The sequence below is a fragment of the Paractinoplanes aksuensis genome (assembly GCF_024137025.1).
GTDB lineage: Bacteria > Actinomycetota > Actinomycetes > Mycobacteriales > Micromonosporaceae > Actinoplanes > Actinoplanes aksuensis.
The window spans coordinates 1-57,671 of sequence record NZ_JAMYJR010000055.1; the positions used below are offsets into that span (position 1 = coordinate 1).

At 71.3% G+C, this 57,671-nt stretch carries 48 protein-coding genes and 1 pseudogene (1 of these 49 running past the window's edge); 34 read left to right on the plus strand and 15 right to left on the minus strand.

Annotated features, from left to right (window positions below; genetic code table 11):
- Positions 1 to 464: 464 nt before the first annotated feature.
- A complete protein-coding gene (locus M1L60_RS42060; RefSeq protein WP_253243200.1) occupies positions 465 to 1,133 on the minus strand; it encodes a hypothetical protein in 669 nt (222 codons plus the stop codon).
- Between the two features lie 68 nt (positions 1,134 to 1,201).
- Between M1L60_RS42060 and M1L60_RS42065 the strand changes: the two genes are divergently transcribed.
- The 3 genes from M1L60_RS42065 to M1L60_RS42075 are packed head-to-tail and all read left to right on the plus strand — an operon-like array spanning position 1,202 to position 5,519.
- A complete protein-coding gene (locus M1L60_RS42065; RefSeq protein WP_253243201.1) occupies positions 1,202 to 3,829 on the plus strand; it encodes a valine--tRNA ligase in 2,628 nt (875 codons plus the stop codon).
- The gene (locus M1L60_RS42070) at positions 3,826 to 5,151 is read left to right on the plus strand and encodes a bifunctional folylpolyglutamate synthase/dihydrofolate synthase (RefSeq protein WP_253243202.1); all 1,326 of its coding nucleotides are present in this window, start codon (positions 3,826 to 3,828) and stop codon (positions 5,149 to 5,151) included. The genes M1L60_RS42065 and M1L60_RS42070 overlap by 4 nt, the downstream gene beginning before the upstream one ends.
- Positions 5,148 to 5,519, plus strand: coding sequence for a DUF4233 domain-containing protein (locus M1L60_RS42075; RefSeq protein ID WP_253243203.1), 372 nt, complete (start codon positions 5,148 to 5,150; stop codon positions 5,517 to 5,519). Before M1L60_RS42070 ends, M1L60_RS42075 begins: the two co-directional genes overlap by 4 nt.
- 89 nt (positions 5,520 to 5,608) lie before the next feature.
- Here M1L60_RS42075 and M1L60_RS42080 read toward each other — a convergent pair whose 3' ends face one another.
- On the minus strand, positions 5,609 to 8,215 hold the full coding sequence (locus tag M1L60_RS42080; protein ID WP_253243204.1) for a VOC family protein: 2,607 nt from the start codon (positions 8,213 to 8,215) through the stop codon (positions 5,609 to 5,611).
- 141 nt (positions 8,216 to 8,356) lie between these two features.
- On the opposite strand from M1L60_RS42080, the gene ndk reads away from it, so the two are divergent.
- A complete protein-coding gene (gene ndk / locus M1L60_RS42085) occupies positions 8,357 to 8,773 on the plus strand; it encodes a nucleoside-diphosphate kinase (protein ID WP_253243205.1) in 417 nt (138 codons plus the stop codon).
- Position 8,774: 1 nt separating this feature from the next.
- Here the strand turns inward: ndk and M1L60_RS42090 are convergent, their stop codons facing one another.
- The 4 genes from M1L60_RS42090 to M1L60_RS48125 form a co-directional block, all read right to left on the minus strand.
- Positions 8,775 to 9,560: an ABC transporter permease gene (locus M1L60_RS42090; RefSeq protein WP_253243206.1), complete on the minus strand. Its 786-nt coding sequence runs from the start codon at positions 9,558 to 9,560 to the stop codon at positions 8,775 to 8,777.
- Positions 9,561 to 9,652: 92 nt separating this feature from the next.
- Positions 9,653 to 10,423, minus strand: a complete 771-nt coding sequence (locus M1L60_RS42095) for an ABC transporter permease (RefSeq protein ID WP_253243207.1) — start codon at positions 10,421 to 10,423, stop codon at positions 9,653 to 9,655.
- On the minus strand, positions 10,420 to 11,400 hold the full coding sequence (locus tag M1L60_RS42100) for an ABC transporter ATP-binding protein (protein WP_253243208.1): 981 nt from the start codon (positions 11,398 to 11,400) through the stop codon (positions 10,420 to 10,422). Before M1L60_RS42100 ends, M1L60_RS42095 begins: the two co-directional genes overlap by 4 nt.
- A 29-nt stretch (positions 11,401 to 11,429) precedes the next feature.
- Entirely contained in the window at positions 11,430 to 12,443 is a 1,014-nt protein-coding gene (locus tag M1L60_RS48125; protein WP_253243209.1) for an ArsR/SmtB family transcription factor, read from the minus strand.
- A 93-nt stretch (positions 12,444 to 12,536) separates the two neighbouring features.
- On the opposite strand from M1L60_RS48125, the gene M1L60_RS42110 reads away from it, so the two are divergent.
- The 3 genes from M1L60_RS42110 (at position 12,537) to M1L60_RS42120 (ending at position 18,039) form a co-directional block, all read left to right on the plus strand.
- Positions 12,537 to 14,021 (plus strand): alkaline phosphatase D family protein, encoded by a 1,485-nt coding sequence (locus tag M1L60_RS42110; RefSeq protein ID WP_253243210.1) that lies wholly within the window; start codon positions 12,537 to 12,539, stop codon positions 14,019 to 14,021.
- A gap of 72 nt (positions 14,022 to 14,093) precedes the next feature.
- Positions 14,094 to 17,213, plus strand: a complete 3,120-nt coding sequence (gene ileS, locus M1L60_RS42115) for an isoleucine--tRNA ligase (protein ID WP_253243211.1) — start codon at positions 14,094 to 14,096, stop codon at positions 17,211 to 17,213.
- A 151-nt stretch (positions 17,214 to 17,364) separates the two neighbouring features.
- Positions 17,365 to 18,039 (plus strand): lysophospholipid acyltransferase family protein, encoded by a 675-nt coding sequence (locus M1L60_RS42120; RefSeq protein WP_253243212.1) that lies wholly within the window; start codon positions 17,365 to 17,367, stop codon positions 18,037 to 18,039.
- On the opposite strand, the gene M1L60_RS42125 is transcribed toward M1L60_RS42120, so the two are convergent.
- Complete coding sequence (locus tag M1L60_RS42125) at positions 18,040 to 19,500, minus strand: cryptochrome/photolyase family protein (RefSeq protein WP_253243213.1); 1,461 nt, start codon at positions 19,498 to 19,500, stop codon at positions 18,040 to 18,042.
- Between the two features lie 28 nt (positions 19,501 to 19,528).
- The gene (locus M1L60_RS47630) at positions 19,529 to 20,650 is read right to left on the minus strand and encodes a hypothetical protein (protein WP_274622931.1); all 1,122 of its coding nucleotides are present in this window, start codon (positions 20,648 to 20,650) and stop codon (positions 19,529 to 19,531) included.
- Positions 20,651 to 20,817: 167 nt separating this feature from the next.
- Here M1L60_RS47630 and M1L60_RS42140 point away from each other — a divergent pair, with 167 nt between their 5' ends.
- The 11 genes from M1L60_RS42140 (at position 20,818) to M1L60_RS42190 (ending at position 34,096) form a co-directional block, all read left to right on the plus strand.
- The gene (locus M1L60_RS42140; protein WP_253243216.1) at positions 20,818 to 21,615 is read left to right on the plus strand and encodes an alpha/beta fold hydrolase; all 798 of its coding nucleotides are present in this window, start codon (positions 20,818 to 20,820) and stop codon (positions 21,613 to 21,615) included.
- Between the two features lie 12 nt (positions 21,616 to 21,627).
- Positions 21,628 to 24,129 (plus strand): SpoIIE family protein phosphatase, encoded by a 2,502-nt coding sequence (locus tag M1L60_RS42145; protein ID WP_253243217.1) that lies wholly within the window; start codon positions 21,628 to 21,630, stop codon positions 24,127 to 24,129.
- Complete coding sequence (locus M1L60_RS42150; RefSeq protein ID WP_253243218.1) at positions 24,129 to 24,512, plus strand: STAS domain-containing protein; 384 nt, start codon at positions 24,129 to 24,131, stop codon at positions 24,510 to 24,512. The genes M1L60_RS42145 and M1L60_RS42150 overlap by 1 nt, the downstream gene beginning before the upstream one ends.
- 20 nt (positions 24,513 to 24,532) lie before the next feature.
- Positions 24,533 to 26,476, plus strand: coding sequence for a TIGR03960 family B12-binding radical SAM protein (locus M1L60_RS42155; protein WP_253243219.1), 1,944 nt, complete (start codon positions 24,533 to 24,535; stop codon positions 26,474 to 26,476).
- Between the two features lies 1 nt (position 26,477).
- A complete protein-coding gene (locus M1L60_RS42160; protein ID WP_256518425.1) occupies positions 26,478 to 27,251 on the plus strand; it encodes a TIGR03936 family radical SAM-associated protein in 774 nt (257 codons plus the stop codon).
- 152 nt (positions 27,252 to 27,403) lie between these two features.
- Positions 27,404 to 30,595, plus strand: a complete 3,192-nt coding sequence (locus tag M1L60_RS42165; protein WP_253243220.1) for an Rne/Rng family ribonuclease — start codon at positions 27,404 to 27,406, stop codon at positions 30,593 to 30,595.
- Positions 30,596 to 30,731: 136 nt separating this feature from the next.
- The gene (locus tag M1L60_RS42170) at positions 30,732 to 31,250 is read left to right on the plus strand and encodes a hypothetical protein (protein WP_253243221.1); all 519 of its coding nucleotides are present in this window, start codon (positions 30,732 to 30,734) and stop codon (positions 31,248 to 31,250) included.
- A gap of 170 nt (positions 31,251 to 31,420) precedes the next feature.
- A complete protein-coding gene (gene rplU, locus M1L60_RS42175) occupies positions 31,421 to 31,735 on the plus strand; it encodes a 50S ribosomal protein L21 (RefSeq protein WP_253243222.1) in 315 nt (104 codons plus the stop codon).
- 8 nt (positions 31,736 to 31,743) lie between these two features.
- Positions 31,744 to 32,001, plus strand: a complete 258-nt coding sequence (gene rpmA, locus M1L60_RS42180) for a 50S ribosomal protein L27 (protein WP_253243223.1) — start codon at positions 31,744 to 31,746, stop codon at positions 31,999 to 32,001.
- 125 nt (positions 32,002 to 32,126) lie between these two features.
- The gene (gene obgE, locus M1L60_RS42185) at positions 32,127 to 33,623 is read left to right on the plus strand and encodes a GTPase ObgE (RefSeq protein WP_253243224.1); all 1,497 of its coding nucleotides are present in this window, start codon (positions 32,127 to 32,129) and stop codon (positions 33,621 to 33,623) included.
- A gap of 56 nt (positions 33,624 to 33,679) precedes the next feature.
- A complete protein-coding gene (locus M1L60_RS42190) occupies positions 33,680 to 34,096 on the plus strand; it encodes a GNAT family N-acetyltransferase (protein WP_253243225.1) in 417 nt (138 codons plus the stop codon).
- On the opposite strand, the gene trpS is transcribed toward M1L60_RS42190, so the two are convergent.
- The gene (gene trpS, locus M1L60_RS42195) at positions 34,085 to 35,047 is read right to left on the minus strand and encodes a tryptophan--tRNA ligase (RefSeq protein WP_253243226.1); all 963 of its coding nucleotides are present in this window, start codon (positions 35,045 to 35,047) and stop codon (positions 34,085 to 34,087) included. The two genes, M1L60_RS42190 and trpS, sit on opposite strands and share 12 nt — an antisense overlap.
- Before the next feature lie 179 nt (positions 35,048 to 35,226).
- Here trpS and pepN point away from each other — a divergent pair, with 179 nt between their 5' ends.
- From pepN to M1L60_RS42225, 6 genes are read left to right on the plus strand one after another with little or no spacing between them, the layout of a single operon-like run.
- Positions 35,227 to 37,716, plus strand: coding sequence for an aminopeptidase N (gene pepN, locus M1L60_RS42200; RefSeq protein WP_253243227.1), 2,490 nt, complete (start codon positions 35,227 to 35,229; stop codon positions 37,714 to 37,716).
- 57 nt (positions 37,717 to 37,773) lie between these two features.
- Positions 37,774 to 38,379 (plus strand): nicotinate-nucleotide adenylyltransferase, encoded by a 606-nt coding sequence (nadD, locus tag M1L60_RS42205; RefSeq protein WP_253243228.1) that lies wholly within the window; start codon positions 37,774 to 37,776, stop codon positions 38,377 to 38,379.
- Positions 38,380 to 38,419: 40 nt separating this feature from the next.
- Positions 38,420 to 38,809: a ribosome silencing factor gene (rsfS, locus tag M1L60_RS42210; RefSeq protein ID WP_253243229.1), complete on the plus strand. Its 390-nt coding sequence runs from the start codon at positions 38,420 to 38,422 to the stop codon at positions 38,807 to 38,809.
- Positions 38,806 to 39,435 (plus strand): histidine phosphatase family protein, encoded by a 630-nt coding sequence (locus M1L60_RS42215; RefSeq protein ID WP_253243230.1) that lies wholly within the window; start codon positions 38,806 to 38,808, stop codon positions 39,433 to 39,435. The genes rsfS and M1L60_RS42215 overlap by 4 nt, the downstream gene beginning before the upstream one ends.
- Positions 39,436 to 39,477: 42 nt before the next feature.
- Complete coding sequence (locus M1L60_RS42220) at positions 39,478 to 39,900, plus strand: hypothetical protein (protein WP_253243231.1); 423 nt, start codon at positions 39,478 to 39,480, stop codon at positions 39,898 to 39,900.
- 37 nt (positions 39,901 to 39,937) lie between these two features.
- A complete protein-coding gene (locus M1L60_RS42225) occupies positions 39,938 to 40,783 on the plus strand; it encodes a DegV family protein (RefSeq protein WP_253243232.1) in 846 nt (281 codons plus the stop codon).
- Here the strand turns inward: M1L60_RS42225 and M1L60_RS42230 are convergent.
- Together M1L60_RS42230 and M1L60_RS42235 are read right to left on the minus strand one after the other, a co-directional pair.
- On the minus strand, positions 40,780 to 41,790 hold the full coding sequence (locus M1L60_RS42230) for a DUF1444 domain-containing protein (protein ID WP_253243233.1): 1,011 nt from the start codon (positions 41,788 to 41,790) through the stop codon (positions 40,780 to 40,782). The two genes, M1L60_RS42225 and M1L60_RS42230, sit on opposite strands and share 4 nt — an antisense overlap.
- 5 nt (positions 41,791 to 41,795) lie before the next feature.
- Positions 41,796 to 42,563 carry a putative protein N(5)-glutamine methyltransferase gene (locus M1L60_RS42235; RefSeq protein ID WP_253243234.1) on the minus strand — a complete coding sequence of 256 codons (768 nt, stop codon included), beginning with the start codon at positions 42,561 to 42,563 and terminating at the stop codon, positions 41,796 to 41,798.
- Between the two features lie 1,086 nt (positions 42,564 to 43,649).
- Here M1L60_RS42235 and M1L60_RS42240 point away from each other — a divergent pair.
- The 5 genes and pseudogenes from M1L60_RS42240 to M1L60_RS42260 all read left to right on the plus strand — a co-directional run.
- A complete protein-coding gene (locus M1L60_RS42240; RefSeq protein WP_438862215.1) occupies positions 43,650 to 44,408 on the plus strand; it encodes a ComEA family DNA-binding protein in 759 nt (252 codons plus the stop codon).
- 191 nt (positions 44,409 to 44,599) lie between these two features.
- The gene (locus M1L60_RS42245) at positions 44,600 to 46,951 is read left to right on the plus strand and encodes a ComEC/Rec2 family competence protein (RefSeq protein WP_253243276.1); all 2,352 of its coding nucleotides are present in this window, start codon (positions 44,600 to 44,602) and stop codon (positions 46,949 to 46,951) included.
- 21 nt (positions 46,952 to 46,972) lie between these two features.
- The gene (locus tag M1L60_RS42250; protein WP_253243235.1) at positions 46,973 to 47,521 is read left to right on the plus strand and encodes a GNAT family N-acetyltransferase; all 549 of its coding nucleotides are present in this window, start codon (positions 46,973 to 46,975) and stop codon (positions 47,519 to 47,521) included.
- Positions 47,522 to 47,926: 405 nt separating this feature from the next.
- Positions 47,927 to 48,907 carry a DNA polymerase III subunit delta gene (gene holA / locus M1L60_RS42255; RefSeq protein WP_253243236.1) on the plus strand — a complete coding sequence of 327 codons (981 nt, stop codon included), beginning with the start codon at positions 47,927 to 47,929 and terminating at the stop codon, positions 48,905 to 48,907.
- A pseudogene (locus tag M1L60_RS42260) lies at positions 48,904 to 49,149 on the plus strand (hypothetical protein); the annotation flags it as partial. The gene holA and the pseudogene M1L60_RS42260, both read left to right, overlap by 4 nt.
- Before the next feature lie 874 nt (positions 49,150 to 50,023).
- On the opposite strand, the gene M1L60_RS42265 reads toward M1L60_RS42260, so the two are convergent.
- The 3 genes from M1L60_RS42265 to M1L60_RS42275 form a co-directional block, all read right to left on the minus strand.
- Positions 50,024 to 50,269, minus strand: coding sequence for a hypothetical protein (locus tag M1L60_RS42265; protein ID WP_221376558.1), 246 nt, complete (start codon positions 50,267 to 50,269; stop codon positions 50,024 to 50,026).
- 87 nt (positions 50,270 to 50,356) lie between these two features.
- Positions 50,357 to 50,623: a 30S ribosomal protein S20 gene (gene rpsT / locus M1L60_RS42270; RefSeq protein ID WP_253243237.1), complete on the minus strand. Its 267-nt coding sequence runs from the start codon at positions 50,621 to 50,623 to the stop codon at positions 50,357 to 50,359.
- A 143-nt stretch (positions 50,624 to 50,766) separates the two neighbouring features.
- Entirely contained in the window at positions 50,767 to 51,744 is a 978-nt protein-coding gene (locus tag M1L60_RS42275; RefSeq protein ID WP_256518429.1) for a phosphotransferase, read from the minus strand.
- A 45-nt stretch (positions 51,745 to 51,789) separates the two neighbouring features.
- Here M1L60_RS42275 and M1L60_RS42280 point away from each other — a divergent pair, with 45 nt between their 5' ends.
- From M1L60_RS42280 to M1L60_RS42300, 5 genes are all read left to right on the plus strand, one after another.
- Positions 51,790 to 52,323 carry a DUF4240 domain-containing protein gene (locus tag M1L60_RS42280; protein ID WP_253243239.1) on the plus strand — a complete coding sequence of 178 codons (534 nt, stop codon included), beginning with the start codon at positions 51,790 to 51,792 and terminating at the stop codon, positions 52,321 to 52,323.
- A gap of 62 nt (positions 52,324 to 52,385) precedes the next feature.
- Complete coding sequence (locus tag M1L60_RS42285) at positions 52,386 to 53,111, plus strand: MOSC domain-containing protein (RefSeq protein ID WP_253243240.1); 726 nt, start codon at positions 52,386 to 52,388, stop codon at positions 53,109 to 53,111.
- Between the two features lie 205 nt (positions 53,112 to 53,316).
- Complete coding sequence (gene lepA / locus M1L60_RS42290; protein WP_253243241.1) at positions 53,317 to 55,197, plus strand: translation elongation factor 4; 1,881 nt, start codon at positions 53,317 to 53,319, stop codon at positions 55,195 to 55,197.
- Between the two features lie 81 nt (positions 55,198 to 55,278).
- Positions 55,279 to 55,554, plus strand: a complete 276-nt coding sequence (locus M1L60_RS42295) for a GlsB/YeaQ/YmgE family stress response membrane protein (protein ID WP_253243242.1) — start codon at positions 55,279 to 55,281, stop codon at positions 55,552 to 55,554.
- A 263-nt stretch (positions 55,555 to 55,817) separates the two neighbouring features.
- Positions 55,818 to 56,357 (plus strand): hypothetical protein, encoded by a 540-nt coding sequence (locus M1L60_RS42300; RefSeq protein WP_253243243.1) that lies wholly within the window; start codon positions 55,818 to 55,820, stop codon positions 56,355 to 56,357.
- Here M1L60_RS42300 and M1L60_RS42305 read toward each other — a convergent pair.
- Positions 56,351 to 57,671, minus strand: the 3' portion of a protein-coding gene (locus M1L60_RS42305) for a PAS domain-containing protein (protein ID WP_253243244.1). It continues 752 nt past the right edge of the window; 1,321 of the gene's 2,073 nt are visible here — the last part of the coding sequence; the start codon falls outside the window, past its right edge — the gene reads right to left on this strand; its stop codon occupies positions 56,351 to 56,353. The two genes, M1L60_RS42300 and M1L60_RS42305, sit on opposite strands and share 7 nt — an antisense overlap.

Sequence of the window (57,671 nt, forward strand, 5' to 3'; positions counted from 1 at the left end):
GACGCCGCCGGACTCAACGTGAACAGTAGGCCCACCCCATGCGGGGTGGGCCTACTGCCGTTTACGCGGCATTTTCAAGGCGGAAAGTCGAAGAGGCGGGGCGCTCGGCCCGCGAATGCGGCGGACCGGCTGACTGCCCTGGAAGTGCCTGCGGAGCCCCACAGCGGGATTCGTAGGGAATGGCTAGGCCGCGAGGTGTGGTGTCGCGGCGGAGCGCACATGTTTCAGCTGGTCGACGAAGTGACCGATCAGATGGTCGGCCAGGACGTCAGCCGGGTAGGCGACGACCAGGGGGTCGGCGCCACTCAGGGAGAGCCGGGCCGGCGTGCGCGTGGTTTCGGAAGAGCGTGGTAGGTCGGCGGTTGAAGGCCCGATGCCGGCCTGTTCGAGCCTTGCGTGGAACAGTAGATACGAGAATGGGCGCCCTTTGGAGGGCGCCCATTTGCGTTCGGGAAATGCGGTGATCAGCGGGATTCGGTGGCGTTGCGGAGGGCCAGCATCAACGGGGCCGCTTCGGCGGGGGTTCGGTTGTTGAACATGGCCAGGGCCAGGCTGCCGTGGTCGGCCCAGCCGCACACGGTGAGGTCGCCGTCGCTCGACTTGGTTATGCCGCACTTCATCGTGCCGTCCAAGGGGCCGGGGTCGACCGTTTTGAGCTCGGTCACCGCGCCTTCGCCGTCGGAGATGAGGTTCATGGCGGCGTCCAGGTCTTTGCCCGGGGTCCATAGCAGGCCGGTGCCGGCCAGGAACAGGACGTTCTTGTCAGGGGCCTCTTGGTACACGGCGCCGTAGGTGCGGTCGAGTTCCACCTCGGCGGCCAGGGCCGTGCGCAGGTAGTCGGCCGTGGAGGCGCCCTCTCGCGAGTAGTCGAGGCTCAGGGGACCCACGCTCGGCTGGATCTCGAGCTCCGCGTGCCGCTGGGCGATTATGCGCCAACTGGTGAACCCCAGCATCGCCACCGCCGCCGTCGCGACCGCCAGCAGAATCGCGATCAACACCCGCCGTACGGGACGCTTGGATTTGGTCTTGGAATCAGCGTCGGTGTCCGGGTCCTCGTCGGAGGAGGCGGGGGGCGGTGTGCCGATGTCAATCGGTTCCCCGAGGTCGATCGGGTTGGGGCCGGGTTCGGGCATTGCAGGAGCGTAGCAACGCGAGGCGATGCGAATTCGGGGTTCCGGCGTGGCATCCGTAGACTTGTCGGGTGACCGAGACGACCCAGCCCCGCACCCCCGACAGCCGGCCCACCGGTGGCCTCTCCGCCCAGTACCAGCCGGGCGAGGTAGAGCAGCGGCGGTACGAGAACTGGGTATCGCAGGGCTACTTCACGGCCGACCCGGCCAGCGACAAGCCCGCGTTCTCGATCGTGATCCCGCCGCCCAACGTGACCGGCTCGCTGCACGTCGGCCACGCGCTCGACCACACCATCCAGGATGCTCTGTCCCGTCTCAAGCGGATGCAGGGTTTCGAGGTGCTGTGGCTGCCGGGCATGGACCACGCGGGCATCGCCACCCAGAACGTCGTCGAGCGCCAGCTCGCCGCCGAGCAGCTGTCCCGCCACGACCTCGGCCGCGAGAAGTTCGTCGAGAAGGTGTGGGAGTGGAAGGCGCAGTCCGGCGGGGCCATCCTCGGGCAGATGCGCCGGCTGGGCGACTCCGTGGACTGGTCGCGCGAGCGGTTCACGATGGACGAGGGCCTGTCCCGGGCCGTCCAGACGATCTTCAAGCGGCTGTACGAGGACGAGCTGATCTACCGGGCCAACCGGATCATCAACTGGTGCCCGCGCTGCCTGACCGCGCTCAGCGACATCGAGGTAGAGCACACCGACGACGAGGGTGAGCTGGTCTCGATCCGCTACGGCGAGGGCGAGAACTCGATCGTCGTCGCCACCACCCGGGCCGAGACGATGCTGGGCGACACCGCCGTGGCCGTCCACCCCGACGACGAGCGCTACCAGCACCTGATCGGCACCGAGATCGAGCTGCCGCTGACCGGGCGGCGCATCCCGATCGTGGCCGACGAGCACGTCGACCCGGCGTTCGGCACCGGCGCGGTCAAGGTGACCCCGGCCCACGACCCCAACGACTTCGAGATCGGCCAGCGGCACGACCTGCCCAGCATCACCATGATGAACGAGCGGGCCGTGGTCACCACGCACGGTCCGTTCGAGGGGCTCGACCGGTACGAGGCCCGGCCGGCCATCGTCGCCGCGCTGCGCGAGCAGGGCCGGATCGTCGCCGAGAAGCGGCCGTACCTGCACTCGGTCGGCCACTGCTCGCGCTGCAAGACGACAGTCGAGCCGCGGCTCTCACTGCAGTGGTTCGTGAAGACCGGCCCCCTGGCCAAGGCGGCCGGTGACGCCGTACGCGATGGTCGTGTCGCCATCGAGCCGGTCGAGCTGTCCAAGCGCTACTTCGCCTGGGTCGACAACATGCATGACTGGTGCATCTCGCGTCAGCTGTGGTGGGGTCACCGCATCCCGGTCTGGTACGGGCCGGACGGCGAGGTCGTCTGCGTCGGTCCCGACGAGGAGCCGCCCGCCGGCTTCACCCAGGACGAGGACGTGCTGGACACCTGGTTCTCGTCGGGGCTGTGGCCCTTCTCGACCATGGGCTGGCCCGACCGTACGCCGGAACTCGAGAAGTTCTATCCGACCAGCGTGCTCGTCACCGGCTACGACATCCTGTTCTTCTGGGTCGCCCGGATGATGATGTTCGGCCTGTACGCGATGGACGGCGTGCAGCCGTTCAACGTGGTCAACCTGCACGGCATGGTCCGCGACGGGCTCGGCAAGAAGATGTCGAAGTCGTTCGGCAACGTCGTCGACCCGCTCGACTGGATCGACCGCTACGGCGCCGACGCCACCCGCTTCACGCTGACCCGCGGGGCCAACCCGGGTTCGGACGTGCCGATCAGCGAGGAGTGGTGCCAGGGCTCCCGCAACTTCTGCAACAAGCTCTGGAACGCCACCCGCTTCGCGCTGATGAACGGCGCGACCGTCGAGGGCGACCTGCCGCCGGTCGAGGATCTGTCGGCGATCGACAAGTGGATCCTCTCCCGCCTGCAGCACGTGATCGGCGAGGTCGACGAGCAGTTCAAGGCCTATGAGTACGCCAAGGTCTGCGACACGCTCTACCACTTCGCCTGGGACGACGTCTGCGACTGGTACCTGGAGCTGTCGAAGCCGGTCCTGGCCGGCGACAACAGCGGCCCCTCGAAGAGGGTGCTCGGCCACGTGCTCGACCAGCTGCTGCGCCTGCTGCACCCGGTGATCCCGTTCGTCACCGAAGAGCTGTGGGTCGCGCTGACCGGCGGCGAGACGCTGGTCCGGGCGGCCTGGCCGGCGGCCGACAAGGGGCTGATCGACGACGCCGCCGAGGAAGAGCTGGCCGCCCTGCAAAAGGTGGTCACCGAGGTGCGGCGGTTCCGGTCCGACCAGGGCCTCAAGCCGAGCCAGCGGGTGTCGGCGGCGCTCACCGGCCTGGGCAACGTCGGCATCGACACGCACGAGCCGCTGATCCGCTCGCTGGCCCGGCTCGACGCGCCCGGCGCCGACTTCACGGCCACGGCGACGCTGGCCGTGTCCGGGGCGATCACGGTCGACCTCGACACCCGCGGCACGATCGACGTCGCGGCCGAGCGGGCCCGGCTCGAGAAGGACCGCGCGGCGGCCGAGAAAGAGGCGGCGCAGTGCCGGGCCAAGCTCGGCAACGAGTCGTTCATCGGCAAGGCGCCCGAACAGGTCGTCACCAAGATCAAAGACCGGCTCGCGACCGCCGAGGCGGATCTCACGCGAATTGCCACGGCCCTGGAAGCGTTGCCATCAGCATGAGCACTTATGAAGAGGTTGTCACCGCGCTCGACGGGCGCGGTTTCACCCGCATGGCGTTCGACATGCAGAAGATCCGCGACCTCATGGACGTGCTCGGCAGCCCGCAGCGTGCCTACCCGGCGATCCACCTGACCGGCACCAACGGCAAGACCAGCACGGCTCGGATGATCGACTCGCTGCTGCGGGCGCACGGCCTGCACACCGGCCGGTACACCAGCCCGCACCTCGAGACGGTCCGCGAGCGGATCAGCCTCGACGGCCAGCCGGTCTCCGAGGAGCAGCTGGCGGCCACCTACGACGAGGTCGCGCCGCTGGCCGAGCTGATCGACGCCCGCAATTCGGAGCCGCTCACCTACTTCGACATGACGACCGCCATGGCGTACGCGGCCTTCGCCGACGCCCCGGTCGACATCGCCGTCGTCGAGGTGGGTCTGGGCGGCGAGGAGGACGCGACCAACGTCATCGACGCCGGCATCGCGGTGATGACCCCGATCGGGCTCGACCACACCGAGTGGCTGGGCGACACGATCGAGGACATCGCCTGGGCCAAGGCCGGCATCATCCACAAGGGCGCCACGGTGATCTCGGCACTGCAGACCGAGGAGGCCATGCGGCCGATCCTCGAGCGCTGCGCCGAGATGGGCGCGACCCTGGCCCGGGAGGGCAGCGAGTTCGGGGTGGTCGAGCGGACCCAGGCCGTCGGCGGCCAGGTGCTGCGGCTGCAGGGGCTCGGCGGGGTGTACGACGAGGTGTTCCTGCCGCTCTTCGGGGCGCACCAGGCCCAGAACGCGGCGCTCGCGCTCGCGGCCGTCGAAGCGTTCCTCGGCGCGGGCACGGACCGAATGCTCGAGATCGACCTCGTACGTGAAGGGTTTGCGCAGGTCGATTCGCCGGGCCGGCTGGAAAGGGTGCGCAGCGCCCCGGCCATTCTGCTCGACGGCGCCCACAATCCGCACGGCATGGCGGCCACGGTGGCCGCGCTCGAGGAAGAGTTCGCGTTCCGGCACCTGGTCGCGGTGGTGGCCGTGCTCGGCGACAAGGACGTGTCCGGGCTGCTCGACCTGCTCGAGCCGGTGGCGGCCCGGATCGTGGTCACGCAGAACAGCTCGCCGCGCTCGATGCCGGTGGAAGAGCTGGCCCAGCTGGCGACGGACATCTTCGGCGAGGACAGGGTGACGGTCACCCACAACATGCCGGACGCGATCGAGGAGGCCGTGGTGATCGCCGAGGAGGACGCGTCCGGCGAGCTCAGCGGCGTCGGCGTGATCATCACGGGGTCGGTCGTCACGGTGGCCGACGCGCGGAAGCTGCTGAAGCGATGACCGAGCCCGAACCGGGCGAACCGGCACCCCCACGGTCCGGGCTCCGCAATCCGCAGGCGGCCGTGCGCGGGCTGGGGGCGGGTGCGCTGGTTCTCGAGGCCATCGTTCTGCTGCTCGCCATCCAGCCCATTCGGATCATGGGCGGCGACCTCAGCGGGTGGGGCGTCGCGTCGGTGATCGCGCTGGCGGTCGTGGCGATCGCGCTGTCCGGGATGATGCGCCGCGCCTGGGCCTGGAACGCGGGCACCGCTGTGCAGGTGCTGCTGCTGGCCAGCGGCCTGTTCCACTGGTCGCTGGCCGCCCTCGGCCTGATCTTCGGCGGGGCCTGGGTCTACGCCCTCTACGTGCGGCGCACGATCCTCGGCTAGTCGCCGGCCGACGTCCTCTCCGTGCGGCGCACGATCCTCGGCCAGCCGTCGGCCGACGTCTTTGAAAGGCGCCGGCCGGCGTCATGTGGTCAGCGGATGGCGCGCCACTGGGTGATGGCGATGTTGTGGTCGTCGGGGTCGCGGAACGTGGCCGACCAGAGTTCGAGGCGGTCGCCGCGGTTGACCGGGCGCGGAGGGTGGACGAACTCCACGCCCTTGGTCTGGAGTTCCTGGTAGACGGCTTCGACGTCGCCGACCTCGAGGTTGAGGTAGATCAGGCGGCCGGCTTCGCTGGAGAGGTCGTTGACCGTCCGCAGCACCAGGCGGGTGTCGCCGGAGGCCAGCACGGCGCTCCCTTCGCCACTGTCGATCTCGAAGAAGCCCAGCGTGTCGCGATAGAACGCGGCTGACCGGGCCAGATCGGTGACCAGCACGGTGATGCCGACGCCGTGGATCGCCCCGGCCGGTCCGGGCCGCGCGCTGGGGTACGCGGTGATCACGTCGGCGGTGCCCTCGTCCGGGTCGGACGGGCCCGCGAGGTCGCCCCACGGTCCGCGGTCCTGGGCGGCAGCGGCCGCAGCCGCCTCCGCGAGCGCGGCCGCAGCGGGCGACGGCTTGGCCTGGCCCGGACCGGGCGGGGCCGAAACGCTCGGCCCGGGGGCCGAACTGCCGGCAGGCGGGGCCGCCTGGCTTGAGGCGCTGGTGGGCGCGGCGGGCGGTGGAGTCGCTGGGCTTGAAGCAGCAGCGGCTGGCGGTTCCGGGTGGCGTGCCGCGCTGACTGTTGTCGCGGGCGGCGGGGCCTCGTAGGAAGTGCTCGAGGATGGGTCCGCCGGAGGGTTGGGGGCGTCGGCCGTCGGCGGTGCTGCTTGGGCCGCCGCGGTGGTGGGGCGGGGTGCGGGGGTGGAGGTTTCCTCGTCGATGGGGGCCTGCCGGCGGGGCGGGGGGTCGTTGCGGCCGACCTTCTTGACGGCAGCCGCGGCTGCTGCGACGACGCCGATTGCTCCGGCCAGCAGACCGCCGCTGCCCCCCTTGTCGGAGGGGGCGGCGGCCGCGGCAGTGGCGTCGTGGGCTGCGTTGGACATGAAGCGGGTCGACGGGCGTGCCGGGGGCTCGTCGACCGGCGGTGGAGCGATCAAGTCTTCCCGCCGGGCCTCGGCGGCCATGGGGGCGTCCTCCGGGGCCCGGTCGGGGTCGCCCTCGAGCGGAAGGTCGATCTCGTCGTCCGGGACAGGGCGAGGTGCGGGCGGTGCCTCGGACCGGGCGGCCGCAGGTGGTGGCGAATCGGGTTCGGGCGCGGTCGGCGGTGGGGTCGACGGCGGCGGCGCCGTGGGGAACGAGCCGACCGGTGACGGCGTGGCCGGGGTCGACGTCGCCGTGGGCTCGGGACGCCGGTGCGGCGTCGGCGGCTCGTCGAGCGGGATGTCGGTGTCGAGCGTGTCGTCCGGGTGTGGCTCACGCTGCGAGGGGGCCGGTGGCTCAGCAGTGGCGGTCGCCGCGCCACCCCCAGGGCGGGGCCGGGGTCGAGGGCTGGGTCGCCGACCAACCGCAGCGGCGCCGGCGGCAGCTCCGGCAGCTGCTCCGACCGTCGCGGCCGCGGCCGCTCCGAGCCCGCCGCTTTCAGCGGCCCGCCGCGACTCCTCATCACGCCGCGAGTCGGAGTCGAACGGCGAGTCCGAATCCGCGGAATCACCGGTCCGTGGCGAGCCGGCGGCGTAGGCAGAACCACCGGCGGGCGGCGAGCCTGCCCCATGCGGCGAATCGTCGGCGTAAGGCGAGTCTTCACCGCGGGGCGGGCCGGAGGCGTACGGCGAGTCTTCACCGCGACCTGAGTCGGAGGCGTGCGGCGGGTCCGAGTCGTAGGGGGAGCCGGGGCGGGGTGGGTCGGTGGCGTAGGGCGAGCTCGCCGCCCGCCGGGGCAGTGGTGACGGGCTCTCGTCGTGGTCGACGAACTCGCCCTCGACCACCTTGCCGGCCGGGGTGTCGCGGACGACCACCGGGTTCTCCGAGTACTCCTCGGAGTCGAGGTTGGACGGCCCGGGCGCGCCCCCACCCGCCGGCCCCGGCGGCGGGGCGGGTGGCGGCGGCGAGCTGCCCGGCGGCGGCGGGGGCGGCGGCTCGTCCGGCCCGCGGCCCCACGTGCGGTCGCGGCCCGCCCACGGCGGTGGTTCGACGTCGCCCAGCAGGTCGGCGTCGAGGTCGGCGTCCGGCTCGTCGTCGAAGTCGGTGACGGTCGGGGGCGGCAGGTCGGCGCTCCGGTCGCGCGGGGCCGCCTCGTCCCAGTTGATTTTGACTCGGCGCAGGTCGTCGACGTCGACCGTGATGGGCAGGGTGTCGCCGGGCTCGGGCCACTTGACCAGGGGGATGCGGGACTCGTTGATCTCGATCTCGCGGGTCGGCAGGCCGGGGGCGACGATCACCGCCTGGATGCGGGCCCGGGCGTAGACCGCGGTGGTCATCGGGCGTGGCGTGATCGCCGAGACCTCGGCCGTGCCGGCCACCCAGGCCCGGGCCCCACGGCGTACGACGTTGACGAGGCCGAGGGCAACCGCCAGGCCGAGCAGGGCCACCCCGAAGATGACCACCCCCAGGTTGGACATGCCGAATCCCAGCGCGACCACGAAGACCGCGATCGTGCCCGCGACCGCCGCGACCAGCTTCCGTGCCGGCGCGATCGGACGTCCGGTCTGGTTTGCCAATGTGGACCTCCCGCTCGTACCCGTCAGGTTATTGCCCGGCACATTGTGAGCGAAAGTGCGGTAGTCCCGGCGTTGGCGCTCGGCGCATTCCCGGTACCGATAGGCTGAAACCGAATCCCTCACCTGTCCTGGAGGAACGTCGTGCCCAGCCCCACCGAGCGCTCGCTCGTGCTCGTCAAGCCCGATGCGGTCCGTCGCGGACTTCTCGGCGAGATCCTCTCCCGCTTCGAGCGCAAGGGTCTGGTGATCGAGGCGCTCGAGCTGCGCACGATGGATGCCGCGCTGGCCGACCAGCATTACGCCGACCACGTCGAGAAGGCGTTCTACCCGCCGCTCAAAGAGTTCATGACCTCCGGCCCGCTGGCCGCCCTGGTGCTCTCGGGCGACGAGGTGATCGAGGTGGTCCGCGCGATGATCGGCGCGACCGACGGGCGCAAGGCCGCCGCGGGGACGATTCGCGGCGACCTGTCGCTTTCCAACCGGGAGAACCTGGTGCACGCGTCCGACTCGCCCGAGAGCGCGCAGCGGGAACTCGCCCTCTGGTTCCCCAAGCTCTGATCTAGAGCGCGTCGAGCGAAGCGCGGCGGCGTGACTCGACCTCGAAGATCTTCAGCAGGACCACGGCCGCGGCCGCGTACCCCGCTCCGACCAGCAGTTCCTGGCCGAGGGGGGACGCGGCCGCGGCCAGTCCGTCGCCGGCCGCGATCCGCCGGGCCGCTTCGGCCGCGTGCGTGATGGGCAGCCACTCGCCGACGGCCCGCATCCAGCCGGGCAGGCCGGAGGCCGGCACGTTGACCCCCGTGAGCAGCAGCAACAGGGCGACCGAGACGTTCGAGACCACCCACACGTCGCGGAAGCGCAGCCCCAGCGCGCCCAGCGTCAGCCCGAAGAAGCCGCAGGTGAGCGACCCTGCGGCCATCGCCAGCAGCAGCCCCGGCACAGCGCGGACCGGAACGCGCAGGCCCAGCAGCAGCGCGCCCACGGTGAGGGTGACAACGGCGATCAGAAGACCGTTTCCCGCGTACGGAAGAACTCGCCCCCAAAAGATGGCCGTCCGGCTCCGCGCAGACAGCAACACGTGTCCGAGCGTCCCGAAGCGGCGCTCGTTGGCGACGGCCATCGTGCCGCCGAACACGCAGGCCAGCGAGGCGGTGAGCACGGCGTTGCCGACGATGTAGAACCGGTCGTCGGCCACCTGCAACTGCCGTCCGAGGTAGGCGAAGAACAGCAGTTGGAACAGCGGCCCGACGAGCAGCGTCCCGATGAACATGCCCGGCGTCGTCCAGTTGAACAGGGCACGGTAGGCGATCACGCCCCCGACGGTCATCAGGCGGAGGGTCTTCATGAAGTGGCGCCCTTTCGGCCTGCGAGGCGGTGCGCAGGGAGTGGCCGGCGGCCGGGAGAGCGCCGGCCCGAGGGGGTGGAAGCCGGGCCGGCTCATGCCAGGGCCAGGGTGGCGGCGGCGCGGGCGCGGCGTTCGACGTGGGTCAGGGCCAGCGCGCCGACGGTCAGGCAGAGCAGGCTGATGGCCAGGCAGACGGCGACCGAGGGCCAGACCGGCCCGCCGCTGGTGGCCTCGCGCAGCGCCCGGGCACCCCACGTGGTGGGCAGCACGGCCGCGATCGGGCTGGTCCACGACGGCAGCACGGTGATCGGCACGAGCATGCCCGAGACCAGCCAGACCGGGTACTCGAGGGTGTTGGCCAGCGCGTTGGCGTTGCGCATGAGCACGAACGTCGCCGCCAGCAGCAGGCCGAACAGGCCGAGGGCGACCACACAGACCGCCGCGGCCACGACGAAGGCCACCGGGTGGGCGAAGTCCAACCTGATCCCGTACAGAAAATGGCCCCAGACCAGGGTCGCCAGCAACGCGTAGATGCCGGTGAGCCCGGTGGCGACGGTGATGGGCAGGATCACGAGCACCGGGCGCCGGGGCGCCAGCATGATCATTTCGAGGGTGCCCTGCCAGCGCTGGTTCTGGATGGCGCCGCCCGAGCCGAAGAGCACGGACGACCAGACGCCCATCACCCCGGCGCCGACCGCGGCCTCGAGCAGGCGGTGCTGCTCGCCGCCGGAACGGAACAGGTAGACCGCGAGGGTGGCCTGCACGACCGGCACGACCAGCGCCAGCACGACCTCGAAGGGCGACCGGCTCATCTGCTTGGCGTGCAGCAGGGTGCCGACGGCCAGCATCCGCAGGGTGTTCACGCGGCGGCGCTCACGATCGCCACGTACGCGTCCTCGAGTGTCGGCTCCCGGCTGTCGACCCGGCCCAGGCGGATGCCCGCGAGCTCCCGCAGCACGTCACCCTGCACATCCACGTGGGCGTCGGAGTGGACGGTCAGCAGTTGCAGCGCGCCGCGGGCCTCGACTGCGGTTTCCCGTACGCCCGGAAGGTCGCGCAAGGCCGAGACCGCGCTCTCCGGCACCCCGTACGCCTCGACCTCGACCACCCGCCGGCCGTCGGCCCGCCGCCGCAGCTCGGACGGCGTGCCCAGGGCCTGGATGGTCCCGTCGGCGATCACCGCGATCCGGTCGCACAACTCGTCGGCCTCGGCCATGTAGTGGGTCGTGAGCAGCACCGTCGTGCCCGCCGCGGCCAGGTCGGCGACCGTGCGGCGCAGCTCGCGGGCGGCCACCGGGTCGACCCCGATCGACGGCTCGTCGAGGAACAGCACGTCCGGCGCGTGCAGCAGCCCGCGGGCGATGTGCAGGCGCTGCCGCATGCCGCGCGAGTAGCCCTCGACCCGTTCGCGCTCGCGCCCGGCCAGGCCGACCAGGTCGAGCAGCTCGGCGATGCGCCGCTTCTGCTCGCGCGGCGGCACCCCGTACAGCTCGGCGAAGTACCGCAGGTTGTCCAGGCCGGACAGCCGGTCGTAGAGCCCGCGGTCGCCGCCGAAGACGTAGCCGATCCGCCGGCGTACGGCCCGGGTCTCGCGCTCGACGTCGTGGCCGCACACGCGGGCCGTGCCGGAGGTGGGGATCAGCAGCGTGTTCAGCAGTTTGATGGTGGTGGTCTTGCCGGCGCCGTTCGGTCCGAGCAGGCCGAACAGCTCGCCGCGGCCGACCGTGAAGCTGACCCCGCGGACCGCCTCGACCTCGGTGCGCTTCGGCTTGAGCCAGCCCGTGCGGGCCCGGTAGGTGCGGCGCAGATCGTTCGCCTCGATGGCGTAGGTGCTCCCCATGGCCGCCAACGGTAGGGAGCGGCGCCCGGCTACGAAACGAATTCGGTGCGGGCCGAATCCTCACCGATGAGCGTGACCAGAGCCGTGCCCGCGGGCTCCAGGCCGTAGAGAACGCGGCGTCCGGCCCGTCGCCGGTGGACGACCCCGGCCGCGAGCAGGCCGGCCAGATGTTCCGAGACGGTGCTGGGGGCGAGGCCCAGGGCCGTGGACAGTCCGGTCGTGGTGGCCGGCACGGTCAGCGCGCGCAGCACGGCGGCCCGGCCCCGGCCGACCAGGATGGCCAGGCGGTCGTCGGCGGCGGGCGGCGCCGGGGTGTCGGCCAGCACGGCCGAGCCCCGCGCCTGGTAGGTGACCATGACCAGGTCGGGCTGGTCGCCCGAGCACAGCAGCGCGCCCCGCGAGAAGATCAGCGGGACGAGCAGCAGCCGCTGATTGACCGCGACGAACGACTGCTCGAGCGGCTTGACCAGGGTGAGCACGGGTCGTTCCCAGCGGATCCGGTCGTGCAGCCGGGCCAGCAGCGCGTCCGGCCCGTCGGCGGCCAGGGCCCGGGCCCGCAGCAGCACCTCTTCGTCGAGCGCGGCCCGCATGGCCGGCCAGAAGGGCGCGATGGCCGCGTCCCAGTACGCCTGCACCCCCTCGGCGAGCCGGTCGAGGGCGCCCTGGCGGTCGTCGCGGAAGGGCCGCATCGACTCGGGCAGCGAGCCGTCCGGGTAGTGCTTGGCGAACTCGGCCGCGATGACCTCGGGCGGCGTCGCCCGCAGCTGGTCGAGCTGCTCGGCCAGCGTGGGCACGGAACTCTCGGGGGGCGGACCGAGGAAGTCGGGCGAGACCGACGGCAGGTTCAGATAGAGCGAGACCGGGCCGGTGGCGGGGTCGGTGCGCAGGATCTCGCGGGTGCGGCGGGCCCACCCGTCATAGGGCCACGGCACCTCACCCAGGTTGCGCTGCAGCAGGAAACAACTGCACATGACCTCGGCCAACGGGCTGATCGCGATCCGCGTCCGCGACAGCGTCGGTTCATCGATCTCGATCCGGATCACACCCGAATTCTAGGGGCCGGCGGAAACGACTTTCGGGGCCGGAGTTCGCCGGTGCGTCTGTCGCCGGGCCGCGGGTCTAGGATTCGGGCGCGTATGGAGATTTCGCGGCGGGGGCTGTTCGGCCTCGGTGTTGTGGGCGGTGTGGGAATGCTGGCGGGCAGCGCGCCCGCGCTGTCCCGGGCTCGTGACCGGCCCGAGCTGACGCACGGGGTGCAGAGCGGCGACCCGACCGGCGACACGGCCGTGATCTGGAGCCGGGCCGACCGACCGGCCCGGCTCTGGGTGCGGATCGGCGCCCGGGACGTCCGCGGTCCCGTCGTGACCCCGGAGACCGGCTTCACCGGCAAGCTGAGGCTGGGCGGGCTGCCCGCGGGGGAGCGGCTCCACTACCAGGTGCGGGCCGAGAGCCTGGACCGGCCGGGTCTGTTCGGCGCGCCGGTCGACGGGTCGGTGCGGCTGGCCCACGGCGGGGACGTCCGGTTCGTCTGGACGGGTGATGTGGTCGGCCAGGGGTGGGGCATCGATCCGGCGTACGGCGGGCTGAAGCTCTTCGAGTCGATGCGGCGCCGCCGTCCCGACTTCCTGCTGCACAGCGGGGACACGGTCTATGCCGACGAGCCGCTGGCGCCGGTGGTGACGCTGCCCGGCGGCCGGGTGTGGCGGAACCTGGTCACCGACGCGAAGGCCAAGGTCGCCGAGACGCTGCGGGAACACCGGGGGCAGTACGCCTACAACCTGCTCGACGACGTGTACCGGCGGTTCGTGGCCGAGGTGCCGCAGATCAATCAGTGGGACGACCACGAGGTCGCCGACAACTGGTACCCGGGCGAGATCCTCGACGACGACCGGTACGCCGAGAAGCGGGTGGACGTGCTGGCCGCGCGGGCCCGGCAGGCGTACCACGAGTGGGTGCCGACGTCGTCGACAAAGGTCTACCGCAAGCTCTCGTACGGGCCGCTCCTCGATCTTTTCGTTCTCGACATGCGGACGTTCAAGGACGCGAACAGCAGCAACCGGTACGCCGACCTGCGCCGCGGGCTGCTCGGCGCGGCGCAACGGGCCTGGCTGATCGACGGGCTGACCCGCTCCCGGGCGACCTGGAAGGTGATCGCCAACGACACGCCGCTCGGGCTCGTGGTGCCGGACGAGCCGGGGGCGTACGAGGGCGTGGCCCAGCGCGACCACGGCCGGCCCAAGGGCCGCGAGCTCGAGTTCGCCGACGTGTTGCAGAGGGCGCACCGGCACGGGGTGACCGGGATCGTCTTCCTGACCGCGGACGTGCACTACGCCGCGGCCCACCACTACGACCCGGCCCGGGCGGCGATCCAGGACTTCACGCCGTTCTGGGAGTTCGTCGCCGGCCCGGCCCACGCGGGCGCGTTCGGCCCGTTCCCGCTGGACCGCACGTTCGGGCCGCGCGCGGTCTTCGTGCACGCCCCGCCGGTGCCCTTCACCTCGCCCGCCGACGGCTTCCAGCACTTCGGCGAGGTCGAGATCGACGCCGAGACCAAGGCGTTCACCGTGCACCTGCGCGACCGCGACGGCGTGAGCCTGTGGTCGACGACATTGCGGCCATGACGGGCCGGTATCCTCGGCAGTAGGCTTCGGGCTCGTCCTCGCAGTCCGACACGACTGCGAGGAGCACCACCGATGGCCTATCCGCAGCACACCGACGCCACGGGCGTGCCGGCCAGCCCCGACCTGCCCGCCGTCGAGCGCGCGGTGCTCGAGCACTGGACGGCCGACAAGACCTTCGAGGCGTCCGTCGAGCAGCGCCCGGCCGGGGCCGACGGCAGCAACGAGTACGTGTTCTACGACGGCCCGCCGTTCGCCAACGGGCTGCCGCACTACGGCCACCTGTTCACCGGCTATGTGAAAGACCTGGTGCCGCGCTACCAGAGCATGCGCGGCAAGCGGGTCGAGCGCCGGTTCGGCTGGGACACCCACGGGCTGCCGGCCGAGGTCGAGGCCGAGAAGCAGCTGGGGATCACGACCAAGGCGCAGATCGTCGAGCTCGGCATCGACAAGTTCAACGAGGCCTGCCGGACGTCGGTGCTCGCCTACACCAAGGACTGGGAGCGCTACGTCACCCGGCAGGCCCGCTGGGTCGACTTCGCCGACGACTACAAGACCCTCGACCCCAGTTACATGGAGTCGGTCATGTGGGCGTTCAAGACGCTGCATGAGAAGGGGCTGGTCTACGAGGGCTTCCGGGTTCTGGCCTACTGCTTCCGGTGCGAGACGCCGTTGTCGAACACCGAGACCCGGATGGACGACGTCTATCGGGACCGCACCGATCCGGCCCTGACGGTCACGTTCCGGCTGAAGACGGGCGAGGACATCGCGGTGTGGACGACCACGCCGTGGACGCTGCCGTCCAACCTGGCGCTGGCGGTCGGCCCGGAGATCGAATACGCGGTGCTCGAGAAGGATGGCCGCAAGATCATCCTCGGGGCGGGGCGCGTTGCCGCGTACGGGAAAGAGCTTGAAGGTTTTGTGCACGTCGGCACGGTGCGAGGTAGCGAGCTGGCCGGCCGCCGGTACACGCCGATGTTCGACTTCCTGGTCGAGCAGGGCGGCCCGAACGCGTTCCAGGTGCTCGCGGCCGACTACGTCAGCGACGAGGACGGCACCGGCGTCGTCCACCAGGCCCCGGCCTTCGGCGAGGACGACCAGAACGTCTGCAAAGCGGCCGGCATCCCGACCGTGGTCACCGTCGACGAGCACACCCGCTTCACCGCGCTCGTGCCGGACTGGCAGGGCACCCAGGTCTTCGAGGCCAACAAGCCGATCATCGCCCGCCTCAAGGAGGAGCGGAAGGTGCTGCGGCACGAGGGCTACACGCACTCGTACCCGCACTGCTGGCGCTGCGACACCCCGCTGGTCTACAAGGCGGTGTCGTCGTGGTTCGTGGCCGTGACCAGGTTCCGTGACCGCATGGTCGAGCTCAACCAGCAGATCTCGTGGACCCCGGCCCACATCAAGGACGGCTCGTTCGGCAAGTGGCTGGCCAACGCCCGCGACTGGTCGATCTCGCGCAACCGGTTCTGGGGCTCGCCGATCCCGGTCTGGAAGTCGGACGACCCGAACTACCCGCGGGTCGACGTCTACGGCTCCTTCGAGGATCTCGAACGCGACTTCGGGGTCAAGATCGAAGACCTTCATCGGCCGTACGTCGATGAGCTCACCCGGCCGAACCCGGACGACCCGACCGGCCGGTCGACCATGCGGCGCGTGCCCGAGGTGCTCGACTGCTGGTTCGAGTCGGGGTCGATGCCGTTCGCCCAGGTCCACTACCCGTTCGAGAACAAGGACTGGTTCGAGCACCACTACCCGGGCGACTTCATCGTCGAGTACATCGGCCAGACCCGCGGCTGGTTCTACACCATGCACGTGCTGGCCACGGCGCTGTTCGACCGGCCCGCGTTCCGCAACTGCCTGAGCCACGGCATCCTGCTCGGCGAGGACGGGCGCAAGATGTCCAAGTCGCTGCGCAACTACCCGGACGTCTACCAGGTCTTCGACACGCACGGCTCGGACGCGATGCGCTGGATGCTGATGTCGTCGCCGGTGCTGCGGGGCGGGGACATGCCGGTGACCGAGGTCGCGATCCGCGACTCGGTGCGCCAGGTGCTGCTGCCGCTGTGGAACGTCTGGTACTTCTTCAGCCTGTACGCGAACGCGTCCGGTCACGAGGCGCGGCTGCGCACCGACTCCGGGCACCTGCTCGACCGCTACCTCCTGGCCAAGACCGGCGAGCTGGTCACCGACGTCCAGAACCAGATGGACGAGTACGATATCTCGGGCGCGGCGGCCTCGGTCCGGTCCTACCTCGACGCGTTGACCAACTGGTACGTACGCCGTTCGCGCGACCGCTTCTGGCAGGGCGACGCCGACGCGTTCGACACCCTGGCCACGGTGCTCGAGACGCTGTGCCGGGTGGTGGCGCCGCTCGCGCCGCTGACCACCGAGGAGATCTGGCGCGGCCTGACCGGCGGCCGCTCGGTGCACCTGACCGACTGGCCCGAGGCGGCCTCGTTCCCGGCCGACCACGAGCTGGTCGCCTCGATGGACGCGATCCGGGACGTGGCCTCGGCCGCGCTCTCGCTGCGCAAGGCGCGGGCCCTGCGGGTGCGGCTGCCGCTGGCCAAGCTCACCGTGGCCACCACCGACGCGGTGAAGTTGCGGAGCCTGAGCGACCTGGTGGCCGACGAGGTCAACGTCAAGGAGGTCGTCTTCACCGACGACGTCGCCGCCTCGTCCCAGCAGGTGCTCACCGTCGTGCCGCGGGCGCTCGGCCCGCGCGTCGGCAAGCAGGTGCAGCAGGTCATCAAGGCGGTCAAGGCCGGCGAGTGGCAGCTGGTCGACGGCGCCCCGGTGGCCGCGGGCGTCACCCTGCAGGACGGCGAGTACGAGCTCAAGCTGGTCGCGGCCGACGTCGAGAACTCGGCCCCGCTGCCCGGCGGCGCGGGCGTCGTCGTGCTCGACACGGCGGTCACCCCCGAGCTCGCGGCCGAGGGCCTGGCCCGCGACGTGATCCGGGTCGTGCAGCAGGCCCGGCGCGAGGCCGGCCTCGACGTCTCGGACCGGATCACGCTCGTCGTGTCGGCCGCCGGCGCGGTGCGGGACGCGGTCGAGGCGCACCGCGAGTTCGTCGGCGGCGAGACGCTGGCGACCTCGGTGACGCTGGCCGAGGCGGGCGCCGAGGGCTTCGCGGGCGAGGCCGGCGACGGAGATCAGGTAACAGTTCAGGTCGCGAAGACGGTCTGAAAACGGCGGCCGGTCCGGATAATCCACGCATCTGTGATGAATGTCCGGGCCGGTCGGCCGGATCGGCAGGGACTTCCGAGATGGCGTCCGATAACCTGACCGACGCTCCCCACATTTTCCGTGCGCACGCCTGTCCCCGGAGGAACCTCAGTTGCCGCTGCTCTACACGATCGGCAAGTTCACGGTCGGCAACGCGATGATGCTCGGCTGGCGTCCCCACGTCGAGGGCCTCGAGCACATCCCCCGCTCGGGCGGCGTGATCTTCGCCGGCAACCACCTCTCGGTCGCCGACGAGCTCTTCCTCGGCTCGGTGGTGCCCCGGCACCTCGCGTTCTGGGCCAAGGAGGAGTACTTCGACGGCACCGGTGTCAAGGGCTGGTTCAACCGCCGGCTGATGCACGGGCTGGGCGCCATCCGGGTCGCCCGCGGCGGCGGCCGGGACGCGCTGACCGCGTTCGACGGCGCCATCCCGGTGCTCAAGGCCGGTGACGCCATCGCGCTCTACCCCGAGGGCACGCGCTCGCCCGACGGCCGGCTCTACCGGGGGCGTACGGGGGTGGCCCGGCTCTCGGTCGCGGCCGGGGTCCCCGTCGTGCCGGTCGGCATGCTCGGCACCGACAAGGTGCAGCCCATCGGCCAGCTCATCCCCAAGCCGGCCCGCGGCGTCGTCACCGTGAAGTTCGGCGCGCCGATCCCGACCGTGGGCCGGGCCGACGACCGCACCTCGCTGCGCCAGCTCACCGACGAGGTCATGGCCGAGATCCAGAAGCTGACCGGTCAGGAGTACGTCGGGCGCTACGCCCCGGCCAAGCCACCCAAGGAATAGCTATGGCGCGCGCGAGCCGCGCGCTTTCTCCTGCTCGACCAGGGCGTCGAGGTCGCTGAGCCGGCCCAGGCCGTTCAGGGGCTGCCGCATGCGGTAGTTGCCGTTCAGCTGCGGTTCGTTGCGGGCCAGGAAGGCCCAGTAACCGGCGGTGAACGGGCACGCGTGGTCGCCGACCCGCACCTTGGGGTCGTAGCGGCAGCCGCCGCAGTAGTCGCTCATCCGGTTGATGTAGGCGCCGCCCGAGGCGTACGGCTTGGTGCTCATCCGGCCGGCGTCGGCGTACTGGCTCATCCCGATCACGTTGGCCGTCATCACCCACTCGTAGCCGTCGACGAACGAGCGGTGGAACCAGTCGGCCACCGCGCCGGGCCGCCAGCCGCGCTGCATGGCGTAGTTGCCCAGCACCATCAGCCGCGGGATGTGATGCACCCACCCGCGGTCGCGCACCCCGGCCAGCACGTCGGACAGGCACCGGGCCTCGACGGCGTCGGCGTCCAGCTCGGCGAACCAGCGCGGCAGCTGCTTGCGGGCGCCGAGCTCGTTCGAGGCGCGGTAACCGGGCTCGAAATACCAGTACAAGTGCCAGATGAAATCCCGCCAGCCGATGATCTGCCGCACGAAACCCTCCACGCTCGCCAGCGGGGCTTCGCCTTTCCGGTACGCCTGTTCGGCCCGCTCGACGACCTCGAGCGGATCGAGCAGGCCGAGGTTGATCGCGGCGCTGAGCAGGCTGTGGCTCATCACCGGGTCGCCGGTGAGCATGGCGTCCTCGTACGGGCCGAAGGTGGGCAGCCGGTGGGTCACAAAATGCCGGAGGCGAGCCAGAGCTTCCGTACGGGTGGCGGGGAACATCCGCGGGCCGTCGCGGCCGACGAACTCGATGCCGTCCTCGCGCTCCCACCGATCGAGGTCGGCCCGCACCCGCTCGTCGATCTCGTCCTCGACGATCGCCGGGGGAGCGGGCACGTCGAGCCGCTCGGCGCCGCGCGGCGGAGGTTCCCGGTTGTCGGCGTCGAGGTTCCACCGGCCGCCGGCCGGCTCGTCGTCCTCCATGAGGATGCCGTGGCGCTGCCGGGCGTCGCGGTAGAAGTCCTCCATCCGCAGGTGTTCACGCCCGTGCGCCCACGCCGTGAAGTCGCCCGGCGCGGTCACGAAGCCCCGCGGCGGCAACACCTCGGTGACCTGCTTCAGCCGCTGGACCAGGGCGCGCGCGGCCCGCGAAGTGGGGTGGCAGACGGTGACGTCCTCGGTCAGAGCTTCGGCGTACGTGTCGGCCCGGATCAGCCGTACGCCGTCGTCCTGGGCCCGATGGCGCAGCGCGGACAGGATCAGATGCGCCTTCTGGCGGTGGAACACCCGCCGCCGGAACACCGCCTTGGACTCCACGAGCAGCACCGGCTGGTCCGGGGTGTCGACGAAGTGCGGGCCGAGTTGATCGGCGAACAGCCAGCGGCGGGTCATCCCGCCATCGTGCCCGGGCCGGGGCCGGTCAACCGGGACTCAGCACTTCTTCCCGCAGCCGGGCGACCAGGTCGGCGCTGTCGGTGACCGAGCGGCGGGTGAGCAGCACGGTGGCCAGGCTGCCGTGGTCGGCCCAGGCACAGACCACGACCGACGTGCCGTTGTCGCGGCCCACCCCGCAGCTCTGGTGGGCGCCGGTCTCGCCGAGGTCGAAGGTCTGCACGTTCTTGAGGCTGTACTCGGAGGTGGCCTGGTCGAGGCGGCCGCGGACGTCGGAGCCCGGGGTGAGCCGGAAGCCGGTCTCGCCGATGACCGTGACCCGCTTGCCGCGGGCGTCGCGGTAGACGCCGGCGAAGCCGTTCGGGCCGGCCTGCTCGGTGTCGCGCAGCTTCAGGTCGGCGAACGACTCGGGGAGGGCGGCGCTGACCGGGTACTGCCGGGCGCTCGGCCACTGGAACCAGGCGAAGGGCAGGCCGCAGCAGCAGACCACGCCGAGCAGGCTGAGCAGGGCCAGGCGGCGGCCCCAGCGCCGCCTGCGGCGGGGCGGGGGGAGCGGGCGCTTCGGCTGGGGCTGGGCCCAGGGCGGCGGGGCCGGGAGCCGGCGGCCGTGGACGATCGGGCCGGGCGGGGGTGCGGGCGGCGCCGGCGGGCGGGCCTGTACCGGCAGGCGGTTGGCCGTCGCTGCCTTCTCGAGGCGCTTGCGCTCCTTCTTCGAGAGCTTGGGCGCGGGTTCGGGCTTCGGCGCGGGCGGGGGCTCGATGCGGGTCGGGGGCGGCGGGGGCGCGGCCGGTTGTTCGACGCGGGTCGAGGGCGGCGGGGGCGCGGCCGGTTGTTCGACGCGGGTCGGCGGCGGTGGGGGCGCCTCGGCCGGAAGTGGGGTCGCGGTCTCGAAGGTGAGCGGGTCCCACGGCGTGTCCTGGTCGGCCCACGGGTCGACGGCCGGCGTGGTCGCCCAGTGCTCCTCCTCGACCGGCGGCGGTTCGGTGTCGCGGCGCCACCACGACTTCTTGGGCGACGGGTCGGGCACGACCGCGGAGCCGCTCCAGCGAGCCGGCGCGTCCACGGTGGAGGGTTCGGAACCGTTGTCGAGCCGGGTCGGGTCGGGCACCCCGGCCGCCGGCTGAGTTTCCTCCGGCTGCTCCTCGGCCATCCGTCGATCTCCTTCACTGCCGGCAAGATTCCCGGCGAGGCGGTCAACTCCCAGGTTAGAGGCGGTGTGCCACCTCCAGCCTCTGTCTTGAGGCCGGTTTCGGCGTACAAATGCCGGACAACCAGGGCGATGTGCAAGACGCTCTGGAGCCGTATGGTTACCGGGACATGAGAACGACACAGAGAAACGCCGTCACTCTGACCGGAAACCCCACCGGTCAGCCGATGGTCTTCGCCCACGGTTACGGCTGCGACCAGAACATGTGGCGCCTGGTCGCCCCGGCCTTCGTGGACTCTCATCGGCTCGTCCTTTTCGACCACGTCGGTAACGGCAAGTCCGATCTGTCGGCCTACGACGACGCCCGCCATTCAACGCTGGGCGGCTACGCCGACGACATCCTCGAGATCCTGCACGAGCACGACCTGTGGGACGTCGTCTTCGTCGGCCACTCGGTCAGCGCCATGATCGGTGTGCTGGCCGCGATCAAGGAGCCCGAGCGGTTCGCCCGCCTGGTGCTCGTCGGCCCGTCCCCGCGCTACATCAACGAGCCCGGCGAGGGTTACGTGGGTGGCTTCAACAAGGGCGACATCGATTCGCTGCTGGTCTCGCTCGACAGCAACTATCTCGGCTGGTCGAGCACGATGGCGCCGGTGATCATGGGCAACCCCGAGCGGCCCGAGCTCGGTGACGAGCTGACCAACAGCTTCTGCCGCACCGATCCCGAGATCGCCAAGAAGTTCGCGCGGGTCACGTTCCTGTCCGACAACCGCGACGACCTTCTCAAGTTGCGGACGCCCGCGTTGATCCTCCAGTGTTCCGATGATGTGATCGCTCCGACCGCGGTCGGCGACTACGTTCACAAGCACACCGCCGGGAGCACTCTGGTGCACCTCAACGCGACGGGGCACTGCCCCAACCTGAGCGCCCCGGAGGAAACCATCGACGCCATGAAGGCCTGGCTTTAGAAGCGGCGGACCGTGAGTGACTCTGGTGGGCCGGACGTGACGCAGGACCTGCGGCCGCCCTGGGACGAAGACCCCGACGACCTGTACGAGCACGCGCCGTGCGGGTACCTGACCACGCTTCCCGACGGCACGATCGTCCGGGTCAACCAGACGTTCCTGAGCTGGACCGGGTACGCCCGGGGCGAGCTGGTCGGGCACCGCCGGTTCCGTGACCTGCTCACCTCCGGTGGGCAGATCTATCACGAGACCCACTACGCCCCGCTGCTGCGCATGCAGGACGAGGTGCACGAGCTGGCCTTCGACCTGGTCTGCGCGGACGGGCGCCAGCTGCCCCTGCTGGTCAACTCGGTGCTGGCCCGCGGTGACACCGGTCAGCCCCGGGCCATCCGCACCACCGTCTTCAACGCCACCGAGCGCCGGCAGTACGAGAAAGAGCTGCTGCTGGCCCGGCAGATCGCCGAGGCGTCCGAGCGCCGGGTCCGGGTGCTGCAGCAGATCGTGGCCGACCTGGCCGCCGCGCCGACCGAGGCCGAGGTGGCCGAGGCGGTCGTGCGGGCTCCCGAGTCGGCGTTCGGCGCGGCCAGCAGCAGCATCTATCTGGTCGACGACGAGCGTGACGTCATCTACGCGGTGGCCTCGACCGACCCCACCACCGGCAACTGGGACGACATGCCCCGCACGTCCGAGCGGGCCGTGGCCCGGGTCGCCGAGCGCGGCGACCTGCACGTGGTCGGCTCGGTCGCCGAGGCCCGCAAACACTTCCCCGACCTGGTCGAGAACATGCGCCGCTCGGGCCGCAACACCGTGGTGCTGCTGCCGCTGACCACCGGCCCGACCGACGAGCACTCCACCCTCGAGACGCTCGGCGTGCTGGCCTTCAGCTTCAAGGGCGAGCGCAAGCTGACCGACGGTGAGCTGCGGGTCGTCCGGCTGCTGGGCCAGCAGTCGGGCCAGGCGCTCGACCGGGCCCGGCTCTACGACGAGCTGCGCCGCCGGGAGGACCGGGCCAGATTCCTGGCCGAGACCACCCGGTCGCTCGACGAGCTGCACCGGCTGCTGCCGCGCACCCGCCGGCTGATCGACCGGGTCGTGCCCGAGATCGCCGACTGGGCCGAGATCCGCCTCCAGGTGGGCACGCCACCGCTGGTCGAGCAGGGCGGCGGTCCCCGCCCCGACGAAGAGCTGCTGACCCAGCGGCTGGGCAAGGTCGCGGCCAGCGGCGAGCCCGTGTTCGCGGCCGAGGGCGACCAGCTCGACTGCTCGGTGCTGCCGCTGACCGCTCGCGGGCTGGTGCTCGGCACGCTGGCCCTGCGGATGACCACCAACCGGCGCGGCATCGCGGCCGAGCAGGCCTTCCTGGTCGAGCTGGCCGACCGGGCCGGGCTCGCGCTCGAGAACGCCCGGCTCTACGAGCAGGAAAGGCAGATCGCCCGCACCCTCCAGCGCAGCCTGCTGGCCGGCGACCTGCCCGGTGGCGACAGCCGGTTCGCGGTCGAGACCCATTACCAGGCGGCCGCGCACGACCTCGAGGTCGGCGGCGACTGGTTCGACGCTTTCATGATCACCAAGGACAAGCTGGCCGTCGTGGTCGGTGACGTGGTCGGCCGGGGCATAGAGGCCGCGACCACGATGGGTCAGCTGCGCAGCGCGGTCCGCGCCCTCGCCTCCAACGCGACCGGCCCGGCCGAGCTCATCGGGGGGCTCGACCGGTTCGTCGAGCGGGTCGAGTCGGCCCGCATGGCCACCGTGGCCTACGTCGAGGTCGACCTGGCCGACGGTGAAATCGTCTATTCGTGCGCGGGGCACCTGCCACCGCTGCTGCAAGAGCCGGCCGGCTCGCCGGAATACCTGCTGCAGGGCCGCTCGGCGCCGCTGGGCTCCAAGGCCGGCGACAAGGTACGCACCGAGCACCGCCGCCGCCTGCCCGCGGGCAGCCGCATGCTGCTCTACACCGACGGGCTGATCGAGCGCCGTACCCGCCCGATCGACAAGGGCTTCGAGCTGCTGGCCCGCGAGTACGCGCGCCGGCGGGACGCGCCGCTGCAGGGGCTGGCGGCCACCCTGGCCGACACCCTGGTCGGCCGCGACCACAGCGACGACGTGTGCATGCTCTGCCTGACGCTCGGCACCGAGGAGCGCATCGAGCGCACGATCGGCGCCGACCGCATGCAGATCGCCCTGCTCCGGGCCGATCTGCGGGCCTGGCTGGTGGCCCACGAGATCGAGCCCGAGTGCCGCGACGCGGTGCTGCTGGCCTGCTCCGAGGCGGTTGCCAACGCGATCGAGCACGGCTACCGTGACGACCCGTTCGGCATGATCGACGTGGTCGCCACCGCGACCGCCGACGCCGTGGAGGTGCGGGTGACCGACCGGGGCACGTGGCGGGGCGCGGTCAGCGACGTGGCCCGCGGCCGTGGTCTGCAGCTGATCCGCGAGTCGATGGACCAGGTGCTGTTCGACCGCAGCGACGGCACCACGGTCACCATGCGGCGCAGCCGGCGGGAGGCCGGCTGATGGAATACACCCGGGGCGGCCGGCCCGTGCCGCGCGGCGACCTGGAGCGCTGGGTCACCTTCTCGAAGTTCGGCGACGCCGAGCTGGTCTCGCTGACCGGCGAGATCGACCTGGCCAACGCGCCCGAGATAGGCAAGGCGATCGTCCAGCGGATCGAGAAGGCGGGCAAGGTGCTGATCGACCTGACCACCGTCTCGTTCCTCGACAGCGCCGGGGTCCGCCTGCTCGACGCCCTGATCGGTGATCTCAACGACCACGGGACGCCGACCCGGCTGGTGGTCGGGGCGACCGGCGCGGCCCGCATGACGCTCCAGCTGTGCGCCTTCCGTGAGGACGTGCTGGCCACCGACCTCGACCGGGCCGCGGCCGAGATAAGTAGTTGAGCCGCGTACCCTAGAGGCCCATGAGCGTTGCTTCCGTCTTTCCTCAGCTCGAGCAGCTGCTGCCCCGGGTCAGCAAGCCGATCCAGTACGTGGGGGGCGAGCTCGGCGCCGTCGTCAAGGACTGGGACGCGACGACGGTCCGCTGGGCGCTGATGTATCCCGACGCCTACGAGGTCGGCCTGCCCAACCAGGGCGTCCAGATCCTCTACGAGGTGCTCAACGAGCAAGAGGACGTGCTGGCCGAGCGCACCTACGCGGTCTGGCCCGACCTCGAGGCGCTGATGAAAGAGAACGGCGTCCCGCAGTTCACGGTCGACGCCCACCGCCCGGTCAAGGCCTTCGACGTCCTCGGTCTGTCGTTCGCGACCGAGCTCGGCTACACCAACATGCTCTCCGCGCTCGACCTCGCGCAGATCCCGCTGACCAGCGCCGACCGCGACGAGACGCACCCGATCGTGCTGGCCGGCGGTCACGCCAGCTTCAACCCCGAGCCGATCGCCGACTTCATCGACGCCGCCGTGCTCGGCGACGGCGAAGAGGCCGTCCTCGAGATCACCGGCATCATCCGGGAGTGGAAGGCCGAGGGCTGTCCCGGCGGCCGCGACGAGCTGCTGCTGCGCCTGGCCCGCACCGAGAGCATCTACGTCCCCCGCTTCTACGACGTCGACTACCTGGCCGACGGCCGCATCCAGCGCGTCGTGCCCAACCGCCCCGACGTGCCGTTCCGGGTGGCCAAGCGCACGACGATGGACCTCGACGCCTGGCCCTACCCCAAGAAGCCCCTGGTCCCGCTGGCCGAGACGGTCCACGAGCGGTACGCGGTCGAGATCTTCCGCGGCTGCACCCGGGGCTGCCGGTTCTGCCAGGCCGGCATGATCACGCGCCCGGTGCGCGAGCGCTCGATCACCACGGTCGGCCAGATGATCAAGGAAGGCCTCGAGTACTCCGGCTTCAGCGAGGTCGGCCTGCTCTCGCTGTCGAGCGCCGACCACTCCGAGATCGGTGACATGTGCTCCGGCCTGGCCGAGCAGTACGAGGGCACCAACGTCTCGCTCTCGCTGCCCTCGACCCGGGTCGACGCCTTCAACATCGACCTGGCCCAGGAGCTGTCCAAGAACGGCCGCCGCACCGGCCTGACCTTCGCCCCCGAGGGCGGCTCGGAGCGCATCCGCAAGGTCATCAACAAGATGGTGACCGAGGACGACCTGCTCCGCACCGTCGTCACCGCGTATTCGAACGGCTGGCGCCAGGTCAAGCTCTACTTCATGTGCGGCCTGCCGACCGAGACCGACGAGGACGTGCTGCAGATCGGCCGCATGGCCCACGAGGTGATCAAGGCGGGTCGCATCGCCGCCGGCACCAAGGACATCCGCTGCACGGTGTCGATCGGCGGGTTCGTGCCCAAGCCGCACACCCCGTTCCAGTGGGCCGCGATGGAGCGCCCCGAGGTCATCGACGCCCGGCTCCAGCTGCTCAAGCAAGAGATCAACAGCGACCGGTCGCTGGGCCGGGCCATCGGCTACCGCTACCACGACGGCGAGCCCTCGCTGATCGAGGGCCTGCTCTCGCGGGGCGACCGCCGGGTCGGCGCGGTCATCCGCCGCGTCTGGGAGAAGGGCGGCCGCTTCGACGGCTGGAGCGAGCACTTCTCGTACGCCCGCTGGGTCGAGGCCTGCGCCGAGACGCTCCCGCAGTTCGGGGTCGACCTCGACTGGTTCACCACCCGCGAGCGCGAGCAGGCCGAGGTGCTGCCCTGGGACCACCTCGACTCGGGCCTCGACAAGGACTGGCTGTGGCAGGACTGGCAGGACTCGCTGACCGAGTACGAGCAGCCCGACTGCCGCTGGACCCCGTGCTTCGACTGCGGCGTCTGCCCGTCGATGGACACCGAGATCCAGATCGGCCCCACCGGCAAGAAGCTGCTGCCCCTGACGCCCGTGAACTCGCTGCGGGTGCCGGTCTGACATGGCGCCCCCCAAGAATCAGCCCGTCGGCGGTCAGGCGCCGATCGTCCAGCGCATCCGCGTCCGCTACGCCAAGCGGGGGCCGCTGCGCTTCACCTCCCACCGCGACTTCGCCCGCGCGTTCGAGCGGGCGTTGCGCCGGGCTGCCGTCCCCATCGCCTTTTCCCAGGGCTTCAGCCCGCACCCCAAGATCTCGTACGCGAGCGCGGCGCCGACCGGCGTGGGCAGCGAGGCCGAGTACCTCGAGATCGGGCTGCAGGCCGAGATCGACCCCGCGCAGCTGGTGATCGCGTTGGACGCCGCGCTCTCCCCGGGACTCGACATCCTGGACGCGGTGATCGCCGGGCCGGGCAGCCTGGCCGACCGGATCGACGCCTCGCAGTGGCTGATCGAGCTGCCCGGCATCGACCCGGCCGACGCCGCGGCGGCCGTCACAGCGTTCCTCGCGCTCGACGAAGTGCTGGTCGAGCGCATGACGAAGCAGGGACGGCGGTCGTTCGACGCCCGTCAGGCGGTGACCCACATCGCTGTGACGGACCAGTCCGCCGTACCTTCCGAGGCGGACGGCGCACCGTGTGCGATAATCGACCTTGTCGTACGACAGGTGACACCCGCCGTGCGACCCGATGACGTCCTTTCCGGCCTGCGCGTGGCGGCTGGTCTGGAGCCGCCGGTGCCCCCGAGGGTTACCCGGCTGGCCCAGGGCACGCTCACCGCACAGGGGGATATCGTCGATCCGTTGGACGCGGATCGCGAGCCCGCCCTTCCGGGGTGAGGATCGCTCCATCGGAGGCGCTGGCTGCAACCGGCGCCTGTTGACAGACTTCGGCAGCCTGTCCGCTCACCCGGCGGGACCGAAATACTTGCGGCGACCCTGCGTGGCAGCGCTCAAACGCGCCCGGGGCCGCCAGAACTGGAGAGCGCCCCATGCTCGATAACGAGCCCCAGGACAACTTGGGAGACCAGGGCGGTGACGGGGCCGGAGCAGCTGCTTCGCCCGAGACCGCCGCACCTGCTACCCCCGCGCGCAAGCGTGCGCCCCGCAAGAAGGCGGCGGCGCCCGCCGCGAGCCCGGCCGACCCCGTGGCCGAGGATCCGACGCCGGCCGACGTGCCGGCCGGTGAGCCTCCGGCCGACGAGGCCCCGGTCAAGCCGGTCAAGGCCACCCGCAGCCGCCGCAAGGCCGCCGCGCCGGCCGCAACCGCCGAGCCCGAGGCTGAGGGCAGCGCCGAGGTCGCGCCCCCGGTCAAGGCCACCCGTTCCCGGGCCCGCAAGAAGGCCGCCCCGCCCGCCCCGGTGGAGGAGCCCGTCGCCGTCGAGGCGCCGCCGGCCGAGACGCCGGTCGAACCGGTGCGGATCGAACCCCTGATCGAGGGGGAGGAGCCGGTCGTCGAGGACGAGGCCGCGGTGACCGCCGAGGGCACACCGATCATCGGCGTGATCCCGCTCGACGCCGACTTCGTCGAGGCCGAGGAGCCGAAGCCGCGCCGTGGCCGCCGGGCCGCCGCCCTGCCGCCGGCCGTGCTGTTCATGCCGCCCGAGGCGACCGAGACCACCCCCGCGCCGGCCCGGCGCACCCGCCGCGGCGCGGCCGTTCCGCCCGTGGTGGCCGAGACGCCCGAGGCGCCCGCGACTACTGAGGTCCCCGAGGCCGAGGCGGCCGTGGCCGAGGTGCCGCCGGTCGTCGCCGAGGAGCCGGCCGAGGGCGCCCGCCGCAGCCGGCGTCGCCGTCGCGGCGCTGCCGACGAGCCTGCCGAGGCCCCCGCGGCCGAGGTCACGGCCCCGCCCGCCGACGAGGTGGTCGACGAGGCCGACGAGAGCGCCGACGACGTCGAGGACGGCGACGACGACAGCGACGATGACGACGACACCGCGGCCGGCCGCCGCCGGCGTCGCCGGGGACGCCGTGGCCGTGGCCGTGGCAAGGGCCCGGCCGAGGACGGCGAGCAGGACGAGTCCGAGGACGACACCGAGGCGTCGGCCGAGGAGGAGTCCGAGGACGAAGAGGGCGACGAGGGTGACGGCGTGACCCGCCGGCGCCGTCGCCGGCGCCGCAAGGGCTCGGGCGGCGACGCCGAGACCGGCGGCATCGAGGACGGCGTGCACACCGTCGTGCGGGTGCGCGAGCCCCGCCGCAACGCCGACGAGGTGCAGGGCGTCTCGGGCTCGACCCGGCTCGAGGCCAAGCGCCAGCGCCGCCGGGACGGCCGCGAGCAGCGCCGCACCCGCCCGCCGATCCTGAGCGAGTCGGAGTTCCTGGCCCGCCGCGAGGCGGTCGACCGGGTCATGGTCGTGCGGCAGAAGCCCGACCGCACCCAGATCGCGGTCATGGAAGACGGCATCCTGGTCGAGCACTACGTCTCGCGCAGCACCTCGGGCACGATGGTGGGCAACGTCTACCTCGGCAAGGTGCAGAACGTGCTGCCCAGCATGGAGGCGGCGTTCGTCGACATCGGCCGGGGCCGCAACGCGGTGCTCTACGCGGGCGAGGTCAACTGGGACGCCACCGGGCTCGAGGGCCGGGCCCGCTCGATCGAGCAGGCGCTGCGCTCCGGCGACTCGGTGCTGGTGCAGGTGACCAAGGACCCGATCGGGCACAAGGGCGCACGGCTGAGCAGCCACATCGCGCTCTCCGGCCGGCACCTGGTCTACGTGCCCAACGGCAACGCCTCGGGGATCAGCCGCAAGCTGCCCGACAACGAGCGCAAGCGCCTGCGGGACGTACTGAAGAAGCTCGTTCCCGACGGCGCCGGCGTGATCGTGCGGACGGCGGCCGAGGGGGCCAGCGAGGACGACCTGGCCCGGGACGTCAAGCGGCTGCAGGCGCAGTGGGAGGAGATCCAGCGCAAGTCGGCCGAGGGCCACGCGCCGGTCGCCCTCTCCGAGGAGCCCGACCTGGTCATCCGGGTCGTCCGCGACCTCTTCAACGAGGACTTCCGCGAGCTGATCGTGCAGGGCGACTCGGCGTACGGCGAGCTCGAGAACTACCTGAACTCGGTCTCGCCCGACCTGCTGGAGCGGATGCACCGCTACACCGGCACCGGGGACGTCTTCGCCGACAAGCGGATCGACGAGCAGATCCTCAAGGGTCTGGACCGCAAGGTGTTCCTGCCCTCGGGCGGTCACCTGGTGTTCGACCGCACCGAGGCGATGACCGTGGTCGACGTCAACACCGGTAAGTACACCGGCGCCGGCGGCAACCTGGAAGAGACGGTCACCCGCAACAACCTCGAGGCGGCCGAGGAGATCGTGCGTCAGCTGCGGCTGCGCGACCTCGGCGGCATCGTGGTCATCGACTTCATCGACATGGTGCTCGAGAGCAACCGCGAGCTGGTGCTGCGTCGGCTCACCGAGTGCCTGGGCCGCGACCGCACCAAGCACCAGGTCACCGAGATCACCTCGCTCGGCCTGGTCCAGATGACCCGCAAGCGGATCGGCTCGGGCCTGCTCGAGGCGTTCAGCGAGACCTGCGAGCACTGCAAGGGCCGCGGCGTGCTGATCCACACCGAGCCGGTGCCGGAGAAGCGCTCCAACGGCGGCGGTGGCGGCAACGGCGGTGGCGGCGGCGCCGGGAACCAGGTCAAGGCGGTCGCCGCGGCGGCCCGCACCGAGACCGCCCCGGCCCAGCAGCAGTCGCAGCAGCCGGCGAGCGGCAAGTCCCGGCGGCGCCGGAGCGGGGGCGGCGACAACGTCGTGGCCGAGCCGATCACCGAGGCGGTCGTCCCGGACCCGGTCCGCGACGAGCTGCCGGCGGCCGTGGTGGTCGAGGTCGACGAGCCGATCGAGATCGTGACCGACGCGGCGCCCGGCGTGGTGCGGCGTGAGGGGGACGACCCGGCGGCCGAGACCGCGGGCCTGCCCCCGGTGGTGGGCTCGGGCATCGTGACCGGCCGGGCGCCGCTCACGAAGGCGGACCCCGAGGACGACTACGACATCAGCGGGTACGACCTGTCGCGCTACGAGGCGCCTGCCGCCGAGGCCGAGCCGCTGCAGCTCACCGGGTCCGACGACCCGGACGCGGCCGACGAAGAGGACGAGGACGACGACGAGCCGGTGGGGGCGGGCGCCGGGCGGCGCCGCTCGCGGCGGGGTGGCACGCGGAGGCGTACGCGACCCTGATCCTGCCCTTTCGGCTCTACCGGGCATCGACAAGAGCGGTTTGGTAAAGAAAGTTAACTGCCAAGCCGCTCTTGTCCGTCTCCGTCGGTTACCCTCGCGGGATCGATCAGCCTTCCCCCGAGGAGACCGAGCCCCCATGTCCCGAATCCCCCTGCTCCGAGGCCTCGCCGTGGGCGTGGCCCTGGGTGCGCTCGCGGCCACGGCCGCCTGTTCCTCGTCCGCCGGCGACGTCCCGGCCTCGGCCCCCAGCGTGGCGCCGCCGGTGGTGGTGCCGCCCGCCTCGGTCGACCCGTCCGTGGCGGCCGAGGCCGACGCCGAGCTCACCGGCAACACGAAAGAGATCTGCGCCCAGGCCGAGCGGGCGAGCACCAGTTTCGGCGAGCTCTTCATCGCCGGGCTCAAGCTGCAGATCGACGCCGCGGGCAAGGGTGAGCAGGCCAAGAAGCAGGCCGCCGACAAGGTCTCGCGTGACGTGCAGAACTACTCGTTCGCGCTGGCCGACATGGCCGGGCTGACCACCGACCCGACCCTCAAGAAGGCGTTGACCGAGATGAGTGCGCAGGTCAAGGCGTTGAAGGGCGATGTCACCAAGATCAATGGTGAGAAGATGTCGGCGCTGTCGGCCCGGCTCGACAAGGCCTGCGGCCGGGGCTGACCCGGCCCCGGTTTGGGATCGGCACGCCTGATGAAGTACTCTTTCTGCTGGCGCTTTTCCACGCGCCGTGCTTCCGTGCCCGCTCGTTCACACTAGGGCGAGAGCCGGAATCTCAGCATCATCCGCCAAGCAGCGGTTAACGCTGCGTAAGTCTCAGGGAGTCCGCGTCGATGTACGCGATCGTCAAGACCGGCGGCAAGCAGTACAAGGTTGCCGAGGGCGACGTGATCGAGGTCGAGAAGCTCGCGGGTGTGCCCGGCGATTCTCTGAAGCTCGCCGCGGTGCTCCTCGTCGACGGTGACAACCTGGTGACCGATGCGGCCAAGCTTGCCAAGGTGACGGTGTCCGGCGAGATCGCCGAGCACACCAAGGGTCCGAAGATCCGGATCCACAAGTTCAAGAACAAGACCGGGTACCACAAGCGCCAGGGGCACCGTCAGCCGCTGACGAAGATCAAGGTCACCGGCATCAAGAGCGGGAAGTAGGACCACTCATGGCTCACAAAAAGGGTGCCTCCAGCTCCCGTAACGGTCGCGATTCCGCCGCCCAGCGACTGGGCGTCAAGCGGTTCGGCGGCCAGGTGGTCAGCGCCGGCGAGATCCTGATCCGTCAGCGTGGCACCAAGTTCCACCCGGGCGACCTGGTCGGCCGCGGCGGCGACGACACGCTGTTCGCCCTGGCGGACGGCAGTGTGCTGTTCGGCACGAAGCGCGGTCGCAAGACCGTCAGCATCGTCCCGGCGGCGCAGTAAAGTTTTTCTCAGCGGGCCGCGGACCTCTCGAGGTCCGTGGCCCGCTTTGCATTTGTCCCACGGGGAACACGGGCCTCACGGCCCTCGTTGGTTCCATGGGACGTCCAGCATCAAGGAGTTGAGCAGTGACCACGTTCGTCGACCGCGTCGTGCTGCACCTGCAAGCGGGTGACGGTGGGCACGGCTGCGTCTCGGTCCGCCGCGAGAAGTTCAAGCCGCTCGGCGGCCCCGACGGTGGCAACGGTGGGCACGGCGGCGGCGTCACGCTGGTCGTCGACCCGCAGATCCACACACTGCTCGATTTCCACTTCCACCCGCACGTCAAGGCGTCCAACGGCGGCGGTGGCGCGGGCGCCAACCGCGACGGCGCCAACGGCAAAGATCTGGTGCTCAAGGTGCCCGACGGCACGGTCGTGCTGACCGCCGACGGCGAGGTGCTGGCCGACCTGATCGGCGAGGGCACCACCTTCGAGGTGGCCCGCGGCGGTCGCGGCGGCCGGGGCAACGCCTCGCTGGCCAACACCCGTCGCAAGGTGCCGGGCTTCGCCGAGCTGGGCGAGCCGGGCGACAGCCTCGACGCGGTGCTCGAGCTCAAGAGCGTGGCCGACGTGGGCCTGGTCGGCTTCCCGTCGGCCGGCAAGTCGTCGCTGATCTCGGTCATCTCCGCGGCCAAGCCCAAGATCGCCGACTACCCGTTCACCACGCTGGTGCCCAACCTCGGCGTGGTCCAGGCCGGCGACCAGACCTTCACCGTGGCCGACGTGCCCGGCCTGATCCCGGGCGCGGCCACCGGCAAGGGCCTCGGCATGCAGTTCCTGCGGCACATCGAGCGCACCTCGGTGCTGGTGCACGTGCTCGACTCGGCCGCGCTCGAGATCGAACGTGACCCGCTGGCCGACCTCGACGCCATCGAGGCCGAGCTGTCGGCGTACGGCGGCCTCGACGACCGGCCGCGACTCGTCGTCCTCAACAAGATCGACATCCCGGACGGGCGCGACCTGGCCGAGATGGTCCGGCCCGACATCGAGGCCCGCGGCTACCGCGTCTTCGAGGTCAGCGCGGTCACCCGCGAGGGCCTCAAGGAGCTGACCTACGCGCTGTCCGAGACGGTCGCCCAGCACCGCCTCGAGAAGCCGGCCCCCGAGCCCAGCCGGGCCGTCGTGCGCCCGCGTGCGGTCGACGAGTCGGGCTTCACCGTCGAGCAGGACGCCGAGGGCGTCTTCGTGGTCAGCGGGGCCAAGGTCGAGCGCTGGGTCCGCCAGACCAACTTCGACAACGACGAGGCCGTGGGCTACCTGGCCGACCGGCTCGACCGGCTCGGCGTCGAGGACACGCTGGGCAAGAAGGGCGCCCGCCCCGGCGACCCGGTGCGCATCGGCGACCGCGAGTTCGACTGGCAGCCCAACGCCGGCGAGTTCGTGTCGGGCCCGCGCGGCACCGACTCCCGCCTCGAGGACGAGGGTGGCCGCGCCGGCGCGGCCGAGCGCCTGGCCGCCCGCAAGGCCCGCCGGGTCCGCTCCGACGACGAGCTGCTGCACATGGCGGCCGACGGCACGGTCACGAGCGTGGCCAACGCCAACCGGCCCGTGCTCGTGACAGATGACGACGACACCGACGAATAGGGCGTAGGCCAGCTCGGCGCAACCCTGCGGCAAGGGTGGTCGCCTAGGGTCACGACGTGCTGATCGAAGCCAGGCCCGCCCTGGACCCCGAGCTGGCCGCCCTCGTCGCGGCCCAGCGGCACGAGGGCGGCCAGGTCTTCGCGCCGGACGACCGCGCCGCGTACTTCGTGGCGGTGGTCGACGGCCGGGCCGTGGCCTGCGGCGCGTGGCAGCCCCTGCCCGAGGTCGGTGTGGCCGAGATCAAGCGGATGTACGTGCGCCCGGCCTTCCGCGGCCGCGGTATCGCCCGCCAGATGATCGTCACCCTCGAGGAGGAGGCGCTCGTCGCGGGCCGGCCGGTGATCCGGCTGACCACCGGGGTCACCTCGCCCGCGGCGATCGCCCTCTACCGCACTTCGGGGTACGAACGCGTCCCGCTCTGCGAACCAGCCATGTACTGCTACGAGAAGCGGCTGATCGCCTCAGTCCAGTAGGCCCAGGGCGGTCCGGGCGCGCCGCACGGTCTCGGCCGCCCGGGGCTGCACCCGGGCCCGGCCGTCGGCCAGGATCTTGCGTACGTGACCCGGGTCTTCCGACAGCTCGGCGTAACGCGCCCGGATCGGCCCCAGCACCGCCTCGACCGCATCGGTGACCTCCCGTTTCAGCGCGCCGTAGGACGTGAGCGGACCCGGCTCCCGGTCCGCGCAGGCACGCAGGATCGCCAGCAGGTTGGTGACCCCGGGCTGGTTCCCGGCGTCGTCGCGCACGACGCCGACCGTGTCGGTGACCGCCCGGGTGATGGTCCGCCGGATCACCTCGGGCGGGTCGAGCAGCCCGATCCGGCCCGCCGCCGAGGGCGCGCTCTTGCTCATCTTGCGGGCCGGGTCGGAGAGATCCATGATCCGCGCGGCGTTCTCGGGCCGGATGCCCTCGGGCACCGTGAAGGTCTCGCCGTAGCGCGCGTTGAACCTGGTCGCGACGGTGCGGGCGAGCTCGAGATGCTGGTTCTGGTCGTCACCCACGGGCACCTGATCGATGTCGTGGACGAGGATGTCGGCCGCCATCAGCACGGGGTAAGTGAGCAGGCTGAGCCGTACGCCTTTGTTGCCTGCGGATTTTTCCTTGAACTGGATCATGCGGGCGGCCTCGCCGTAGCCGGTCGCGCTCTCGAGCAGGTAGTGCAGTTCGGCGTGCTCGGGCACCTGGGAGTTGGCGATGATCGCGGTGCGCTCCGGGTCGACGCCGGCCGCGAGCAGCACGGTCGCCACCTGCAGGGTGTTCGCCCGTAATTGTTGCGGGTCGTGTTCCACGGTGAGGGCGTGCAGGTCGGCGATCATGGCGATCGAGGGTCTGTCCTGGGCGGCCACCAGCGGGCGCATGGCGCCGATCAGGTTGCCGAGGTGCAGGTGGCCGGTCGGCTGGAAGCCGGTGAGGCGGCGGGTCATGGTGGGTCCTTCCGGGTCGGGACCGCCCTGACCCGGACATGACAACGGCCGCCCGGGCAGGGGCGGCCGCAAGAGGAATGCGCGTGGGAGAGCCGCCCGTCAGGGCAGCCACCAACCGAGGTTCGCGAAGCGCATGGGCCCACGATAGCAGCGGAGGACCCGTACCGGATGATGGTCGAATGCCGAGCCTGACCCGCGCCGAGGCTACCGCCCGGGCCGCCACCGTCGATGTCCGCGAATACGAGGTCGACCTTGACCTGACCGCCGAGGGCGACACCTTCGGTTCCCGAACGGTGGTGCGCTTCGACGCCCAGGAAGGCGCCTCGACGTTTCTCGAGTTCGAGCCGGTGAGCGTGGTCAAGATGACGCTGAACGGCTCGCCGCTGCCCGACTCGGTGCTGGCCGGTGGCCGGCTGCTGCTGACCGACCTGGCCGGCGCCAACGAGCTGGCCGTCGAAGCCGTCATGCGCTACTCGAACACCGGCGAGGGCCTGCACAAGTACGTCGACCCGGCGGACGGCTCGATCTACATCTACCAGCACATGTTCATCAACAACGCGGGCCGGATCCTGCCCGCGTTCGACCAGCCCGACCTCAAGGCCTCGTTCCGGATCAGCGTGACCGCGCCGGCGAGCTGGCGGGTCGCGGCCAACGGGCCCCTGCTGTCCGGGGTCGGCGGGCGCTGGGAGTTCGCGGCCACCAAGCCGATCTCGACCTACCTGTGCTCGCTCATCGCCGGGCCGTACCACGAGGTCTCCGACTCGCACGACGGCATCCCGCTGGCCCTGTACGCCCGGGCCGCGCTGGCCGGCGCGCTCGAGGCCGAGGCGGCCGAGATCTTCGAGGTCACCAAGCAGTGCTTCGACCGCTACCACGAGATCTTCGACATCAGGTACCCGTTCGGCCACTACCAGCAGGCGTTCGCCCCCGAGTTCAACTTCGGCGCGATGGAGTACCCGGGCCTGGTCGTCTTCCGTGACGAGTTCATCTACCGCTCGGCGGTGACCGAGAGCGAGCGCGAGCACCGGGCCAACGTGATCGCCCACGAGATGGCCCACATGTGGTTCGGCGACCTGGTCACCATGGCCTGGTGGGACGACCTGTGGCTGAACGAGTCGTTCGCCGAGTACATGGGCACCCGGATCGCGGCCGAGGCCACCCGCTTCGAGGGCACGTGGACGACCTTCGCCATGCAGCGCAAGGCGTGGGGCCTGCGCGCCGACCAGCACCCGTCGACCCATCCGGTGGCCCCGGCCGAGGTCACCGACACCGACCAGGCGCTGCTGAACTTCGACGGCATCTCGTACGCCAAGGGCGCGGCCGTGCTGCGGCAGCTGGTCGCCTTCGTGGGCGACGAGGCGTTCCGGGCCGGCGTCAACGCGCACTTCGCGGCGCACGCCTACGGCAACGCGACGCTGGCCGACCTGCTCGGGGCGCTGTCGGCGGCCAGTGGGCGCGACCTCACCGCCTGGGCCGACGTCTGGCTGCGACAGGCTCAGGTCAACACGCTCCGTACCTCGTTCGTCCGGGACGGGTCCGCGTACGCCTCGGTGGTCATCGAGCAGACCGCGCCCGACGCGTATCCCACGCTGCGCCCGCACCGGCTCGGGATCGGTCTGTGGGACCGCGCCGGCGGTTCTCTCGTGCGGCGCAAGTTGATCGAGGTCGAGGTGGACGCCACCGGCCGTACCGAGGTGCCCGAGCTCGTCGGTGAGCCGGTGGCCGACCTGCTGCTGCTCAACGACGGTGACCTCACGTACGCCAAGATCCGGCTGGACGAGGCGTCGACCGCCGCCGTCCCGTCCGTGCTCCCGCTGATCGGCGACTCGCTGGCCCGCGCCGTGCTGTGGGCGGCCACGCTGGACGCCGTGGTCGACGGCGAGCGCCCGGTGGCCGAGCTGGTCACGCTGGCCCTGGCCGCGCTGCCGGTGGAGTCCGAGGTGGTGATCGTCGAGGACGTGCTGCGGGCCACCCGCAGCCTGGTCGACCGCTACTCCACCCCGGAGACCCGCCCGGCCGCCCTCGAACTGGTCGCGCAGGCCGCCGACCGGCTGCTCGCCGTGTCCGAGCCGGGTGGCTCGCGCCAGCTGGCCGCGGCCCGCGGGCTGATCGGGGCCACCGTCGACACCGCCCGCCTGCACGACTGGCTGGCCGGCGAGAACGTGCCGGCCGGTCTGCCGGTCGACGCCGACCTGCGCTGGCTGATCGTTTATCGCCTGGCCGTGCTGGGTGCGGCCGGCCTCGACGTGATCGACGCCGAGTTCGAGCGTGACCGCAGCGCCACCGGCGAGCAGTGGGCCGCCCGCTGCCGGGCCGCCCGGCCCGACGCCGAGGCCAAGGCGCAGGCCTGGGCCGCGATCATCGGGGACGCCGCGCTCTCGAACCGGCTGGTCGAGATGACCGCGTCCGGGTTCTGGCAGGCCGAGCAGCTCGACCTGGTGCGCGACTACGTGCCGCGGTACTTCGCCGAGATGCCGGCCATGATGCGGTTGCGCAGCGGGATGAGCGCCGAGCGCACGGCGGCGGCGGCCTACCCGGGGCTGGTGGTCGAGCCGCGTACGCGGGACCTGGCCGCGGCCCTGCTGGCCGACGACGACCTGGACCCGATCCTGCGCCGCGTGGTCCTGGACGCCGACGACGACCTTCGACGGGCACTTGCCGCCCGTTGATCCCGTCCGACCACCCCGCCCACCACCCCTGACCGGAAAGAGATCTAGCCTTTGGGGATGGCAGGTCGGCGCATCGGGATCATGGGTGGGACGTTCGATCCCATCCACCACGGTCACTTGGTGGCGGCGAGCGAGGTGCAGGCCCGGTTCGACCTGGACGAGGTCGTCTTCGTGCCCACCGGCTCGCCGTACGAGAAGGGGCGGGTCTCGCCGGCTGAGGACCGCTACCTGATGACGGTGATCGCCACCGCCTCCAATCCCCGCTTCCACGTGAGCCGGGCCGACATCGACCGCGACGGTCCCACGTACACCATCGACACCCTGCGTGACATGCGCGCGGTCTTCGGCGCTGACGCCTCGCTGTTCTTCATCACCGGGGCGGACGCGCTGAACCGCATCCTGAGCTGGAAGGACGCGCTCGAGATGCTGGCCGCCGCGCATTTCGTGGGCGTCACCCGGCCCGGCTTCGAGCTCACCGACGACCACCTGCCCGACCACAGCGTCACGCTGGTCGAGGTGCCGGCCATGGCGATCTCGTCCACCGCCTGCCGCGACCGGGTGGCGGCCGGCGAACCCGTCTGGTATCTGGTGCCCGACGGTGTCGTGCAATACATCAACAAGCGGGGCCTCTATCGGGGGTCGGGAAATGTCACACCGGTGTGAGACGCTTGACCGACCAGATTCTCAGACCGAGAGGACTCTCTTGCCCGTCAGCGAACGCGCTCTTGAACTGGCGATGACGGCCGCGCAGGCCGCCGCCGACAAGAAGGCGCAAGACATCGTCGTGATCGATGTCGGCGACCAGCTCTACATCACCGACGCCTTCCTGATCGCTTCCGCGTCCAACGAACGTCAGGTCGCCGCGGTCGTCGACGCCGTCGAAGAGGCCCTGCTCAACCTGCCCGAGAAGGCCAAGCCCGTGCGCCGCGAGGGCGAACGCCAGGGGCGGTGGGTGCTGCTCGACTACGTCGACATCGTCGTCCACATCCAGCACGCCGAGGAACGCGAGTTCTACGCCCTCGACAAGCTCTGGAAGGACTGCCCGACGATCCCGTTCGTGGATCGCGACATGGTCGACGCCGAAGCCTCGTGACCCGCCTGATCGTCTGGCGCCACGGCAACACCGACTGGAACGCGGGCGGCCGCGTCCAGGGGCAGACCGACGTGCCCCTCAACGACCTCGGCCGCCAGCAGGCTGTCGATGCCGCCGAGCTCCTGGTCAAGCTGAAACCCGACGCCATCGTGGCCAGCGACCTGCGCCGGGCGGCCGACACCGCGGCCGCACTGGCCGCGCTGACCGGCCGGTCGGTGGGCCACGACCAGCGGCTGCGCGAGCGTTACTTCGGCGCCTGGCAGGGCCACACCATGACCGAGGTCGCCGCGCTCTTCCCCGACCAGCATGCCCGCTGGCAGGCCGGGCAGGAGGTCGGCGGCGACGTCGAGTCCCTCGACGACATGGGCAAGCGCATGGCCGAGGCCCTGCTCGACGCGGCCGCTCTCGCCCCGCCCGGCGGCACGGTCGTGGTCGCGACGCACGGCGCGGTCGCCCGTCAGGGCGTCGGTCACCTGCTGGGCTGGCGTCTCGAGCAGTTGCGCACCCTGCGGGCCCTGCAGAACTGCCACTGGATCGAGCTGACCCGCGACGACAAACGGGGCTGGCAGCTCGCGGCGTACAACGTCGGCCCGTTCAGCGAACGCCCGGTGCCGCCGCCGGTCTGATCGCCTCGGGAACCGTCGATGATCCGGTACCGTCCAACCATCATGATGGTGACCCGGATCGTTCCCGCCCTGCTGCTCCTCGTGCTCGCCGCCGGCTGCGCCAACAACGCGACCGACTCCGGCGCCGCGGCACCGGTGGCCTCGCCCGCCCCATCCGCCTCGGACGTGGTCGACCTGCCCCTGCCCACGGCCAAGACCAGTGGCCCGGTGGGCGAGCCGACGTCCGGGCGCCCGGTGGCCGGCGGTCAGACGATCACCGGCACGGTGACCGCCGGCGTCGAGCCCAACTGCCTGCTGCTCAGCGATGACAAGGGCTCCCACCTGCTGATCTTCGACGACCCGGCGATGCGGGCCGACGCGGCCGTGGGCAGCAAGGTCAAGATCGTCGGCAACGCCCAGCCCAACATGATGTCGACCTGCCAGCAGGGCGTGCCGTTCATCGTCGTCTCGGTCGAGAAGGGCTGATTCACCAGGGCCGGGGCCGATCGGTTACCGTGCCCGCATGCCCGTCGCGGTCGTCACCGACTCCACCGCGTACCTGCCCGCCGAACTCAGCGGCTCGTATGACCTCACCGTTGTTCCCCTCACGGTCGTCATCAACGGTGACGAGGGGCTCGAAGGGCTCGAGGTCCAGCCGGCCGAGGTGGCGCGGGCGCTGGGTGGGCGGCGCGCATCGGTCAGCACCTCACGGCCCGCGCCGTCGCAGTTCGCGGCGGCCTACCAGCGACTTCTCGACGCCGGGGCCGACGGCATCGTCTCGATCCACATCTCGGCCAAGCTGTCCGGCACTTTCGAGGCAGCCGGTCTGGCCGCGCTCGAACTGGGGCCGAAGGTCGAGGTGGTCGACAGCGGGACGACCGGCATGGGGCTGGGGTTCGCGGCCCTGGCAGCGGCGGCTGCGGCCCGCGAAGGGCAAGACCTGGATTCCGTACGGCGGGTGGCGGTCGACCACGTGTCGCGGGTGAGCACGCTGTTCTACGTCGACACGCTCGAGTTCCTGCGCCGCGGCGGCCGGATCGGGGCGGCGTCGGCGCTGGTCGGCACGGCCCTGTCGGTCAAGCCGATCCTGCACGTGGCCGACGGCACGATCGTGGTCAAGGACAGGGTGCGGACGGCCGGGCGGGCGCTGGCCAAACTCGTCGACCTGGCCGTGGAGGCGGCCGGGGACGGGGAGGTCGACATCGCCGTACACCATCTGGAACAGCCGGATCGGGCGGCGGCGCTGGCTGACGCGATCGCGATGCGCCTGGGCGACCGGCTGCGCGACTGTTACCTGACCGAGGTCGGCGCTGTGGTCACCGCGCACGTGGGGCCAGGGCTGGCCGGCGTGGTCGTGCACCGGCGCTAGCCGCGCTGCCACCGGATCGGGTTGAGGCCGGCCACGGGCTCCAGGCGGGGGGCGAGTTCGGGCCAGGGGAGCGTACGGTCGCCGATGATCACCTCGTCGGCCGTGGGGAGCAGGGACTTCTCGTCCCAGACGGCCCGGGTGCGCCAGCCGGTGGCGTCGTCGCCCACCACCTCGAGCTCGGCGGCGGGCTCGGTGAGATGGGTGGCCTGCCGGGCGTACTCCTGCACGGCGAGGATGGCCTGGGCCCGCTGAACCACGTGGTGCAGGGGATGCTCGGGGCCGGCGGTGTAGGGCACGGTGCAGCCGTCGGGATCACTGACGTACGCCATGGGGGTGATCGGCCGGGCCGAGCGCGCGTAGAGCTCCTCGGCCTGGGCGAACAGGGCCCGCAGGTGGGGGCTGCCGGCCGAGGTGACCAGCAGGGTGCCGCGCTCGGGGGCGAACGCCAGCGGCGGGCCGTCGACCTGGGGCGCTAGGCGTTCCAACCAGTGCTCGAGCAGCAGGTGGGAGCTCCAGTACGCGTCGCCGTTGTCGACGAAACGGACGACCTCGGTGGGCGCGCTCTTGAGGGTGGCGCCCGACAGGTTGGCCCGGGCCGCGGCGAAGACCTCGTCCGGGCGTACGGCCCAGGTCTTGATCTGTTCGTCGGTCACGTAGGTCATCGCCTCGGGGTGGTCGATGACGACGTACTCGAAGAGGTGGGGCAGGGCGGGGCGGCTCAGCGGGGCGCCCGGGGTGGTGCCGCGCAGGACGGGCCGGAGCAGTGGCCGGGCCAGCTGCCAGGTCGGCGGGATCGGGTCGGTGGTCAGGCCGCACAGGTAGGTCTTGACCTGTTTGCGGCTTTGGGTGAGCAGGGGAGTCAGGTCGACTATGGAAGGTTCCTGCTCGGCATTTGGTGCGAATCGGACGGAGAAGGCCCGCGCGTCGTACCGTACGGCCTTGAAGCCGGCCTTGCGCAGCTGCCGGACCACCTGGGTGGCCAGCCTGACCCGCGCGAACCTTCGCATCGTCTCTAGACCTTCCGGGCCCTGATCACTCGGGCATCGAGATCTTCGTCCCAGATCACCTCGCCGTCCAGACCCGAATCGTGCAGGGCCTCGAGCGCCGGCGATTCCTGGGCCTCGGTGATCTCGGAGAGCAGGATGCCGGTGTCGGAGAGCCATCTGGGAGCGCTCCCGGCGACGCGGCGAAAGATATCAAGCCCGTCGGGGCCGCCGTCGAGGGCCATGCGGGGTTCGTGATCGCGGGCCTCGGGCGGCAGGAAAGGGATGTGGGCGGTGGCTACGTAGGGGACGTTGGCCAGCAGGACGTCGATCCGCTGTTCGAGATCGCGGGGGAGCGGCGCGAAGAGGTCGCCCTGGTGGACGTGGGGGACGCCGTTGTCGCGGGCGCAGGCAGTGGCGGTGGGGTCGAGGTCGGCGGCGTGCAGCTCGACGGCGGGGTGGCGGCGAAGAACGGCCAGGCCGAGGGCGCCGGAGCCGCAGCAGAGATCGAGTACGACCTCGGGGTGGTGGGTGACGGCCAGCTCCACCAGTAGGTGGCTGCGGACTCGGGGGACAAAAACGCCGGGGCGCAGGCGTACGCGGAGACCGGCGAAATCAGCGTGGCCGACCACCTGCTCCAGGGGTTCGCCGGTGGCGCGGCGGTCGACCAGAGCGTGGAGGCCGGCGTCGTCGGGGGCGGCCTCGCGCAGGACGGCGGCCTCCTCCTCGGCGAAGACGCAGCCGGCTGCCCGCAGCTGGATTATGGCTGTGGCCAGGGCATTCTCGGTCGTCGTCACGCTCATCCCATATCACAGGTCGGTGGGGCCGCCGGGTTATCCACAATGTCCGGCTGTCCACAGGGGTGGGGTCGGTCGGGCCGGGATTTCCCTAACGTGCGGGGCGTGCGAGAGCGGAAGGCAACCGATGATGCCGTGGCCCGGAGGCTTCGGTCGGTGCTGGGCGGCCCGGGTGCTCCATCCTTGCCTACGCCTGCCAGCCCCGGGACCGGGGCGTCCGGGCCTGTGCTGCCTGATGCTGATCCCAGGTCCGTTCGGCCAGGGGCTGACGCTTCGGAACCCTTGTCGTCTCGGGGTGCGTCTGACGGTGGCGCTTCCAGAGTTCTTCCATCCGACGCCGTTCCTTTCGCGGTTGTCTCTGGGGCTGACGGCGACGGGCTGGCCGAACTGGCCGAGGTGCGGGAGCCGTTGCAGTGGTCCGACATCATCTCGGGCTGGCCCGACGACGTAAACCTGGAGGCGGCGCCCAGCGCCGTATTTCACCCAGCCCGACCAGACCCGCTTCCAGCTGCTGCTGAGCCGGTTCCTGCGTCCGTGGCGGAGGAATACCGGCCGGGGACGCCGTGGGCCACGCCACCGGCTTCGCGCCATCCCGCGACCCCGCCCGCCGAGCCGCGGGTGATCCCGGCCGCCTCGGAGCGCGCCGAGGCGTTACCGGCCGCGATGCCCCAAGGGCCTGACCTGGCGGTTGATCATGTTGAGTCGGCGGGGCCGGTCGCGGTGGGTGCGGGTGTTGTGTCGCCGCCGCCGGTTGTTGTCGCCGTCCGGGGCGGGACGGGGGCCTATCCCGTGCTCGGGGGTGGCGATCTTCGGAACTCGCACTTGGGAGACCTGATGCCTGAGTCGGAGCCGTTCGGCAGCCCCGGCGACGTGCGTTCGCCTGCACCGGCGGACCGTCGGATGCCACCGGCCGCGCCCGCGGAGCGTCGGATGCCGCTGGACGACTGGACGCCGTCGGGGAGCTTTTACGCGCCCGGCCATCCACTCCACCGCTCTGCTGCTGGGGACTTGGCGGAACCGGCTGGGCCTTATGGCGCTTCTGGTGGTCCGCAGCGACGACCTGCCTCTGAGGATCCTGCGGATCAGTTGTCGCCGGGGAGCTACACGTTTGACCCGGCGGCGGAGCGGTTCCAGGCCGGCGACACCGACGAGGGTGAGGGGCTGACCGGGGCGGGTGCTTTCGGGGGCCAGGACGGTGGTGGTCGCCGCTTCGGGATGGGTGCCTTCGATCCTGGTCGGCGCGGTGTGCGGGCCCTGGCTGCGGTGGCGGGCGTGGTGATCCTGATCGCGGCCGTGCTGGCCTGGCGGGCCCGGCCGCAGGTTGATCCGGTCGCGCCGCCTCCGCTCGGGGTCGTCGAGTCGGAGGGCGGCGAGGCCCCGCCCGTCGGCGTCCGTGGATCGGCCTCCGCGGCCACCGAAGTGGTCGTGGCCGTGGGCGGCAAGGTCCGCAAGCCGGGTCTCGTCCGGCTGGCGCCGGGCGCTCGGGTGGCCGACGCCCTGACCGCGGCGGGCGGCGCGGAACCCGGCGTCGACGTGGCCGTCCTCAACCTCGCCCGCAAGGTGGTCGACGGTGAGCTCATCATGGTCGGCGTGACCCCGCCTCCGGGCGCGGTGCCGCCCGCCGGGCCCGGTGCGCCCGCTCCCGGCCCGGGCGCACCGGTCAACCTCAACACGGCCACGCTCGCCGACCTGGACGGGTTGCCCGGCGTCGGCCCGGTGCTGGCCCAGCGCATTCTCGACGCCCGGGACGCCCAGGGCGGCTTCCGCGCGGTCAGCGACCTCCGCAAGGTCGACGGCATCGGCGACGCCCGCTACGAACAACTCAAAGACCTGGTGACGGTGTGACCACCCACCCCAAAGGTCGCGACCGACCCGGCCCGGGTACCGGCGAGCGGGCGGTCCCTGGCGTGGTCACCTCCCATCCCGACGTGCGCGATGCGGGTGGCTCGGGGAGCGGTGGTCGTGGGGACGCTGCTGGGCGGGGCTTTGCGGGTGTGGTGGATCTGCGGCTGGCTGGGTTTGCCGTGGCGGTGTGGATGTCGGCGCTGGCGGCCCTCTATCTGTCGGCTCGGGTTGGGCTGGTGGTTGGTGCGAGTGCGTTGGTGCTCGCGGCGGTACTGGTCGGGGTCGGCCGCCGGGCGCGTAGAGCGGGGTCCAGGGTCGGGTGGGGTCGGGCTGGGCGGCGGGTGCGAGGTGCGGGGTCGGGGGTGGGGTGGGTTCGGGCTGGGCGGTGGGTGGGGGTCGCTGTTTTGTTGGGGGTGGCCTGTGGGGCGGTGGCTACGGCGGCGCGGGTGAGTGTGCGGGAAGCCGGTGAGTTGGTCGCTCTGGTCGAGGCGGGGGATCCGGTGTGGATGCGGATGGTGGTTCGCGACGATCCTCGGGCCGCTCGGGGGGTGGTGGGGCGGCCGCCGACGTACATCGTGGCGGTTGATCTCGAGGCGGTGCGGGCCGAAGGGACGCCGGGACTTCGGCTGTCGGCGCGGGCGCTCGTGCTGGGTAGCGATCCGGGATGGCGGGGGCTTCTGCCGGGGCAGCGGGTGACGGCCCAGGGGAAGTTGCTGCCTCCCCGGGGCGGGGACCTGCGGGCCGTGGTGGCCTCCGTGCGGCAGGCGCCGACGCTGGTCGGGCAGCCGTCGTGGGCCCAGCGGGGAGCGGGTGTGTTGCGGGCGGGACTTCAGCGAGCCTGCGAGCCGTTGCCCGATCGGCCCGGCGGACTGCTGCCGGGGCTGGTGGTGGGCGACACCAGCCGACTTGACCCGGCTCTTGAGGAAGATTTTCGAACGACCGGAATGACCCATTTGAATGCGGTTTCTGGGGCCAACGTGGCGATCTTGCTGGGCGTCGTGCTCTTCGCCGTGCGGCGGACGCGGGCCGGGCCGGTGGTCACTGCGGTGATCTGTGCGGTGGCGCTCGTCGGGTTCGTCATTCTTGCGCGGCCGTCGCCGAGTGTGGTCCGGGCGGCCGCGATGGGGGCGATCGGGTTGATCGGGCTGGCCTCGGGGCGCCGGCGGGCGGCGCTGCCCGCACTGGCGGCGGGGGTGGCGGTGCTGATCGTGGTCGACCCGGAGCTGGCGTCCGATGTCGGCTTCGCGCTGTCGGTGCTGGCCACCTCGGGGTTGTTGCTGCTGGCACCGGTCTGGCGGGACGGGCTGCGCCGCCGGGGCTGTCCGGCCGGGTTGGCCGAGGCGCTCGCGGTGCCCGCGGCGGCCCAGGTGGCGTGCGGGCCGGTGGTCGCGGGACTCTCCGGCACGATCAGCGTTGTTGCCATTCCTGCCAATCTTCTTGCTGTCCCGGCAATTGCTCCGGCGACGCTGTTCGGGGTCACGGCGGCGGTCGTCTCGCCGGTCTGGCCCGCGGGGGCCGAGTTCGCGGCCTGGCTCGGGCACTGGCCGGCGCAGTGGCTGGTGCTGATCGCGACCTACGGCGCGCGGGTGCCGGCCGGAGCGTTGCCGTGGCCGGGTGGGCTGATCGGGGCGCTGCTGCTCGCGGTGATCACCGTCGGCCTGCTGATCGCCACGCGCCGGCCGCTGATCCGGAAGCTGGTCACGGTGGTGGCGCTCGGCGGGGTGCTGGGCGCGTTGCCCGTACGGCTGCTGGCCTCGGGCTGGCCGCCGCCGGGCTGGCTCGTGGTCGCGTGCGCGGTGGGCCAGGGCGACGCGATCGTGTTACCGGCCGGGGCGGGGCGCGCGGTGGTCGTCGACGCCGGTCCCGAGCCGAACCCGGTCGATCATTGCCTGCGGCGCCTCGGCGTACGCCAGATCGTGTTGTTCGTGGTCAGCCATTTCCACGCCGATCACATCGGGGGTGTGTCGGGCGTGTTCCGGGGCCGGGACCTGCGTGGGGTGGTCGGCCCGGACTGGCCCGAGCCACCCGCCGGGCGGGCCGCGGTCGCCGAGGCTGCGGGGCGGGTGCCTCTGCACGCGGTGCGCGCCGGATGGACGTACGCGGTGGGTGATCTTCGGCTGACGGTGCTCGGGCCGGTGGAGCCACTGCGGGGCACCAACTCCGACCCCAACAACAACTCGCTCGTGCTGCGGGCCGAAGTGGACGGCCGGACGATCCTGCTGCCCGGCGACGCCGAGACCGAGGAGCAGGAGGACATGCTCGACCACCTGGGCGCGGGCGCCGTGCGGGCCGACGTGCTGAAGGTGTCGCACCACGGGTCGAGTTACCAGTCGCCGCGGTTCATCGACGAGATCCGGCCGTCGGTGGCGTTGGTGTCGGTCGGGTCGGGCAACGACTACGGGCACCCGAACGGGCCGCTCCTGGCGCGGTTGGCCCGGGGTGGTGCGCGCGTTCTGCGTACGGATCAATCGGGTGACCTGGCCGCGGTGACCGCGAGGGGAGGGTTGGCGGTGGTCGCGCGCGGGGATCCGCCGGCGCCCTGAGCGGTGGCGCACAATGCCGGGGTGGAGCGAGAAGTGATCACCGCTGGTGAGATTCGTCTGCGGCCGTTCGAGGAAGCGGACATTCCCTGGGTGTACGAGGTGTCGCTGGATCCGCTCGTGCAGAAGTACCTGCAGATCCCCGTTCCGTACCACCGGAGCGATGCTGAGTTCTTCGTCCGCCGGATGTGTGTGGCGGGGTGGGACGCCGGTCAGCGGGCCGAGTTCGTCGTCGAGCCGGCCGGTGCGGGGGAGCGGCTCGGGCGCGTCGGGCTCGGGCTGGACGGGAGCGGGGCGGGGCAGGTCGGGTACTGGATGGATCCGGCGGCGCGCGGGCGTGGGGTGGCCACAGCGGCGGTGCGGGCGTTGTGCGGGTGGGCGTTCGGGACGCTCGGGCTGGGGCTGGTCGAATGGCGGGCCGAGGTGGGCAACACGGCGTCGCGCCGGGTGGCCGAGAAGTCCGGGTTCACCGTCGAGGGCGTGCTGCGGCAGCGGCTCGTGCACCGGGGCGTCCGCGTGGACGCCTGGGTCGGGTCGATGCTTCCGTCCGAGGCGCCGCAGTTGACGGAATGATCATGCGACGCGGTTCCGCCCGGGCTCCGGGGCGCTGATCGTCTGGTTGGTGTTGCTGCCTTCGGTCGCTCGTCTCGTCGGATCGATCCTGGACCACGGTTCAGCGTTCCGGGCCGTGGTTCCCGAGGCTTCGACGTGACTGCATCGGCCGCTGACCTCGCCGATGGCGACTGGGCACGCCGACACGCCCGGGTTAGTCCGTTCAGGTGGGACTTGGGACTAACGATGGGGGTTGATGACCGATCGCCGTGAGTGGGTGTCTCTCGGAGACATTCAGCCTGATCGAGCATCGGATGGACGGGTTGCGGCATGGCTGGGCGCCGATATGTCTGGTTTCGCATTCCCTGATCCACGAGTCTGCGCTAAGGAGTGAGGCTCGCGGAAACGTCAGCCCTTCGTGCAACGATGTTGGGCGTGAACACCGCCCCTCCCGCCCCGTTGCTGCTCGTCCAAGGCGATGAGGAGCTCCTCTCCGCTCGCGCGGTCACCGCTGCCGTCGATGCCGCCCGGGCGGCTGAACCCGGGGCCGACGTGCGGGAGTACGAGGCGGGCGCGCTCGCGGCCGGTGAAGTGGCCGAGATGCTGAGCCCGTCGCTGTTCGGCGGGCGGCGGGTGCTCGTGATCCGCAGTGGGCAGGATGCGCGGAAGGATTTGATTGCGGCCCTGCTGGCGTATGCGAAGAACCCTGACCCCGAGGTCTCGCTGATCGTCACCCATCTGGGCGGGGCCAAGGGCAAGGCGCTGGCCGACGGGCTGCGCTCGGCCGGCGCCACCGTCGTGCCGGCCGCGAAGCTCAAGGGCGACCGGGAACGCATCGCGTTCGTGCGCGACGAGTTCCGGCGCAACGGCGGCAAGTGTGACGAGGCGGCCGCGTCGGCGCTGCTCGCGTCCGTGGGCAACGACCTGCGCGAGATCGCGGCGGCCTGTTCGCAGCTACTGGCCGACACCGACGGCAAGATCACCGAGGCCGTCGTGGCCCGCTACTACAAGGGGCGGGCCGAGGTCAGCGGCTTCACGGTGGCCGACGCGGTGATGATCGGCGACGTGCCGGGGGCGCTCGAGGCGCTGCGGTGGGCGCTGCACGTGGGCGTCGACCCGGTGCCGATCGCCGACGCGATCGCCGACGGGGTGCGCACGGTGGCCAAGGTCGCCTCGGCCGGGCGCGGGAATCCGTACCAGATGGCCAGCTCGCTCGGCATGCCCGCATGGAAGATCCAGCGGGCCCAGGAACGCAGTCGCGGCTGGACGCCCGAGGGCCTGGTCGACGCCATGCGCGCGGCGGCCGACTGCAATGCCGCGGTCAAGGGCGGCGCCGAAGACCGCGGTTACGCTCTGGAACGGGCCGTCTTCGCGGTGGCCGCGGCCCGCTCGGGCGGTGCGCGATGAGCCGGCCGCACGACTCCGAGCTGGTCGGGCATCGGCCGCTCTACGCCCGCATGCTGCGTCTGCGGTTCCTCACGCCCAGCGGGTTCCTCTGCTTCGTGTTTCTCGAGGGCGCGGTGGCGCTGGGCATCCTGCTCGCGCTGGCCGAGCTGGTGAGCTGGTGGGGTGTGCTGGTGTTGCCGGCCACCGTGGCCATCATGGTCAAACTCAACGATGTGATCGCCGGTTCGCTGACCCCGCCGGCTCCGGTCGGGGTGGCCCCCAGCTCGGGTCTCGGTGCGGCGGCTCGCTCGGCCGGTGCGGGTGCCTTCGCCGAGCACACTTCGCCTCTGCGGCCGGCAAGCTTCACGCACGAAGCTGCGGGCGTCGGCTTCGCGGCGCACGAGAACGCGGGCGTCGGCTTCGCGGCGCACGACGCTGCCGGCGTCGGCTTCGCGGCGCACGAGTCTGCGTTCGCGGCCAATGAGGGCAGGTCCGCGGGTCGCGTCGGTGAGGACGCGACGACCCGCCTGCCCGGCGTGATCGACCGGGGGCGCGGCGCCCCGATCAAGCGCCCCTGGGCGGAACGGGCCGAGGCCCAGCAGCAGTGGATCCGCCAGTCGGCCACACGTCGCTACGAATAGCCCCGATGGCCTCCCGCCACGACGCGAGATAGCCCTCGAACCCGGCGAAGAACTCCCGCAGAGCAGGCTCGGCCTCGGCTGACAGCGCCGTGAGCTCGTAGCGCACGGTCACCACAGTTCCGAGTGAGCGTTCCTCGGCCGCGACGATGCCGTCCCTGACGCCGCCGGCCGAGCGCATACGGGCTTCGGTGGGGCTCGTGCCGCCTGGGGTGAGGGTGGCTGGGTGCAGGTCGACGCGGACTGTGCCGGCTGTGGTGTCGGGGGCTACTCGGGCGTAGCGGATCATCTGGCCGGGGCGGCGGTCGATGACTACCCAGGTTGTGGCGTGGTCGGCGGCGGTGGTGAGAAAGACCGTGCCGGGTTCGGTGTCGTCGGGGGTGGGGGACGGGAAGTGGGGGTTCCAGCCCTCGGCCCACAGTTGCTCGCCGCGCGGGGTGAACAGGTGGAACGCCTGCTGCGGGGGGGAACGGGAGAATGAACGTGCCGGTGGCGACGGTCACTGCCGCTCCTCGAGGCGGTGGGCGTCAGCAGCGGTGAGGCTCAGCCCGTACACGGAACGCAGTTGATCGATTTTGGCCAGGGTCTGCGGCGTGAACGGGGCCTTGCCCTCGAAGGCGTGCAACGTGATGCCCTCGAGCAGTTCGCCGAGGGACATGTCGAGGTATTCGGCCAGGCCCTTCAGGACCTTCAGCGTGTTGCGCTCGAGGCGTACGCCCGTCTGCGTTCTCTCGATGTTTACCACGGTACCAAGGTAACACCGGAGACGAAAGGAAGCCGGGCACCACGGCGCCCGGCTTGCAGCCCTTTTACAGGTGCGACCCGCGAAGAATCAGGCGGACAGCGCGGAGACGCGCTTGGCGATGGCCGACTTGCGGTTCGCCGCCTGGTTCTTGTGGATGACGCCCTTGCTCACTGCCTTGTCCAGCTGACGAGAGGCGTCACGCAGCAGCGTCGTTGCGGTCTGCGCGTCGCCGGCCTCGCTCGCCTCGTTGAGCTTGCGGATCACGGTCTTCAGCGACGACTTGACCGACTTGTTACGCAGCCGGGCCTTCTCGTTCTGCCGGTTGCGCTTGATCTGGGACTTGATGTTCGCCACGCGACAGCCTTGTCCTGACTAGGTGTTCGGAAAACGGTCTCAGCGGGATGATCGCCGGTGTCGCCGGAAAGCAGCGAACAATGGCGCGTCATCACACGCGAAAAGCAAGACTACCAGTCGCCCGGCGAGCTACCAAAACGCCCTCACCAGCCCCGGCGGTCGGCCAGCCAGGCCAGCGCCTGCTCGCCGCTGAAGCGTTGGTGCTGGCGGCTGTGCGGGGACGCACTGCTGGGCCCGCCGTCGGCGCGCACCAGCCAGTAGCCGGCCAGCGCGGCCAAAGCGCCGTCGACGCCCTCGGCCGGGGCGTTCCAGCCCGACAGGTACGCGTCCGCGTCGAGCCCGCTGGCGAACGCGGTGACCAGCAGCGTCACCGTGTCGAACCAGGGTGCGCCGAGGCAGGGCCAGGTCCAGTCGCAGAGCCGGGCCCGGCCGTCGCGGTCGATGAGCACGTTGTCGACGCGCAGGTCGCCGTGCATGAGAGCGTCGCCGGTGACCAGGTCGGGCAGCTCTTGCTCGAGCCGGGCCAGGTGGGCCAGCCGGGTCGGCGCGACGGTGCCGTGCGCGGTGCGGGGCATCGGCTCCCGGCCGGCCGCGATCTCGGTCCACCAGCTCATCTCGCCGCGCAGGATGTCGGCCAGGGCGGGCACACCGGCCTCGAGCAGCTCACGGCTCGGGACGGTCAGGGCCTCGGCGGCCGTGGACCAGGCCGCGAGGGCCGCTTGCAGTTCGGGCGGCGACCACGGCAGCGCCGGCACGTGGCCGTCGACCGGATCGAGGCACAGCACGAAATAGTCGGACTCGACCATCGTCCAGAGCGGCCGGGGCGCGGCCACCGCGGCGGGCAGGCGCGACGTGATGAACGCCTCACGGGCGTACCAGTCGGCGATGGGGTCGGGGCGGGGCGCGGCCTTGACGAAGCCGGTCACCCCGTCGGCCGTCGTCACCAGCGCCGCGAAGGCCCGGGTGAAGCCGCCACCGGCACTGCGCACGGTGACGACCGGGCCGTCCAGGCGGGCGGCGACGGCTTGGCGGACGCCTTCCGGCAGGTCGGACCAGTCCGGGCGGTCGGCGGTGGCCCCGTAGGGCACGTCAGGGAGCGAAATCGTTCGCACGACCCCCATCCTGCCCGACGCGTTTTGTCGTACCCGGCTGGCAGGATTCCGGGCATGAGAACCGACGACTTCTGGGCGGTCATCAGCCGCGCCACCGCCGACCGGCCCGCCTCGCCCGCCGATGTGGCCAAGCGCGCCGTGGCCGACCTGGCCACCCGCGAGCCGGACGAGATCGTGGCCTGGGGCCGCCATCTCGACAAGGTCATGGTCGCCTCCGGCACGCAGGATCTGTGGGCGGCGGCCTACCTGATCAACGGCGGTTGCTCCGAGGACGGGTTCGACAACTTCCGCGGCTGGCTGATCGCTCACGGGCGTGACGCGGTGGCCCGGTCGGTGAAATCGCCCGATTCGCTGGCCGACGTGGCTGTGGTGCGCTCGGCGGCCGACTCGGGCGCGGTGTTCGAGGCCGAAGAGGTGCTGTCGATCGCGGCCGAGGCCTATGTCCAGGCGACCGGTGAGGAGTTGCCCGCGGCCGACCGTCCGGTCACCCGGCCCGACGCCGCCGACCTGTGGGATTTCGACAACGAGGAGGAGATGCAGCGCCGCCTGCCGAAACTGTCCGAGCTCTTCCTGGCCGAACCCGAATGAGGCCGCCCGCGTCGTGAGAAACAGGGTCGAGGTGGGTTTGGCGGCTGAGCAAGACTGCGGGCATGGAGACTGCGCAAGGGGAAGTGGCCTCGGTCAGCCGGAACGGCGTCTACTCGTTCACCAAGCCTGCCCGCGACGAGATCGTGCTGGTGGCCGGCCTGGGTGTCGAGGGTGACATGCACGCGGGCGTCCACGTGCGGCACAAGAGCCGGGTCAAGATCGATCCGACCCAGCCCAACCTGCGCCAGGTCCACCTGATCCACGCGGAGCTGTTGGCCGACGTCGCGTCGAAAGGCTACGACGTCCAGCCGGGCAACCTCGGCGAGAACGTCACGACCCGCGGGATCGACCTGCTCGGCCTCCCGCTGGGCGCTGTCCTGCGCTTCGGCCCCCGAACCAGGCCTGAGACCGGTTCGGATGCCGGTTCCGGCTCAGCGGCGGGCGCGTTCGATCCTTCGGTGCTCGACGGCGTGCTGGGCGCGGCGGACGCCGCGAAGCTGAACGAGCCGGCCGCGCGGGCGGCCGAGGCGGTGCGGGCCGCGGTGGCCCGGGAAGGCGACGATTCGCGGCCGGCCCTGGTCGTGGCGGGCCTCCGCAACCCGTGCCAGCAGATCAACAACTTCCGGCCGGGCCTGCTGAAAGAGGTCATCGGCCACGACGACAACGGCGATCTCGTGCGCAAGGGCGGCGTCATGGCGGTCGTGCTGCGCGGCGGCGTAGTCCGCCCCGGCGATGTCGTGACGGTCGAGTTCCCGCCCGCCCCGCACACCCGCCTGGAGCCGGTGTGAGCGAGTTCAGCACCCGCCTGGAGTCGATGAGAGCGAGTTCCCGTCCGCCCGCTTGGAGCCGGGGTGAGCGAGTTGTCGACTGCCCCGCACGCCTCGTCTCGAGGTGGGGTGAGCGGGTGTGAGTGGGCGTTCCACGCGGACGTGGGACGATAGAACGCGCCGGCACCTCGCCGGACGACCACTCGGACGATAAGAACGGAAGATCGTGCCTGGACCGCTCGACCCCGGCGTGAACGTGATCGGCGCGACCGATCCCGCTCGCATCCGTAACTTCTGCATCATCGCTCACATCGACCACGGCAAGTCGACGCTGGCCGACCGCATGTTGCAGATCACCGGTGTGGTCGACCCGCGGCAGATGCGTGCGCAATATCTCGACCGCATGGACATCGAGCGCGAACGCGGCATCACGATCAAGTCGCAGGCCGTCCGCATGCCGTGGACGGTGCGCGAGGGCGACCAGCAGGGCGACACCGCCGTGCTCAACATGATCGACACTCCGGGCCACGTCGACTTCACGTACGAGGTCTCCCGGTCGCTCGCCGCCTGCGAGGGCGCGGTGCTGCTGGTCGACGCCGCGCAGGGCATCGAGGCGCAGACCCTCGCCAACCTGTACCTGGCGATGGAGAACGACCTCCACATCATCCCGGTGCTCAACAAGATCGACCTGCCCGCTGCGCAGCCCGAGAAGTATGCCGAGGAACTGGCCAAGCTGATCGGCGTCGAGCCCGACGACGTGCTGCGGGTCTCCGGCAAGACCGGTGTCGGCGTCGACCACCTGCTCGACGAGATCGTCCGCCAGTTCCAGGCACCCGTCGGCGACGCCACGGCCCCGGCCCGCGCGATGATCTTCGACTCCGTCTACGACGTGTACCGCGGCGTCGTGACGTACGTCCGGGTCATCGACGGCCGCATCGAGGCCCGCGACCGCATCAAGATGATGTCGACCGGCGCCGTGCACGAGCTGCTCGAGATCGGCGTCGTCTCGCCCGAGATGGAGAAGGCCGGCGCGCTCGGCGTGGGCGAGGTCGGCTACCTGATCACCGGGGTCAAGGACGTGCGGCAGTCCCGCGTCGGCGACACCGTGACCGGCAACAACCGTCCGGCCAAAGAGGCCCTGGGCGGCTACAAAGATCCGAAGCCGATGGTCTATTCGGGTCTCTACCCGATCGACGGCTCCGACTACCCGGCCCTGCGTGACGCGCTCGACAAGCTCAAGCTCAACGACGCCGCGCTCACCTACGAGCCCGAGACGTCGGCCGCGCTCGGCTTCGGCTTCCGCGTCGGCTACCTCGGCCTGCTCCACCTCGAGATCATCGGCGAGCGGCTGGAACGCGAGTTCGGCCTCGACCTGATCTCCACGGCGCCCAACGTGGTCTACCGCGTCTACACCGAGGACGCCGAGGAACGGGTCGTCACCAACCCCAGCGAGTTCCCCGACGGCAAGATCTCGGAGATCCACGAGCCGGTCGTACGGGCCACGGTGCTGGTGCCCAACGACTACGTCGGCGCCGTCATGGAGCTCTGCCAGAGCCGCCGCGGCAGCCTGCTCGGCATGGAGTACCTCTCATCGGAGCGGGTCGAGCTGCGCTACACGCTGCCCCTGGCCGAGATCATCTTCGACTTCTTCGACCAGCTGAAGAGCAAGACCAAGGGCTACGCGTCGCTCGACTACGAGCCCTCCGGCGAGCAGGTGGCCGACCTGGTCAAGGTGGACATTCTGCTGCACGGCGAGCCGGTCGACGCGTTCAGCGCGATCGTCCACAAGGACAAGGCGTACTCGTACGGGGTCAACATCGCCTCCAAGCTGCAGAAGCTCATCCCGCGGCAGCAGTTCGAGGTGCCGATCCAGGCCGCCATCGGCAGCCGCATCATCGCCCGCGAGACGATTCGCGCCATCCGCAAGGACGTGCTCGCCAAGTGCTACGGCGGCGACATCAGCCGTAAGCGCAAGCTGCTCGAGAAGCAGAAAGAGGGCAAGAAGCGGATGAAGATGGTCGGCCGCGTCGAGGTCCCGCAGGAGGCGTTCATCGCCGCCCTGTCGACCTCTGACGGTCCGGACACCAAGGGAGCAAACAAAAAATAAGGCGGTTTGGGTTCTCGGCCACTCGGGAACTCTGGGGCTCGACGGACGCAACAACTGCTTCACCCCGAGAGGAACCCCCCAATGACTGTCACCGGCATCATCACCGCCCTCGTCGTCGGTCTCATCATCGGCGCCCTGGGCCGCCTGGTCGTACCGGGCAAGCAGAACATCCCGATCTGGCTGACCCTGGTCATCGGTGTTGTCGCCGCGCTGCTGGGCACCGTCCTGGCCCGCGCGACCGGTGTTGCCGACACCAAGGGCTTCGACTGGATCGAGCTGCTGTTCCAGGTCGTCCTGGCCGCGATCGGTGTGGCTCTGGTGGCCGGTGTCGGCGGTCGTCGCCGCATTCACCGGTAATAAGCAATAGCACCACGAAGCGCCGGACAACTGTCCGGCGCTTCGTCGTGTCCAGGGCAAAGAATGCAGCGGCAGAGCAATTCCTCGAAAGTCGAGAACGAACTGTCGTAGCGGGCTTGAGGCCTTCAGTCCGGTCTTGGGTGGCGGGCGGGGAGGTTGGACGGGGGTTACAGGCCGCCGCTCCCGCCGAGGGCCCGGCCGAGCCGGGCAGGGCGCCGGCGCGCCCAGAACGCCCGGCCCGACCGGGCGACGTGAGTGAATGGTTGCGCTCGACGCTGGGGGTGATCGCGATGGGGACATGGCTCGCGACGGTGCGGTTTCCCGGTGGTGGGGTCAGGTACGCGCAGTACAGCACTGTGGTGGGGTCCGTGTTCGATCAGCTTTACGCGGCGGCCTGCTTCGAGGGCGGCACATTGCCGGACGGCTCGCGCTGTTACCGCGGGACTGTCGTCGGTGAGCCGGACGGGCACGATCGCTCGGCCCCGGTGTCCGTACCGAAGGAATTGGTGCTCGTCGGGATCGAGACCGAACCGGACGGCACTCGGTGGCATGCGCTCTACTGCCCGCGGCGGGCGATGATCCTCGGGCCTGCGTCCAGCTATCACCAGCAGCGTCTTCGGGAGGAGTTCGAGCTGTTTCGCGAGGAGGACGGGCAGCGGCATCTGAGCCGGGACGGCGGCGACCGCACGATTTGCGGCCGCCGCGTCGATGGGACGGCATCCGATGAGGAGGATGTCGACCTCTACGCCGGGTGGGGGCGCTCCGATCTGTGTCAGGAGTGTCTGGTGGCGGTCGCTCAGTAGCGGAATTTGTGCTGGGCGCTGCGCCGGTTGATCCAGGCCGGGAGCTCGTCGACGTGGTCGCGGTGGGGGAGGCGGTCGATCGGGTCCTGGGTGTCGCTGACCTTCTGCATGGTCACCACGAAGCCCTGGACCAGGCGGTCCTCGCGCAGGTCGCGATAGGTGGCCTCGACCAGCACCTGGCTGTGGTCGGGGCGGCGCAGGGCGCAGAACATCGTGCCGTCGCCGCCGGTGGCGAACGCGCGGCGGATCTGGCCGCGGTCGTCCGGGTGGACCAGGTCTTCCAGGGTGGCCAGCGGGGAGATCTTCTCGTCGCCCAGCACGTCGTGCAGGGCCGGGCTGGCGTAGCGGATGCGCTGGTCCTCGTCGAGCACCAGCATCAGGTCGGCGGTGTTGCTGATGACCGCGCGCAGGTACAGGTCGCTGTCGCGGCGGCCCACGGCCTCGACCAGGCTGATCCGGTCGAGAGCGAGCGCGGCCTGACCGGCCAGCACCTCGAGCGCGTCGTGGGCCGCGGTCAGCGCCTCGCGGCGCCCGGTCAGGATGAGCGCGCCGCCGCTGGGCCGGGCCACGGCCATCGGTTCCAGCCACAGCGGACAGACCAGCGTCGTGTCCTCGTGGGCCGACACAGTGCCGCTCGTGCTCAGCCAACGACCGAACCCGCCGGCCCGAACCCGCCCACCCGACGCCTTCCGGCGCCCGGCCCGTCTGGCGCCGCTCGCAACCGGGGACCGCATCCAGCCGAGTGATACGCCGAACCGGCGGGAGCCGTTGTCCGCGCCCGGCCGTACCGCGGAGGGTACGGGGCTGGTGGATGGAGGGACGCCGGGCTGGGGGCGGAGGACGCGGGTGGTGGTGAAGCGGAACACTCGGGTCAGCCGGCCGAAGCGGCCGGTGGCGGTGATCGCACGGCCGGCCGCGAGTGTGGTGGGCGGGACTTCGGTATCGCGGTGGGCTGGAATGCCGCTGGTCAACTCATCGGCGGGGTCGCCGCTCGTCAACTCGGCGGCCGGGCGGGAGTGATCGGTGGCCGGGCCGGGGGTGGCTTCGATGGTGGGGGTGGGGTCGGCCCACCAGCTGCGCGGGCGACGGCCGGCCGGGGCCGGTGGGAGCTGGGCCGCGGCCAGTTGGCGGTCGTCGGTGGCGAAGACGACGCGGCGCAGGGCGTCGGGTGGGATCAGGGCGGCCACCCCGGCCCGCACGGCCTCGTCGACGGCCGGGATGTCGACCGCGGACACCAGGTCGGCCGTGGCGCTGCGCAGGCCGCGCTCGCGGGCCAGGGCGTGGCTGTTCAAGGTCACCGAGTCGGCCAGGCGG

Bases quoted from the DNA above. Each gene is read 5' to 3' on its own strand.
- M1L60_RS42060 (WP_253243200.1), bottom strand. From the start codon at position 1,133: ATGCCCGAACCCGGCCCCAACCCGATCGACCTCGGGGAACCGATTGAC.
- M1L60_RS42070 (WP_253243202.1), top strand. From the start codon at position 3,826: ATGAGCACTTATGAAGAGGTTGTCACCGCGCTCGACGGGCGCGGTTTC.
- M1L60_RS42075 (WP_253243203.1), top strand. From the start codon at position 5,148: ATGACCGAGCCCGAACCGGGCGAACCGGCACCCCCACGGTCCGGGCTC.
- M1L60_RS42090 (WP_253243206.1), bottom strand. From the start codon at position 9,560: ATGAAGACCCTCCGCCTGATGACCGTCGGGGGCGTGATCGCCTACCGT.
- M1L60_RS42100 (WP_253243208.1), bottom strand. From the start codon at position 11,400: ATGGGGAGCACCTACGCCATCGAGGCGAACGATCTGCGCCGCACCTAC.
- M1L60_RS42110 (WP_253243210.1), top strand. From the start codon at position 12,537: ATGGAGATTTCGCGGCGGGGGCTGTTCGGCCTCGGTGTTGTGGGCGGT.
- ileS (WP_253243211.1), top strand. From the start codon at position 14,094: ATGGCCTATCCGCAGCACACCGACGCCACGGGCGTGCCGGCCAGCCCC.
- M1L60_RS42125 (WP_253243213.1), bottom strand. From the start codon at position 19,500: ATGACCCGCCGCTGGCTGTTCGCCGATCAACTCGGCCCGCACTTCGTC.
- M1L60_RS47630 (WP_274622931.1), bottom strand. From the start codon at position 20,650: ATGGCCGAGGAGCAGCCGGAGGAAACTCAGCCGGCGGCCGGGGTGCCC.
- M1L60_RS42140 (WP_253243216.1), top strand. From the start codon at position 20,818: ATGAGAACGACACAGAGAAACGCCGTCACTCTGACCGGAAACCCCACC.
- M1L60_RS42150 (WP_253243218.1), top strand. From the start codon at position 24,129: ATGGAATACACCCGGGGCGGCCGGCCCGTGCCGCGCGGCGACCTGGAG.
- M1L60_RS42155 (WP_253243219.1), top strand. From the start codon at position 24,533: ATGAGCGTTGCTTCCGTCTTTCCTCAGCTCGAGCAGCTGCTGCCCCGG.
- M1L60_RS42160 (WP_256518425.1), top strand. From the start codon at position 26,478: ATGGCGCCCCCCAAGAATCAGCCCGTCGGCGGTCAGGCGCCGATCGTC.
- M1L60_RS42165 (WP_253243220.1), top strand. From the start codon at position 27,404: ATGCTCGATAACGAGCCCCAGGACAACTTGGGAGACCAGGGCGGTGAC.
- M1L60_RS42170 (WP_253243221.1), top strand. From the start codon at position 30,732: ATGTCCCGAATCCCCCTGCTCCGAGGCCTCGCCGTGGGCGTGGCCCTG.
- rplU (WP_253243222.1), top strand. From the start codon at position 31,421: ATGTACGCGATCGTCAAGACCGGCGGCAAGCAGTACAAGGTTGCCGAG.
- rpmA (WP_253243223.1), top strand. From the start codon at position 31,744: ATGGCTCACAAAAAGGGTGCCTCCAGCTCCCGTAACGGTCGCGATTCC.
- trpS (WP_253243226.1), bottom strand. From the start codon at position 35,047: ATGACCCGCCGCCTCACCGGCTTCCAGCCGACCGGCCACCTGCACCTC.
- pepN (WP_253243227.1), top strand. From the start codon at position 35,227: ATGCCGAGCCTGACCCGCGCCGAGGCTACCGCCCGGGCCGCCACCGTC.
- nadD (WP_253243228.1), top strand. From the start codon at position 37,774: ATGGCAGGTCGGCGCATCGGGATCATGGGTGGGACGTTCGATCCCATC.
- M1L60_RS42220 (WP_253243231.1), top strand. From the start codon at position 39,478: ATGATGGTGACCCGGATCGTTCCCGCCCTGCTGCTCCTCGTGCTCGCC.
- M1L60_RS42225 (WP_253243232.1), top strand. From the start codon at position 39,938: ATGCCCGTCGCGGTCGTCACCGACTCCACCGCGTACCTGCCCGCCGAA.
- M1L60_RS42230 (WP_253243233.1), bottom strand. From the start codon at position 41,790: ATGCGAAGGTTCGCGCGGGTCAGGCTGGCCACCCAGGTGGTCCGGCAG.
- M1L60_RS42245 (WP_253243276.1), top strand. From the start codon at position 44,600: ATGTCGGCGCTGGCGGCCCTCTATCTGTCGGCTCGGGTTGGGCTGGTG.
- holA (WP_253243236.1), top strand. From the start codon at position 47,927: ATGTTGGGCGTGAACACCGCCCCTCCCGCCCCGTTGCTGCTCGTCCAA.
- M1L60_RS42275 (WP_256518429.1), bottom strand. From the start codon at position 51,744: ATGGGGGTCGTGCGAACGATTTCGCTCCCTGACGTGCCCTACGGGGCC.
- M1L60_RS42280 (WP_253243239.1), top strand. From the start codon at position 51,790: ATGAGAACCGACGACTTCTGGGCGGTCATCAGCCGCGCCACCGCCGAC.
- M1L60_RS42285 (WP_253243240.1), top strand. From the start codon at position 52,386: ATGGAGACTGCGCAAGGGGAAGTGGCCTCGGTCAGCCGGAACGGCGTC.
- M1L60_RS42295 (WP_253243242.1), top strand. From the start codon at position 55,279: ATGACTGTCACCGGCATCATCACCGCCCTCGTCGTCGGTCTCATCATC.